The organism is Arthrobacter subterraneus (assembly GCF_900099735.1).
GTDB lineage: Bacteria > Actinomycetota > Actinomycetes > Actinomycetales > Micrococcaceae > Arthrobacter_D > Arthrobacter_D subterraneus.
Genome location: NZ_FNDT01000014.1, coordinates 1 through 57,122 on the forward strand (window position 1 = coordinate 1; position 57,122 = coordinate 57,122).

Annotated in this window: 54 protein-coding genes, 1 tRNA gene and 1 pseudogene (1 of these 56 running past the window's edge); 20 read left to right on the forward strand and 36 right to left on the reverse strand. The window is 65.3% G+C overall.

Annotated elements, in window-relative coordinates; translation table 11 throughout:
• From BLS52_RS13565 to BLS52_RS13585, 5 genes are all read left to right on the forward strand, one after another.
• On the forward strand, positions 1–599 hold a 599-nt coding region (locus BLS52_RS13565; protein ID WP_139186269.1), incomplete at its 5' end, for an IS481 family transposase.
• 238 nt (positions 600–837) lie between these two features.
• Entirely contained in the window at positions 838–2,160 is a 1,323-nt protein-coding gene (locus BLS52_RS13570; RefSeq protein WP_090587441.1) for a branched-chain amino acid ABC transporter permease, read from the forward strand.
• An 11-nt stretch (positions 2,161–2,171) separates the two neighbouring features.
• A complete protein-coding gene (locus BLS52_RS13575) occupies positions 2,172–3,155 on the forward strand; it encodes a branched-chain amino acid ABC transporter permease (protein ID WP_026544265.1) in 984 nt (327 codons plus the stop codon).
• 110 nt (positions 3,156–3,265) lie between these two features.
• Positions 3,266–4,264: an ABC transporter ATP-binding protein gene (locus tag BLS52_RS13580; RefSeq protein ID WP_175460178.1), complete on the forward strand. Its 999-nt coding sequence runs from the start codon at positions 3,266–3,268 to the stop codon at positions 4,262–4,264.
• Positions 4,261–5,046, forward strand: a complete 786-nt coding sequence (locus BLS52_RS13585; protein ID WP_026544267.1) for an ABC transporter ATP-binding protein — start codon at positions 4,261–4,263, stop codon at positions 5,044–5,046. The genes BLS52_RS13580 and BLS52_RS13585 overlap by 4 nt, the downstream gene beginning before the upstream one ends.
• Positions 5,047–5,269: 223 nt before the next feature.
• Here the strand turns inward: BLS52_RS13585 and BLS52_RS13590 are convergent, their stop codons facing one another.
• A complete protein-coding gene (locus BLS52_RS13590; RefSeq protein WP_051470468.1) occupies positions 5,270–6,652 on the reverse strand; it encodes an ABC transporter substrate-binding protein in 1,383 nt (460 codons plus the stop codon).
• Between the two features lie 245 nt (positions 6,653–6,897).
• Between BLS52_RS13590 and BLS52_RS13595 the strand changes: the two genes are divergently transcribed.
• A tRNA-Leu gene (locus BLS52_RS13595) sits at positions 6,898–6,970 on the forward strand.
• 32 nt (positions 6,971–7,002) lie between these two features.
• On the opposite strand, the gene BLS52_RS13600 is transcribed toward BLS52_RS13595, so the two are convergent.
• The 19 genes from BLS52_RS13600 to BLS52_RS13690 form a co-directional block, all read right to left on the reverse strand.
• Complete coding sequence (locus tag BLS52_RS13600; RefSeq protein WP_090587444.1) at positions 7,003–7,365, reverse strand: CHY zinc finger protein; 363 nt, start codon at positions 7,363–7,365, stop codon at positions 7,003–7,005.
• Between the two features lie 69 nt (positions 7,366–7,434).
• Positions 7,435–8,871 (reverse strand): NAD(P)/FAD-dependent oxidoreductase, encoded by a 1,437-nt coding sequence (locus tag BLS52_RS13605; protein ID WP_090587445.1) that lies wholly within the window; start codon positions 8,869–8,871, stop codon positions 7,435–7,437.
• A 9-nt stretch (positions 8,872–8,880) separates the two neighbouring features.
• A complete protein-coding gene (locus BLS52_RS13610) occupies positions 8,881–10,392 on the reverse strand; it encodes a S8 family serine peptidase (RefSeq protein ID WP_245702871.1) in 1,512 nt (503 codons plus the stop codon).
• A gap of 5 nt (positions 10,393–10,397) precedes the next feature.
• Positions 10,398–11,342, reverse strand: a complete 945-nt coding sequence (locus BLS52_RS13615) for a Ppx/GppA phosphatase family protein (protein WP_090587447.1) — start codon at positions 11,340–11,342, stop codon at positions 10,398–10,400.
• A gap of 1 nt (position 11,343) precedes the next feature.
• A complete protein-coding gene (locus BLS52_RS13620; RefSeq protein ID WP_090587448.1) occupies positions 11,344–11,994 on the reverse strand; it encodes a DUF501 domain-containing protein in 651 nt (216 codons plus the stop codon).
• Positions 11,995–12,088: 94 nt separating this feature from the next.
• Positions 12,089–12,676 (reverse strand): FtsB family cell division protein, encoded by a 588-nt coding sequence (locus tag BLS52_RS13625; protein ID WP_245702872.1) that lies wholly within the window; start codon positions 12,674–12,676, stop codon positions 12,089–12,091.
• A gap of 203 nt (positions 12,677–12,879) precedes the next feature.
• Positions 12,880–14,160 carry a phosphopyruvate hydratase gene (gene eno / locus BLS52_RS13630; RefSeq protein WP_090587449.1) on the reverse strand — a complete coding sequence of 427 codons (1,281 nt, stop codon included), beginning with the start codon at positions 14,158–14,160 and terminating at the stop codon, positions 12,880–12,882.
• A gap of 287 nt (positions 14,161–14,447) precedes the next feature.
• Positions 14,448–15,182 (reverse strand): MazG nucleotide pyrophosphohydrolase domain-containing protein, encoded by a 735-nt coding sequence (locus tag BLS52_RS13635; protein ID WP_245702873.1) that lies wholly within the window; start codon positions 15,180–15,182, stop codon positions 14,448–14,450.
• Complete coding sequence (locus BLS52_RS13640; RefSeq protein ID WP_400587409.1) at positions 15,179–16,321, reverse strand: adenosine deaminase; 1,143 nt, start codon at positions 16,319–16,321, stop codon at positions 15,179–15,181. The genes BLS52_RS13635 and BLS52_RS13640 overlap by 4 nt, the downstream gene beginning before the upstream one ends.
• Before the next feature lie 9 nt (positions 16,322–16,330).
• Positions 16,331–17,050 carry a DedA family protein gene (locus BLS52_RS13645; protein WP_084033410.1) on the reverse strand — a complete coding sequence of 240 codons (720 nt, stop codon included), beginning with the start codon at positions 17,048–17,050 and terminating at the stop codon, positions 16,331–16,333.
• A 278-nt stretch (positions 17,051–17,328) separates the two neighbouring features.
• Entirely contained in the window at positions 17,329–18,615 is a 1,287-nt protein-coding gene (locus BLS52_RS13650; protein WP_090587452.1) for a thymidine phosphorylase, read from the reverse strand.
• Positions 18,608–19,093, reverse strand: coding sequence for a cytidine deaminase (locus tag BLS52_RS13655; RefSeq protein ID WP_051470471.1), 486 nt, complete (start codon positions 19,091–19,093; stop codon positions 18,608–18,610). Before BLS52_RS13655 ends, BLS52_RS13650 begins: the two co-directional genes overlap by 8 nt.
• 2 nt (positions 19,094–19,095) lie before the next feature.
• On the reverse strand, positions 19,096–20,379 hold the full coding sequence (locus BLS52_RS13660; RefSeq protein ID WP_090587454.1) for an ABC transporter permease: 1,284 nt from the start codon (positions 20,377–20,379) through the stop codon (positions 19,096–19,098).
• Positions 20,376–21,677: an ABC transporter permease gene (locus tag BLS52_RS13665; RefSeq protein WP_090587455.1), complete on the reverse strand. Its 1,302-nt coding sequence runs from the start codon at positions 21,675–21,677 to the stop codon at positions 20,376–20,378. The genes BLS52_RS13660 and BLS52_RS13665 overlap by 4 nt, the downstream gene beginning before the upstream one ends.
• A complete protein-coding gene (locus BLS52_RS13670; RefSeq protein ID WP_090587457.1) occupies positions 21,674–23,284 on the reverse strand; it encodes an ABC transporter ATP-binding protein in 1,611 nt (536 codons plus the stop codon). The genes BLS52_RS13665 and BLS52_RS13670 overlap by 4 nt, the downstream gene beginning before the upstream one ends.
• 178 nt (positions 23,285–23,462) lie before the next feature.
• Positions 23,463–24,536: a BMP family lipoprotein gene (locus BLS52_RS13675; RefSeq protein ID WP_175460176.1), complete on the reverse strand. Its 1,074-nt coding sequence runs from the start codon at positions 24,534–24,536 to the stop codon at positions 23,463–23,465.
• 269 nt (positions 24,537–24,805) lie between these two features.
• Complete coding sequence (locus tag BLS52_RS13680; RefSeq protein ID WP_245702874.1) at positions 24,806–25,864, reverse strand: LLM class flavin-dependent oxidoreductase; 1,059 nt, start codon at positions 25,862–25,864, stop codon at positions 24,806–24,808.
• Positions 25,865–25,910: 46 nt separating this feature from the next.
• Positions 25,911–27,056 (reverse strand): amidohydrolase, encoded by a 1,146-nt coding sequence (locus tag BLS52_RS13685; RefSeq protein ID WP_090587523.1) that lies wholly within the window; start codon positions 27,054–27,056, stop codon positions 25,911–25,913.
• Between the two features lie 128 nt (positions 27,057–27,184).
• Positions 27,185–28,306 carry a mannose-1-phosphate guanylyltransferase gene (locus BLS52_RS13690; protein ID WP_026544281.1) on the reverse strand — a complete coding sequence of 374 codons (1,122 nt, stop codon included), beginning with the start codon at positions 28,304–28,306 and terminating at the stop codon, positions 27,185–27,187.
• Positions 28,307–28,532: 226 nt separating this feature from the next.
• On the opposite strand from BLS52_RS13690, the gene sdhC reads away from it, so the two are divergent.
• From sdhC to BLS52_RS13710, 4 genes are all read left to right on the forward strand, one after another.
• Positions 28,533–28,913 carry a succinate dehydrogenase, cytochrome b556 subunit gene (gene sdhC / locus BLS52_RS13695; protein WP_035777966.1) on the forward strand — a complete coding sequence of 127 codons (381 nt, stop codon included), beginning with the start codon at positions 28,533–28,535 and terminating at the stop codon, positions 28,911–28,913.
• 3 nt (positions 28,914–28,916) lie between these two features.
• On the forward strand, positions 28,917–29,384 hold the full coding sequence (locus tag BLS52_RS13700) for a succinate dehydrogenase hydrophobic membrane anchor subunit (RefSeq protein WP_026544283.1): 468 nt from the start codon (positions 28,917–28,919) through the stop codon (positions 29,382–29,384).
• A 93-nt stretch (positions 29,385–29,477) separates the two neighbouring features.
• On the forward strand, positions 29,478–31,256 hold the full coding sequence (gene sdhA, locus BLS52_RS13705; protein WP_026544284.1) for a succinate dehydrogenase flavoprotein subunit: 1,779 nt from the start codon (positions 29,478–29,480) through the stop codon (positions 31,254–31,256).
• Positions 31,256–32,044 (forward strand): succinate dehydrogenase iron-sulfur subunit, encoded by a 789-nt coding sequence (locus BLS52_RS13710; protein WP_026544285.1) that lies wholly within the window; start codon positions 31,256–31,258, stop codon positions 32,042–32,044. The genes sdhA and BLS52_RS13710 overlap by 1 nt, the downstream gene beginning before the upstream one ends.
• 164 nt (positions 32,045–32,208) lie before the next feature.
• On the opposite strand, the gene BLS52_RS13715 is transcribed toward BLS52_RS13710, so the two are convergent.
• The 5 genes from BLS52_RS13715 to BLS52_RS13735 form a co-directional block, all read right to left on the reverse strand.
• Positions 32,209–33,189, reverse strand: a complete 981-nt coding sequence (locus tag BLS52_RS13715) for a YihY/virulence factor BrkB family protein (RefSeq protein ID WP_090587460.1) — start codon at positions 33,187–33,189, stop codon at positions 32,209–32,211.
• A 94-nt stretch (positions 33,190–33,283) separates the two neighbouring features.
• The gene (locus tag BLS52_RS13720) at positions 33,284–33,889 is read right to left on the reverse strand and encodes a 2'-5' RNA ligase family protein (protein ID WP_175460177.1); all 606 of its coding nucleotides are present in this window, start codon (positions 33,887–33,889) and stop codon (positions 33,284–33,286) included.
• Positions 33,890–33,893: 4 nt separating this feature from the next.
• Positions 33,894–34,937 (reverse strand): tryptophan--tRNA ligase, encoded by a 1,044-nt coding sequence (gene trpS / locus BLS52_RS13725; protein ID WP_090587462.1) that lies wholly within the window; start codon positions 34,935–34,937, stop codon positions 33,894–33,896.
• 1 nt (position 34,938) lies between these two features.
• The gene (locus BLS52_RS13730) at positions 34,939–35,802 is read right to left on the reverse strand and encodes an exodeoxyribonuclease III (protein WP_090587463.1); all 864 of its coding nucleotides are present in this window, start codon (positions 35,800–35,802) and stop codon (positions 34,939–34,941) included.
• 9 nt (positions 35,803–35,811) lie between these two features.
• Positions 35,812–36,303, reverse strand: coding sequence for a hypothetical protein (locus BLS52_RS13735; RefSeq protein ID WP_026544289.1), 492 nt, complete (start codon positions 36,301–36,303; stop codon positions 35,812–35,814).
• A gap of 178 nt (positions 36,304–36,481) precedes the next feature.
• Between BLS52_RS13735 and BLS52_RS13740 the strand changes: the two genes are divergently transcribed.
• On the forward strand, positions 36,482–37,255 hold the full coding sequence (locus BLS52_RS13740; protein ID WP_090587465.1) for a CHRD domain-containing protein: 774 nt from the start codon (positions 36,482–36,484) through the stop codon (positions 37,253–37,255).
• A gap of 16 nt (positions 37,256–37,271) precedes the next feature.
• On the forward strand, positions 37,272–37,964 hold the full coding sequence (locus BLS52_RS13745) for a class F sortase (protein WP_090587466.1): 693 nt from the start codon (positions 37,272–37,274) through the stop codon (positions 37,962–37,964).
• 56 nt (positions 37,965–38,020) lie between these two features.
• On the opposite strand, the gene BLS52_RS13750 is transcribed toward BLS52_RS13745, so the two are convergent.
• From BLS52_RS13750 to glyA, 7 genes are all read right to left on the reverse strand, one after another.
• Positions 38,021–38,380, reverse strand: a complete 360-nt coding sequence (locus tag BLS52_RS13750) for a VOC family protein (protein WP_090587468.1) — start codon at positions 38,378–38,380, stop codon at positions 38,021–38,023.
• Positions 38,381–38,438: 58 nt separating this feature from the next.
• The gene (locus tag BLS52_RS13755; protein WP_090587525.1) at positions 38,439–39,263 is read right to left on the reverse strand and encodes an ABC transporter permease; all 825 of its coding nucleotides are present in this window, start codon (positions 39,261–39,263) and stop codon (positions 38,439–38,441) included.
• Positions 39,264–39,268: 5 nt separating this feature from the next.
• A complete protein-coding gene (locus BLS52_RS13760; protein ID WP_090587469.1) occupies positions 39,269–40,159 on the reverse strand; it encodes an ABC transporter permease in 891 nt (296 codons plus the stop codon).
• Positions 40,152–41,093 carry an ABC transporter ATP-binding protein gene (locus BLS52_RS13765; RefSeq protein WP_051470478.1) on the reverse strand — a complete coding sequence of 314 codons (942 nt, stop codon included), beginning with the start codon at positions 41,091–41,093 and terminating at the stop codon, positions 40,152–40,154. Before BLS52_RS13765 ends, BLS52_RS13760 begins: the two co-directional genes overlap by 8 nt.
• 93 nt (positions 41,094–41,186) lie before the next feature.
• Positions 41,187–42,062, reverse strand: a complete 876-nt coding sequence (locus tag BLS52_RS13770; protein WP_090587471.1) for a bifunctional methylenetetrahydrofolate dehydrogenase/methenyltetrahydrofolate cyclohydrolase — start codon at positions 42,060–42,062, stop codon at positions 41,187–41,189.
• Positions 42,063–42,227: a hypothetical protein gene (locus tag BLS52_RS18560; protein WP_156929968.1), complete on the reverse strand. Its 165-nt coding sequence runs from the start codon at positions 42,225–42,227 to the stop codon at positions 42,063–42,065. It lies immediately after the preceding gene.
• A complete protein-coding gene (gene glyA / locus BLS52_RS13775; protein ID WP_090587473.1) occupies positions 42,221–43,516 on the reverse strand; it encodes a serine hydroxymethyltransferase in 1,296 nt (431 codons plus the stop codon). Before glyA ends, BLS52_RS18560 begins: the two co-directional genes overlap by 7 nt.
• Positions 43,517–43,937: 421 nt before the next feature.
• Here glyA and purU point away from each other — a divergent pair, with 421 nt between their 5' ends.
• A complete protein-coding gene (gene purU / locus BLS52_RS13780; RefSeq protein ID WP_245702878.1) occupies positions 43,938–44,768 on the forward strand; it encodes a formyltetrahydrofolate deformylase in 831 nt (276 codons plus the stop codon).
• Positions 44,769–44,800: 32 nt separating this feature from the next.
• Positions 44,801–44,965, forward strand: a pseudogene (locus BLS52_RS13785) (DUF1737 domain-containing protein); the annotation flags it as partial.
• A 240-nt stretch (positions 44,966–45,205) separates the two neighbouring features.
• On the opposite strand, the gene BLS52_RS13790 reads toward BLS52_RS13785, so the two are convergent.
• Positions 45,206–46,195 (reverse strand): hypothetical protein, encoded by a 990-nt coding sequence (locus BLS52_RS13790; protein WP_139186270.1) that lies wholly within the window; start codon positions 46,193–46,195, stop codon positions 45,206–45,208.
• Positions 46,196–46,467: 272 nt separating this feature from the next.
• On the opposite strand from BLS52_RS13790, the gene BLS52_RS13795 reads away from it, so the two are divergent.
• From BLS52_RS13795 to BLS52_RS13820, 6 genes are all read left to right on the forward strand, one after another.
• Entirely contained in the window at positions 46,468–46,989 is a 522-nt protein-coding gene (locus tag BLS52_RS13795; RefSeq protein WP_090587479.1) for a gamma carbonic anhydrase family protein, read from the forward strand.
• Positions 46,990–47,021: 32 nt separating this feature from the next.
• Positions 47,022–48,230, forward strand: coding sequence for an ROK family transcriptional regulator (locus BLS52_RS13800; protein ID WP_090587481.1), 1,209 nt, complete (start codon positions 47,022–47,024; stop codon positions 48,228–48,230).
• Positions 48,231–48,351: 121 nt separating this feature from the next.
• The gene (gene mmsA, locus BLS52_RS13805; RefSeq protein ID WP_090587483.1) at positions 48,352–49,890 is read left to right on the forward strand and encodes a multiple monosaccharide ABC transporter ATP-binding protein; all 1,539 of its coding nucleotides are present in this window, start codon (positions 48,352–48,354) and stop codon (positions 49,888–49,890) included.
• 23 nt (positions 49,891–49,913) lie between these two features.
• Positions 49,914–51,203 carry a multiple monosaccharide ABC transporter permease gene (gene mmsB / locus BLS52_RS13810; RefSeq protein ID WP_090587486.1) on the forward strand — a complete coding sequence of 430 codons (1,290 nt, stop codon included), beginning with the start codon at positions 49,914–49,916 and terminating at the stop codon, positions 51,201–51,203.
• 58 nt (positions 51,204–51,261) lie between these two features.
• The gene (locus tag BLS52_RS13815; RefSeq protein WP_090587487.1) at positions 51,262–52,356 is read left to right on the forward strand and encodes a substrate-binding domain-containing protein; all 1,095 of its coding nucleotides are present in this window, start codon (positions 51,262–51,264) and stop codon (positions 52,354–52,356) included.
• 102 nt (positions 52,357–52,458) lie between these two features.
• Positions 52,459–53,535: a Gfo/Idh/MocA family protein gene (locus BLS52_RS13820; protein WP_090587489.1), complete on the forward strand. Its 1,077-nt coding sequence runs from the start codon at positions 52,459–52,461 to the stop codon at positions 53,533–53,535.
• Between the two features lie 54 nt (positions 53,536–53,589).
• Here BLS52_RS13820 and BLS52_RS13825 read toward each other — a convergent pair whose 3' ends face one another.
• From BLS52_RS13825 to BLS52_RS13835, 3 genes are all read right to left on the reverse strand, one after another.
• Positions 53,590–55,131 carry an LPXTG cell wall anchor domain-containing protein gene (locus BLS52_RS13825; RefSeq protein ID WP_090587491.1) on the reverse strand — a complete coding sequence of 514 codons (1,542 nt, stop codon included), beginning with the start codon at positions 55,129–55,131 and terminating at the stop codon, positions 53,590–53,592.
• Between the two features lie 86 nt (positions 55,132–55,217).
• Positions 55,218–56,159, reverse strand: coding sequence for a hypothetical protein (locus tag BLS52_RS13830; RefSeq protein WP_139186271.1), 942 nt, complete (start codon positions 56,157–56,159; stop codon positions 55,218–55,220).
• Positions 56,160–56,259: 100 nt separating this feature from the next.
• Positions 56,260–57,122: the 3' portion of a bile acid:sodium symporter family protein gene (locus tag BLS52_RS13835; protein ID WP_090587495.1), read on the reverse strand. It continues 163 nt past the right edge of the window; 863 of the gene's 1,026 nt are visible here — the last part of the coding sequence; its start codon lies off the right edge, out of view; the stop codon is at positions 56,260–56,262.

Genomic DNA, 57,122 nt, shown 5'->3' on the forward strand with positions numbered 1-57,122 from the left:
GGGTCATCCGCCGCTACGAACACGCCGCGCCCGGGGAGCTCGTGCACGTGGATATCAAGAAGCTCGGGAGGATCCCCGACGGCGGAGGGCACAAAGCCCTCGGCAGGGCCGCCGGGCGCCGCAACAAGGTCGGCACCCAGCGCAACCGCCGCCCCGGGTATCACTTCATTCACAACGCCGTCGACGATTACTCACGCTTTGCCTACTCCGAGATCCTCACCGATGAGAAGAAGGAAACCGTGGCCGCGTTCTGGAACCGCGCCAACACCTGGTTCGAGTCTCGCGGGATCACCGTCCAGCGAGTCCTGACCGATAACGGCAATGGATACCGATCCCGTGCCTTCGCCGACGCCCTCGGACCCCGCATCAAACACAAGCGCACCCGCCCTTACCGGCCGCAGACCAACGGTAAGGTCGAACGCTTCAACCGCACCATACTCGAAGAGTGGGCCTATGCCACCACCTACCGGTCAGAAGCCGAGCGTGTTGCCGCGTTTCCGGCCTGGCTGCATCATTACAATCACCACCGAGGCCACACCTCACTCAAAGGTCAGCCACCAGCCAGCCGCGTCACCAACCTCTCAGGGCAATACATCTAGGCGCTTCGGTGCGGAGGGCAGTTTCCGCCCTACCGCGCTCCTGCGCTACCCACCGGTAACCCTTGCCGAACAGTTGTTATCCAATCGCTACCTTTGCGCCCCCGTATGGCGAAAAGTGGTAACACAGCGCAGGTAACATGATCTCCACACTGCGTGACTTCGATCACAGGCCCGAGAGCCGTCGTACCTCGACGGACGGGCCACCATCGTGGAGGTTCATAACTTGATAACCAAGCCAATGCCGGCGTGGCACAGGAGGCTACTCCTCCTGGCAGCCGGCCTCCTGGCCGCACTGTTCATCTGCGCACCCGCAGCTGGAGCATCACTCCACGCGGGAGCGGACAGCATGTACAGGCAGGCCCCCGCCTCCGTCCAGGCCGGGGAATTCCAGAACCGGATCAGCGGCGTGCTGCGCGGTGCCGACGGACCCATCGCGGACGTCCGTATCACGGTCACCGGAGAGGATTTCGAAGGCGAAACCACCTCCGGGGAGAACGGGTCCTGGAGCATCGACGTCCCGCAGCAGGGAGCGTACGAGGTGGAGCTGGATGAATCCACGCTCCCTGACGGTATCGAACTGGCCGAGGGCCAGCAGAATCCGCGCACCGTCACCTTCGCGGGAACCACCAACGTCACCACCCTCTTTCTCTTCGGTGAGGGCATCGTGACAGGAACGAGCAACTTCCTCGACACCCTGGTGGACAGGACGGTTGCCGGCCTGAGCTTCGGCCTCCTCCTCGCACTGAGCGCCGTCGGCCTGTCCCTGATCTTCGGCACCACCGGCCTCACCAACTTCGCCCACGGCGAGATGGTCACCGCCGGTGCGGTCTTCGCCTTCGGGTTCGCCGCCCTGGGCCTTCCCGCCTTCCTGGCTATTGTCCTCGCGGTGCTTGGCGGCGCCGCGCTCGGGTTTGTCCAGGATGCAGGCCTGTGGAAGCCGCTGCGGCAGCGCGGCTCCGGCCTCATCCCGATGATGATTGTCAGCATCGGACTGGCCCTGGCGCTGCGTTACATCATCCAGTTCAACTTCGGCGGGGCCACCCAGCAGCTTCCGGGAGCACAGGGCCAGATGCTGAACTTCGGGCTGATCTCGATCACGCGGAACAACCTGACCTCCCTGATCGTCAGCCTCATCGCCATTCTCCTGATCGCGTTCCTGCTGCTGCGCACCCGCATCGGAAAGGCAACCCGTGCGGTTGCCGACAACCCCGCGCTGGCTGCGGCATCGGGCATCGACGTCGACCGTGTCATCAGGCTCGTCTGGGTCATCGGCGGCGCCCTGGCGGCGCTCGGAGGTATCCTCTGGGCCTACTACCGGCCCGGGGTCTCCTTCAACATGGGCCAGCAGATCCTGCTCCTGATCTTCGCCGGCGTTGTCCTCGGTGGTCTGGGCACTGTCTTCGGCGCGCTCCTCGGCTCGGTCATCGTGGGACTCTTCGTCGAGGTCTCCACCATCTGGCTGCAGGCCGACCTGAAGTACGTCGGCGCTCTGCTCATCATGATTCTGGTACTGCTCTTCCGGCCGCAGGGCATCCTGGGCCGCCGCGAGCGCATAGGTTAGGGGCTCCTGATATGGACTTCGGCAACATTTTCTCCCTCGCCTTCGGCGAAATCATCAGCCCGACGACGGCGGCATACGCACTTGCGGCCCTCGGCCTCGCGGTGCACTTCGGCTACTCCGGCCTGCTCAACTTCGGGCAGGCAGGCTTCATGGCGATGGGCGCCTACGGTTACGCCATCTCGACGCTGACGTTCAACGCACCGGTTGCCGTGGCAGTACTGGTGGCGTTGCTCGCCTCGGTGATTTTCGCCGTCATACTGGGTATTCCAACCCTCCGGCTGCGAGCAGACTATCTCGCGATCGTGACCATCGCGGCCGCGGAAATTGTGCGGTACATCGTCACCACCAACGGGCTCACTGAAATCACCGGCTCAGCCAACGGGCTGGCCCAGGGTTTTGAAACGGGCTTCTTCGCGCTGAACTTCATTCCTGAGGGGACCTACAACATCGGTCCCGTCAGCATGAACCAGAACGGCCTGTTTGTCCGGGTTATCGCCTGGACCATCGTGGCGCTGGCCTGCCTCGCCGTCTGGGCGCTCATGCGCAGCCCGTGGGGCCGTGTGCTCAAGGGCATCCGCGAGGATGAAAACGCCGTGCGCGCCCTGGGCAAGAACGTGTACGCGTACAAGATGCAGGCGCTCATCATCGGCGGCCTCATGGGCACGGTCGCGGGCATGATCTTCGTGATCCCGCGTGGCGCCGTCCAACCGGCCAACTACGCCACCGAGCTGACGTTCTTCCTGTACACGGTCCTCCTGCTCGGCGGCATGGCCACCGTGCTGGGCCCCGTCATCGGAGCCATGATCTTCTGGGTGGTCCTCTCACTCACCCAGAGCCTGCTCTTCGGCGCCATTGAAACCGGCGCCATCACATTCCTCACCAACGTCCAGGCCGGTCAGCTCCGGTACATCCTGGTGGGTGTTGCGCTCATGCTGCTGATGATCTTCAGGCCGCAGGGCGTACTCGGCAACAAGAAGGAGTTGGCGTTCGCATGAGCGACCCTACTGCGAAACCTGCAGCACAATCCGGAGGCCGGCGGGCAGCGCACGCAGTCACCGGCCCGTCCGCGCCGTCGACCGGCTCTCCGGCCGACCAGACCGACTACATGACCGATTCGCGCCCCATCACCGAGGACACCCCCGGACCGGGCTGCCGCAAACGCGATCCGATCATCACGGCCCGGAAGGTCACCCGCAGCTTCGGCGGCATCAACGCCGTCGACGTCGACTACCTGGAGATCCCCCGGAACAAGATCACCGCGCTGATCGGGCCCAACGGAGCGGGGAAAACCACCCTGTTCAATCTGCTGACCGGATTCGATACCCCGCAGAGCGGTGAATGGGACTTCGACGGCCACTCCCTGGCCGGCGTCGCCCCCTACAAGGTGGCGCGCCTGGGCATGGTCCGCACCTTCCAGCTGACCAAGGTCATGGGCAAGCTCACCGTCATGGAAAACATGCGCCTGGGCGCCACCGACCAGCCCGGCGAGAGCCTTGCACGCGCACTGTTCAAGGGCCTGTGGGGCGGACGGGAGAAGGAGATCACCGCGCAGGCGGAGGTGCTGCTGCAGAAGTTCAAGCTGGACACCAAGACGGACGACTACGCAGCCTCCCTGTCCGGCGGCCAGCGCAAGCTCCTGGAAATGGCCCGGGCGCTGATGGTCAAGCCCCGCCTGGTGATGCTCGACGAGCCGATGGCCGGCGTGAACCCCGCGCTCACGCAATCCCTGCTCGATCACATCAAGAACCTCAAGGCGGAGGGCATGACCGTCCTCTTCGTCGAACACGACATGCACATGGTCCGCCATGTGGCGGACTGGGTGGTGGTCATGGCGGAAGGCCGCGTGGTCGCGGAGGGAACTCCCGACGTCGTCATGAAGGATCAGGCGGTCATCGACGCCTATCTGGGTGCGCACCACGATGTGGACCTCGGCGACTCCCACGGCGTTGAGCAGCTCGAGTCCGAGCTGTCCCATGACGAGGAATCCGTGGTGGGGACCGAGAACGCGGGCCTCCTGAGCCACACCAGAATCACCGAGCTTGAAGGACGTCCACGGAACACGCGCCCAACAGGCGAGACCGGACCAGAGGAGAAGCGGCCATGAGTGAATCAGCGGGAACGGCAGGGCCCGGGCAGACGGCCGGAACCGACGCGGTGCCGGGAAAGTCCGTCGTGAAGGTCACCGACCTCGTGGCGGGCTACCTGCCAGGCGTGAACATCCTGAACGGGTGCTCCATCGAAGCGCGCTCGGGTGAGCTGATCGGAATCATCGGCCCCAACGGCGCCGGCAAGTCGACACTGCTCAAGGCGATGTTCGGCCTCGTGAAAGTGCACTCCGGCACCGTGGTGGTGCGGGACCAGGACATCACCGGGTTGAAGGCCAACAAGCTCGTCACCAAGGGCGTGGGCTTTGTCCCGCAGAACAACAACGTCTTTGCTTCCCTGACCATCGAGGAGAACCTCCAGATGGGCATGTACCAGCGGCCGAAGGACTTCCGGAAGCGGTTTGACTTTGTCACCGACCTCTTCCCCGAACTCGGCAAGCGGCGTGCCCAGCGTGCGGGGTCCCTCTCCGGCGGCGAACGCCAGATGGTGGCCATGGGGAGGGCGTTGATGATGGAGCCTGCTGTGCTGCTCCTCGACGAGCCGTCCGCGGGCCTCTCCCCCGTCAAGCAGGACGAGACGTTCCTCCGAGTGCATGAAATCAACCGGGCGGGGGTCTCGGTGATCATGGTCGAGCAGAACGCGCGGCGATGCCTGCAGATCTGTGACCGCGCCTACGTCCTCGACCAGGGCAAGGACGCCTATACGGGCACAGGACGGGAACTCATGAAGGACCCGAAGGTAATCCAGCTCTACCTCGGGACCCTCGCCGACACGGCGTAGCAACGTCCTGACCGAGGCCCTCTCCGGCTGACGAGTTCAGCCGGAGAGGGCCTCTTCTGTGTTCCCGCCCTCAGCACCCGCGACGGCGGTCCCCGGCCCTCACCGCCCGCGGCGGCGGTCCCCAACCGGGGTCCCCAACGACCAGAAGGGCCCCTCCCGGCTGAACTGGTCAACCGGGAAGGGCCCTTCCGTTGTGCGGGTGAATCAGGTGGTACGCCCTGCCCTAGAGCTGTCCTGCCTCGGAACGGTAGGGCTGCGGTGTGTTGTTCTCATCGAACTCGTAGATGCCGATGAAGGCTTCCGTCGGGTCACCGTTCTCATCGAAGGTGATCGGTCCGGAGATGCCCTGGTAATCGATATCCTCACCCTCGCGCTGGAGCGTGATGCAGCCTGCGTAGTCGAAGCACTCTGTACCCTCCTTGGAAACCGCCTCAAGTTCAGCTGCGATGGCGGCCCCGTCAGTGCTTCCTGCGGCATCCGCTGCAAGGGCAATGAGGTTCACGGCGTCGTAGCTTTCACCTGCGTAGTTCCAGACGTTCAGGCTGTCATCGATCTCAGCCAGCGCATCCTTGAACTCGTCTCCTGCGAAGGAACCGGGCTGGGTGCCCTGTGCGCCCTCAAGCGTTCCCGGATCCAGGTCCTCGCTGTAGTCGGCGGTGTTGCCGTCCACGAAGAACATGGAACCGGGGTCTACACCCTGACCGGTCATCAGCGGAACGATGCTGTTGGCCTGGTCGAAGCTGATGACCACATAGGCGTCAGGTTCGGCTGCGACAAGTGCGTCGACCTGGCTGCTGAACTGTGAATCGCCCTCGTTGAACAGTTCCTCGGCGACAACCTGGCCGCCTGCGCTCTCAACGGCTTCCTTGATGCTCGCCTGCAGTCCGGTACCGTACGCATCGTTGAGTACGATCATGCCCACAGTCTGGGCGCCACAGGCCATGATGTAGTTGCCGAGCACCCGGCCCTGCAGGACGTCGGAGGGTGCAGTACGCCAGTACAGGCCGTTGTCATCCCAGTCCGTGAAGTCCGGCGAGGTGTTCGCGGGCGACATCTGGACAACCCCGGCACCGGTGATCTGGTTGATCACCGTCTGCGATACGCCCGACGACGCCGCCCCGATGATCGCGCTGACATCCTGGGACAGGAGGTCGGTGACGGACTGCGTTGCGATGTCCGTGGTGGTGTCACCGGAGTCGCGGTGGATGATCTCGACGTCCTGGCCGAGCACACCGCCGGCCTCATTGATCTCCTGAACGGCGAGGTTGACGCCGGCAATTTCGGGAGGGCCGAGGAACGCGAGGGCGCCTGTGGTAGGCAGGAGCGATCCGAGCACCAGTGGCGAGTCGGACGTTGTTTCCGCCTCGGGCACTGCCGCAGGATCTCCCTTCTCGCCGGGCTCGGGGGCTGCGCCGCCCTGACTCTCGGGGCAGGTCAGCCCCGACGCTGCCGGTGCCGAAGATGCGCCGCCTTCTTCTTCGGGGGTGGGATTGCCACCGCAGGCAGATGCGAAGAGCGCGACGCCCAGACTCAGGGCCGCAATCTTCGCTGCGCGCGGAGCATTCTCCCCGATGCCAAACCGCGCGGAGTTACGTGTTGCTGTCATGAAATTTATCTCCTCGATCGAAAGGCTCGATCAGCCTTTGATGCGATCACCAGGTGTTCCTGGTATGTGAAAAAGCTAGTGCAAAAACGTGTCCAAGATAAGCAAATCTGGTTACATCCTTGTAACACTCGTCACAGGGGTATTGACTGCCGTCGCGGCCCGGAAAGGCCGGGGCCCGCCAGGGTCGCGTATTCTTGACGGGACGCTCCGGCGGCGCGCCCGTCGGGAAGTCCATCGCACGTTACGCCCCAGTAGCCCAATGGCAGAGGCAGGAGACTTAAAATCTTCACAGTGTGGGTTCGAGTCCCACCTGGGGCACCGTCCCGGAAACGGAAGTCAGGCGGTGCTGTTTACCCGAAGTACAGGTGCTTGTGCAGGCGGCACCCCGGGTTGAACGGCGCCCGGCAGGAGGCGCAGCCGTCAGCGTCCAGGTAGTCCCGGATGGACATGGTCCCGCCGCAGACACCGCAGAGGATCGCATGGGTGTCCTGCTCCTCCGGCGGCCACACCGCAGCGTCATGGTGGGCCGTTTCCTCGTGGCACAGATGGCACGGATAAAACTCACCGCAGCACTTGAACCGGATGGCAACGACGTCGAGCTCTGTCCGGTAGTGCACGCACCGCGTCTGGTGATCCACCGTGGGACCCAAAACAGTCGCGGTGACCGCCGGCGCGGCCGGGCGGTCGGCGGGCGTCTCGGGGCGGGTCCTCACGATTGAGAACTATAACCGCTTAAACGCACGACGGCGGCACCCCCCGGGGTGCCGCCGTCGTACTGGCAGTTACTTGGCCTTGGCCTTCTCCGTGTCCTCGGAGCGGCCCTTGTCCAGGGAAGGAGCTGCTTCCTGCTTCTTCGCCGGCGGGGCAGCGGCCTCGCGGAAGGCGCGGCGCGGGCTCTGCAGGTCCATCAGCTGGGTGGTGTCACGCCCGAAGACGAACCCGAGCACCCAGTTGCCGACAACGCGGAACTTACGCTCGAACATGGGCATTGCCATGCCGTGGTAGCCGCGGTGGGCCAGCCATGCGGGAAGTCCGCGCATGCCGAAGCCCATGATGTTGGCGACGCCCTTGTACTGGCCGAACCCGGCAACCGCACCGAGGTTCTTGTGCTTGTACTCGCGGACGCGGCCCACGCCGTAGCGCTCGGCGTAGATGTTGTCGGCGAGGAGCTTCGCCTGACGGACGGCGTGCTGTGCGTTCGGGACGCAGAAACCGCCTACGCCGCCTCCGGACAGGTCAGGAACGGCAGAGACGTCGCCGGCTGCCCAGGCGCCGTCCAGCGGGCCGTCGTCGCCGGTGATGCGCAGTTCCGGGTTGGCGCGGACGCGGCCGCGCTCGTCGATCGGGAAGTCGGTGTTGCGGACCACCGGGTTGGCCTGCACGCCGGCAGTCCACACGAGGGTGTCGGTCTCGAACTCATCGGCCGGGGACTTGTCCGGCATGTTGATGAGCTTGAGCCTGCCGCCCTTGGCGCTGGCGAGCGAAGTGTTGAGCTTGACCTGGACACCGCGGGCACGCAGGTGCTCCACAACCCACTTGGCCTGTTCCTCGGTGACCTCGGGCATGATGCGCCCCATTGCCTCAACCAGGACAAACCGGATATCGGACCGCTCGAGCCGCGGGTTCTTCTTGACAGCAGCGCGCGCCAGGTCCTCCATCTCGGCGAGCGCCTCGATACCTGCGAATCCGCCGCCGACAACCACGAAGGTCAGGGCGCGGTCCCGCTCCGGACCGGGCTGCATCATCGAGCCGGTCTCAATCCGCTCCAGGAGTCCGTTGCGCACGGCGACGGCTTCCTCGATGGTCTTCATACCGATGCCTTCTTCTGCCAGCCCCTCGATCGGGAAGGTGCGGGTGATGGCACCGGCCGCAATGACGATGTCGCGGTAGGGCAGTTCGAAGGGTTCACTGCCGTCGGCCGGATCAACGGTGGCCGTGCGTGAGGAGTGGTTGACGCCGGTGACCTTGCCCGTGATGAGCTCGGTGTCCGTCAGGTGCATGCGGTGGGAGACGACGGCGTGACGCGCCTCGATGTTGCCCCCTGCCACCTCGGGCAGGAAGGGCTGGTAAGTCATGTACGGCAAAGGATCCACGAGCGTGACGATCCCGCCGTGTGCCTTCACCTTCTTCTGCAGCTTGTGGGCTACGTAAAGACCGACGTAGCCGCCGCCGACAACGAGAATCCGGGGACGATCAGAGAACGAGGGGGTTTGAGCCATGACTCAAGCCTACCGGACTTTGTGAAAATCTTCACTAGCGGGTTCTGTGGGGTCCACGTCCGCCCGGCTCTCCCGGTAAATCCGGATCACCTGGTACGTTCCGCCGAGGAGGATGACCAGGATCAGCCCGCCGAATCCGAACACGATGAAGGCCGGCAGCGAGCTTGCCGACGAGGTCCGCTCCTGGGCGGCCGGGACGGTCGGTTCCGGGATATCGGGAAGCGGTTCCTCCTCCGGCGCTGCTTCCGGCGGGGGCGGCGGTGGCACCTCCCCTCGGCGGTACGTCTCGATGTACTGGGCCATGCTGACAACGCCGCCGGCGCCGAGCAGCCGCTCCTCGGGAACGGCCAGGTCCGCATTCACTGCGGCGTCCGCGTCGAGGATGCCGTGGCCGTAGATGGTGTCCTTGCCCGGTATGCCTGCGTCACGCGCCGTCATGATGATCCGGTTGATGACCTGCGGGGCGGTCAGGTCCGGGTACTTGGCGCGGATGAGCGCGGCCACCCCGGAGACCAGCGGGGCAGCACCCGAGGTGCCGGACCACTTGCTCGCATACAGGCCGCCCGGCAGCGCCCCCACGAGGTTCTCGGCAGGCGCGGCGATACCGATACTGATGCCTTCGGAGGAGGATTCCCGGCTGGCTGCGCCCTCGGCGTCCAGTCCGCCCACGGCCAGCACGCCGGGCATGGTGGCCGGTGCGCCGACCTGCACGGAGCCTCCGGCCCGGTTGCCCGCGGCGGCGACAATGACAACGTCCTTCTGTTCCGCGTAGAGGAACGCCTCGTCCCAGCTCTCCGGCCAGGTGGGCGACGTGCTGCCCAGCGACATGTTGATCACCGAGGCACCGTTGTCCACGGCCCAGCGCACCGCGTTGGGGATCTGGTCGTCGATGCTGACGCCTGCGGGATTGGCGCCGGTCGCCTCCCCTGCGATCCAGAGTGAGACCGCCAACAGCTCGGCCTCCGGTGCCACACCGACCACACCGTCGGTCCCCCGACCGGCGGTCTGGAGGGGTGAATCCTCTGCCTCCCTGCTGGCTTCGGCTTCCGCTTGCGCCGAAGCTTCCGCGGAGGCTTCCGCTTTCGCCGAAGCAGAGGGCTTTGCTGAACCTGAGGGCGATGGAGATGCAACCGGTTCCTCGGGCTCGTGTCCGCGGCCGGCGATCAGGCTCGCCACCAGGGTGCCGTGCTCGGGCACCTCCCCGATTCCGCGCTGCCCGTCGGGCGCTCCTGCACCGGACACATCGGTGCCTCCGGTGACAACCCCCTCAAGGTCGGGGTGGCTTCCGTCAACCCCGCTGTCGATCACAGCAACCGTGACACCGGCTCCCCTGGTGGCTTCCCAGGCCTCGGCGATCCCATAATCCTCCACCCAGTATTCGCGGTCGCGAAGCTCACCTCCGTGGGCGCCTGCCCTGTCCGCCGGACCGACGACGGCGGTGGCCAGGCCGAGCGAGAGCGCCAGGGCGGCGGCAACGGACCGGGAAACGTGAGCGCGGTGGTGCGCGGAAGAGACTGTCACGTGCGCTACTTTCGGGAGGCTGCGCTGAGGGCAATGCCGTCAAGAATATCGTGTTCGCTGGCAACCGCGCCCTGCACGCGCCCTTCGGTGGCCTCCGCGACACGCCGGACGACGGTGCGCCAGATGAGCGCTCCGGCACCGATGACATCCACGCGTCCCGGGTGCATGTAGGGCAGTGCCTTCCGCTCGGCGCGGGTGAGGTGCAGCAGCGAGGTGGCGGCGTCGTCGATCTCTGTCAGTCCCAGTTCCGTTCCGTGGATGCGCTCCGGCAGGTACTCGGGAAGCTTCAGCGCGTGCGCGGTGACGGTGGTGATGCTGCCGGCGACCCCGATGATGCCGTGCACGGAGGAAAGGTCGACGTCGGCGTGGGCTTCGTCGATCATGCGGCCGATCTCTTCTTCCGCGGAGGCGATTTCCTCGTCCGTGGGCGGATCGGAGCGGAGGAACCGTTCGGTGAAACGGACGCACCCCATATCCATGCTGCGCCCGGCAATGACCTGGCTGCCGGTACCGACGACAAACTCCGTGCTTCCGCCGCCGAGGTCCACCACCAGCACCGGAGCGTCGTTTTCGCCGGCCAGCACGCTCGCCGCTCCGGAGAACGACAGTTCCGCTTCCTCGCCGCCGCTGACGACTTCCGGTTCAACGCCGAGGCGGTCCCGCACTCCGGTTACGAAGACCTCGCGGTTGCTCGCATCCCGGGTGGCCGACGTGGCCACGAAACGGACGCGGCCGGCGTCGTGCTCCTTGATCAGTGCGGCATATTCATCCACGGCGTCGAAGGTCCGCTGCAGCGCGGCTTCGGAAAGCTCACCGGTGGCATCGACGCCTTCGCCGAGGCGGACCACCCGCATGAGGCGCACGACGTCGGTGAGGCCTGCGCCATCGTCGACGTCCGCAATCAGCAGGCGGATGGAGTTGGTGCCGCAATCAATGGCTGCAGTTCGCATATCAGGCCTTTCCCTCGCCGGTTCGGCGTTCGGCGCGTTTGGCGTCCAGTTCCTCGGGAGTGAGTCCCTGGGTCTTCACATGGCGGCTGAGGTCGCGGTCCGGCGGGTCGCCGCTTTCGTCCCAAGCGCCGGCGCAGCGGCATTCGTCGACGATCCACCATTCGGAGATGGCAGCGAGTGCCTCATCCCCGAGCGGGTTGACGCCCGGTCCGGCCGCGAGGGAATGCCCCACGAGGACGTGGAGGCACTTCACGCGGGTGGGCATCCCGCCGGCGGAGACGCCGTCGATCTCGGGTACCGGACCGATTCCGCTGCGTTCCCCGATCTCGGCCCGCGCCCGCAGGTAGGACTCGTGGGCCGCCCGGTAGCGCTCGGCGAGATCCGGGTCGCGTTCGAGGCGCTCCGTCATCTCCGTCATGGTGCCCGCGGCCTCCAGCCGGGAGACCGCCGCGGTGATGACCGGGTGCGTCAGGTAGTACGTGGTGGGAAAGGGGATGCCGTTGCTGAGCCGCGGCGCTGTGGTGGCCACGAGCGGGTTTCCGCAGACACAGCGGGCGCCGATTTCGACGACGTCGCGGACCGGCCGTCCCAACTGCCGGCTGAGGGTCTCCAGATCAGCCGGTGTGGGTGTGAGCGGGTTGCCTTCGGTCACTGCGGTCCTTCCATTTCGAGTTTTTGTCGCCTATCTGCTGCTCAGACCGGGCTATAGCAGCAGATAGGCGACAAAAACTTCCCGGGAACCAACGTTAGTCGGTGGCGGCGCGCTCGACGGACGCCCAGAGCGCATCGGCCCAGGGCAGATCCGCCGGCGAGGCAGCGGACTGCTGTTCCTCCGAGGTCTCCACAGCCGTTCCGCCCTTGACCAGGTAGCGGGTTTCTCCGGGCATCACCAGGAACAGCCGGTCACGGGCCTGCTGCTTGATGTACGAGGGATCTTCCCAGCGGGCAATCTGCGTTTCAAGGGTGTCCTGCTCCCGCTGCAGCGCGGTGATCCGCTCCTGCAGTGCTTCGGTCTCCGCCTGCTGCTGAAGGTAGGTGCGCACGGACGGCGCCAGCAGCACCGTGATGGTGACAAGCACGACGGCGAGTGCCAGCAGCCGCCCGGAAAAGGCTTTCGCGGGAATCGGCTCCGCGTCCTCCGCCGGAACAATGACCCGCTCCGCCGGCTTCCGGAACGGTGCACTGGCGGTCCGGATGGCTCCGGCGAGCTGGGACCGTTCGGCGGCCCGCGCCTCCGACGGTGAGGTCTTCCTGCGGGGCGGCGGGGATCCGGCACCGGGAGAACCGGCCTGCTTTTCCGCCGGGTGCTTTGTTGTCGGTGTCGCCGAACGCACTGAAGCGCCCTGGGGGCCAGGGCGCTTCAGGGGCGGAGCCGGCTGCCTCTGCCCGTCTGCGCGCGCTCGTGCGGTGCGCGGAACGCTGGGGCGTCGGGTGGACATCGGACTCCTCGCTCAAACTTGCTAAGCCGCCGGCATGGGAAAGAGCCCCAGGCTGACGGTTACCTGCTTAACGAGGGTAACGCGCTGAGCCTGAGTGATCAGGCAGTGAAACGCGGGAACGCGGAACGGCCGGCGTAGCGTGCGGCGTCGTCCAGCTCTTCCTCGATGCGCAGCAGCTGGTTGTACTTGGCAACGCGCTCGGAACGGGCGGGCGCGCCCGTCTTGATCTGGCCGGCGTTGGTTGCCACGCAGATGTCCGCGATGGTGGTGTCCTCGGTCTCACCGGAGCGGTGCGAGGTGATGGTGGTGTACCCGGAGCGCTGGGCCAGGGAGATGGCGTCGAGCGTTTCGGTGAGCGTACCGATCTGGTTCACCTTCACCAGCAGCGAGTTGCCGGTGTCGGCCTTGATGCCGCGCTCCAGGCGGACCGGGTTGGTGACGAAGAGGTCGTCACCAACCAGCTGCACCTTGCTGCCGAGGGATTCGGTGAGGGCCTTCCAGCCGTCCCAGTCTTCCTCGTCCAGGGGGTCCTCGATGGACACGAGCGGGTAGTCGCGCACCAGCTCTTCGTAGTAGGCGCGCATGGCGGCCGAATCGAGCGCCTTGCCCTCGAAGTGGTAGGCGCCGTCCTTGTAGAACTCGGAAGCGGCGACGTCCAGGGCGAAAGCAATGTCGGTGCCCGGGGTGTAGCCGGCGCGCTCGATCGCGGTGGTGATGAGGTCGAGGGCGTCACGGTTGGACGGCAGGTTCGGAGCGAAGCCGCCCTCGTCGCCCAGGCCCGTTGCCAGGCCCTTCTCGTTGAGGACCTTCTTGAGCTCGTGGTACACCTCGACGCCCCAGCGCAGGCCCTCCGAGTAGGATTCGGCGCCGAGGGGAACGATCATGAATTCCTGGATGTCGACGTCGGAATCGGCGTGCGATCCACCGTTGAGGATGTTCATGAGCGGAACGGGCAGCACGTGCGCGTTGGGTCCGCCCAGGTAGCGGTAGAGCGGCAGCGCGGAGGACTCGGCCGCCGCGCGGGCGATCGCGAGGGAGACGCCGAGCATGGCGTTGGCGCCCAGGTTGGACTTGTTCTCGGTGCCGTCGAGGTCGATCATGGCCTGGTCGATGGCGCGCTGGTCGCCCGCGTCGAAGCCCAGCAGGGCCGGCTGGATCTGCTCGATGACGGCCTCAACGGCCTGGAGCACACCCTTGCCGAGGTAGCGGTCCTTGTCGCCGTCGCGGCGCTCGTTCGCCTCGAACGCTCCGGTGGACGCGCCGGAGGGGACGGCAGCGCGGCCGAAAGTGTCGTCGTCGAGCAGTACCTCGACCTCAACCGTGGGGTTGCCGCGGGAGTCAAGGATTTCGCGTGCGTGGATGGCATCAATGATCGCCATGGATTTGCTCCTGTTCAGATAAGGGCTATGAATTTCTTCATACGGACAGCGGAGAACGTGCCCAGCCCAGTCGGGCTGCTGCGTCTGCGCGGGGATTCGTACCCAGCCTAATTGAAAGCGGGCTCCAATGACCGTCCGTGACGGCAACTAACCCGTTGAGTTGTCAGGACACACCCCGTATCAGGCGGGCAAAGCGGCGTGTCCTGACACGTGAATAGATTCTCGGACCCCCACGGAGCGGCAGCGCCGCCCGGACGCTGCCAACTCAACGGGAGGAGGGGCACTGGTCAGGGCGCGGCGTGCGCCTCCTGGTATCGGCGCACTGCCAGGCGCAGCGCCCGCTCCGGGTCCAGCCCCGCATCGACCGCGCGTCCGACGACGGCGAGCAGCACCTCCCCGAGCTCCTCCTCCGACGCGGGAGCGACACCCGACCCGGGAACGGCACCCGACGCGGGAACGGAACCCGACGCGGGAGCGGCACCTGCAGAGCGGACGACGACGGCGGCCGGTTCCGGCGCGGAACCCGCCTCGCGCCGGGCGCGCTTGAGCGTCTTCGCCGCCGACGCGAGGGCGGGCAGACCAGGCGGGATGCTGGCGAACGGATGACTGTCCGCCGGCTGCTCCTGCCGCTTGATGCTGTGCCAGGCGGCCTCGATCTCCTCGACCGAGGCCGGAAATTCGTCCCGGAGACCGCCGTCGGGCATGAAGATGTGCGCGTTGCGGCGGATCATCTTCTCGGTGAGCCCGTCAATGACATCGGCCATCGCAAAGGGTCCCTGTTCCTCCTGCAGGCGCGCATGGAGCACCACCTGCAGGAGGACGTCGCCCAGCTCCGAGCGCAGGTCATCGGCTCCGGCGGTACCCTCCAGGACCTCGAGGAGTTCGTAGCACTCCTCGACGAGGTACTCGGCGAGGGACTCGTGGGTCAACGCACCCATCCACGGGCAGTGCTCACGCAGTTGCCCGATGACCTCGAGCAGTCGCTCCAGGGACGCTCCCGCCCGCTGCGCACTGTCCGTCATGCTCCCCCGGTGCCGTCGTACCCCTGCGCAATCAGTTCAGCGAGCGCGGTCCGGCTGTCGAGCGGCAGGAATGCGGCTTCGACGGCGTTGAGTGTGAGGTCGAGGAGGTCGTCCAGGTCGTAGTCGAAGGTCTCCACGAGGAGTTCGAACTCGTCCGTGAGGCTCACCCCGCTCATCAGCCGGTTGTCCGTGTTGACCGTGATGTTGAACCCGAGCTGGTACAGCAGGTCGATCGGGTGGCTGGCAATGTCCTTGCCGAACGCCTCTATCGCCCCGGTCTGCAGGTTCGAGGAGGGGCAGATTTCCAGCGGGATCCCGCGGTCGCGGACCCAGGCGGCCACCCGGCCGAGGGTGACCATGCCCACGCCGGCGTCGCTGCCGCCGTCGTCGTCGAATTCCACCGTGATGTCCTCGGCGATGCGCACGCCGTGGCCCAGCCGCTGCGCGCGGCCGCTGACCAGCGCGTCGACGATGCTGTCGATTCCGGCGGCCTCCCCCGCGTGCACGGTTGCCGGGAACTGGTGCTGGGCCAGGTAGGTGAATGCGTCGGCGAAACGGGCCGGCGGGAAGCCGTTCTCGGCGCCCGCGATGTCGAAGCCGACGGCCCCGCGGTCACGGTGCCGGACGGCCAATTCGGCGATCTCCTGGCCGCGGTCGGCATGCCTCATGGCGGTGATGAGCTGGCCCACCTGGATGGTGCGTCCGCGTGCGGCGACTGCCTCCACCCCGGCATCGAGGCCCTCCTGGACCGCCTCGACGGCGTCGTCGAGGGAGAGGCCGCCCGTCAGGTGCTGCTCGGGTGCCCAGCGAACCTCGCCGTACACCACGCCGTCGTCCGCCAGGTCCTCAACGAACTCCTGCGCCACCCGGGCGAGACCTTCGCGGGTCTGCATTACTGCGATGGTGTGGTCGAAGGTTTCCAGGTAACGCACCAGGGAGCCGGAGTCTGCGGAGTCGCGGAACCACTGACCCAGCGCAACCGGATCGGTGGAGGGCAGCTGGTGGCCTACCGCGTCGGCGAGCTCGATGATGGTCGCCGGACGCAGGCCGCCGTCAAGGTGGTCATGCAGCGAAACCTTGGGCAGGGCGCGGATGTCGAAGGTGATGTCTGTCGCGAGGGAAGTCATAGGTTCAGTCACAGGCCAAGACTACGCGGAAGCCAATGGTTCGGTCTCCGGATCGGCCTCTGCGACCGCACTCCCCTGCCTGTCAGGGTGCCGGGGGTGCAGCGGCTCGGGGCGGGGCCGCAGCGGTGTCGATCCCCGGACGGCGCTGATGATGCGGTCGACGATGAAGCCGAGGAGAACGGCAACGGAAATCGCCACTGTGACGCCCAGCAGGTGGTTGTCCTTGAACCAGGCGCCCGCAAGCGCTCCGATCCCCACGGAGTAGCTTCCCCACGCGATTGCCGAGATGCAGGTCAGAACGAGGAAGCGCCGCCGGGAATACCCCGTGGCACCGGCGGTGAGGTTGACTGCCACGCGGCCGAACGGAATGAAACGGGCAACCAGGATCAGGGAAGCTGCACGTTTCTCAAGCTCATAGCCCGCCCATTCGAAAGCCTTCTGCGAGCGGGGCCGGCGCATCCACCGGAACCGTTGCGTGCCGACTCCCCTGCCCATCGCATAGGCGAGGTTGTCACCGACAAAGGCGCCGAGGGAAGAAACCAGGATCAGCAGCCATACGTCGGGGACACCCTGCGTGATTACCAGCGAGGCCAGCCCTACTACCACCGACTCGCTGGGGAACGGCGGGAAGAAGCCGTCGACCGTGCAGCAGATGAACACCAGCAGGTAGACCCACGGCTGTTCGGCGGTGCTGAGGATGAAATCACTCAGTCCGTTCGTGACAGCAAGAATGGCGTCCACTGCCTGTGCTCCTTGGATTGTGCGGATGGGGCCGGATAACCGCCGCAACAGGTGTCAGGGGGTACTTAAAACCATGCCAGCAGCGCATCGGAGGGGTCCATGGGGTATCACCCTGTTGGACCCCTGATCCAGCCTTTTTCCAAGGTTAGGGTTCGGCGCGTTGTGTTCGCGTCGCCCTCAGGGCTGATCTTCGCCGATCCCGGCGGAGCGGCCCGGGATCTTCGCCGGTCTCCCGGCTCCCGTGTCCCGCCCGGCTCACGGCGACCGGACGGAGCGGGTCAGGCGATGCGGTCGATGATGAGCTGCTGCGCCGGACGCGCACCTTCCGGAGCGATGACGACGGCGGTTTCCAGCGCCTCACGCGCCCGGTCGAATTTCTCCGGGGTGTCCGTGAGCAGGGTCATCAGGGGTTCACCGGCGCGGACCATCGCGCCGGGCTTGGCATGGAGCCGGACTCCGGCGCCTGCCTGCACCGAGTCCTCCTTGCGCGCACGGCCCGCGCCGAGACGCCAGGCCGCGACGCCCACCGCCAGAGCATCGAGCCCGACGAGCACCCCGTCGGCGGGCGCATAGACCGTCTCGGATTCCCTGGCCACCGGAAGCTCCGCACGCGGGTCCCCGCCCTGGGCCTCGATCATGCGGTTCCAGACGTCCATGGCACGGCCGTCCTGCAGCGCCTGCCGGGGATCGGCATCATGGACTCCCGCCGCGGCCAGCATCTCCTCGGCGAGCCGTACGGTGAGTTCGACGACGTCCTCCGGCCCGCCGCCGGCAAGCACCTCGACGGATTCCTCCACCTCGATGGCGTTACCCGCCGTCAGTCCGAGTGGCGTGGACATGTTGGTGAGCAGTGCCACCGTCTTCACCCCGGCGTCGGTTCCGAGTGCCACCATGGTTTCCGCCAGCTCGCGGGCCTGCGCCTCGTCCTTCATGAACGCGCCGCTGCCCACCTTCACATCAAGCACCAGGGAGCCGGTGCCCTCGGCGATCTTCTTGCTCATGATCGACGACGCGATGAGCGGAATGGCCTCGACCGTTCCGGTCACGTCGCGCAGCGCGTAGAGCTTCCGGTCCGCCGGTGCCAGACCGGCACCGGCGGCGCAGATCACCGCGCCGACGCCGGCGAGCTGGGCCATCATCTCGTCATTCGAGAGCTGGGCGCGCCAACCCGGAATTGACTCAAGCTTGTCCAGGGTGCCGCCGGTGTGGCCGAGCCCGCGGCCGGAGAGCTGCGGCACGGCGACGCCGAAGACCGCCACGAGCGGTGCAAGCGGGAGGGTGATCTTGTCACCCACTCCCCCGGTGGAGTGTTTGTCGCTGGTGGGCTTGCCCAGGGCGGAGAAGTCCATCCGCTCCCCGCTGGCGATCATGGCGGCCGTCCACCGCGAGATTTCGGTCCGGTCCATGCCGTTGAGCAGGATCGCCATGTTGAGGGCCGCCATCTGCTCGTCCGCGATGGCGCCCCGGGTGTACGCGTCGATGGTCCAGTCGATCTGGGCCGGGCTCAGCGTGCCCCGGTCGCGCTTGGTGCGGATGATGTCAACGGCGTCGAACTGCTCACTCATGTGATGCTCCTGTCTCTGTGGTGCCGGCGCCTGCCGTGCCCGCGTCAGCGAGATGCTGGGGACCAAATGCGTCGGGCAGCACCTCATCCATGGTCCTGATCCCGCTCACCGTCATGAGCAGCATGCCCGGAGCACGGAATTCGTACAGCAGCTGCCGGCACCGGCCGCACGGCATCAGCGCGTTCCCGTTGCCGTCCACGCAGCTGAAGGCGACCAGCCGGCCGCCGCCGGTCATCTGGAGCTGGCTGACCAGCGAGCATTCCGCGCACAGCGTCAGCCCGTAGGAGGCGTTCTCCACGTTGCAGCCGGAGACAATCCGGCCGTCCTCGGTGAGGGCAGCCGCCCCTACCGGGAACTTCGAATAGGGAACGTAGGCGTTCCGCATCGCCGCGGTTGCGGCCTCCGCGAGGGCCTCCCAGGGTAGGTCGCCGGCAGGGTCCGCGGACGCCGTCGTCGTGGGTTTCTCCGGTGTGCTCATGGCTACTCCTTGACGTACGGGATGCCGCCGGCGGCCGGCGGGCGGGACCGCCCCACCAGGCCGGCGACGGCCAGGATGGTCACGATGTACGGCAGCATGGCCAGGAACTGGCTCGGCACGTCCGTGCCGATGATGGACAGGACAAATCGCAGGTTGGTGGCGAAACCGAACAGCAGGGCTGCGAAGAACGCGCCGATCGGGTTCCAGCGTCCGAAGATGAGCGCGGCGAGGGCAATGTAGCCCTGCCCGGCCGTCATGTCCCGGGTAAACGTGCTCACCGAGACCAGGGTGAAGAACGCCCCGCCGAAGCCCGCGACGGCGCCGCCCAGGAGGACGTTCCAGAACCGGGTGGCGTTGACCTTGATGCCCATGGTGTCAGCAGCCTGCGGGTGCTCACCGACGGCCCGCACGCGCAGCCCCCAGCGGGTGCGGAACAGGCCGAGCCAGATGACGATCACCGCGACGTACATCAGGTACCCGACGATGGTCTGCTGGAACAGGATCGGACCGATGACCGGGATGTCGGCGAGGAGCGGGATGCGGACCTCGGGCAGGCCCGGCGGCGAGTTGAAGGTCGCCGAGTCCCTGCTGAGCAGGGTGGAGGCGAGGAAGCCGGTCAGCCCGGAGACCAGGACGTTGAGCACAACGCCCACGATGATCTGGTTCACGAGGTACTTGATGCTGAAGATCGCCAGGATGAGTGAGACCAGTACCCCCGCGAAAGCGGCGGCGAGCAGGCCCACGTACGCGCTGCCGGAGATCGAGGCGGCAACTGCGGCGGCGAATGCGCCGGAGAGCAGCTGGCCCTCGATCGCGATATTGACCACGCCCACCCGCTCGCACAGCACACCGGAGAGGGATCCGAAGATCAGCGGGATGGCCAGGGTCACCGAGCCGGCGACGAGGCCGGCCAGCGAAATGGACGGCCGGTCGGCGATGCCCACCACCCAGGTGAGGAACCCGACCACGAAGAGCACCGCGTAGGCGATGCCCGCCCAGCGGTTGATCCTGTCCCCGCGGCGGATCTGCAGGAAGGAGTACACGGCGATGGCGATCAGCGCCAGTGCAACAACCCAGCCGACGACGTTGGCCGGCAGCGCGATGTCGGCTAGCCGGAAGCGGTCGGAGTCATCGGAGACGCGGAACACGGCGGTGGTGGCCGGGCCTCCGATCGCGAACACGAACAGCGCCAGCAGGGCGCCGAAGCCGAAACCGATGGGCGCCTTCCAGCTCTTGACTGAGGATCCGGTGACCCCCGGATCAGTGACGGTTGCTGCGATGCTCATGCCGCACCTCCGGATACGGTTGCCTTTGCCCTGGACGCCTTGCGCGGCTTCTTCTTCCGCTCGATGCCGAAGATCGCCTTGACCAGCGGCGGGGCGGCAATGAACAGGACGATGAGTGACTGGACCACCAGGACAATGTCGATGGGGGTGCCCGTCAGGGTCTGCATCTGCACACCGCCGGCCCGGAACGCCCCGAACAGCACTCCGGCGAAGAAGACGCCCCACGGATGGGAGCGCCCCAGCAGCGCCACGGTGATGGCGTCAAAGCCGAAGCTCGCGGCGATGCCGCTGGTCAGCACACGTTCCGTTCCGGCCACCTGGGCCACCCCGGCGAGTCCGGCGAGCCCGCCGGCCAGCATCATGACGACGACGTAGCCCTTGGTCACGCTGATCCCGGCGGTGCGTGCCGCGAACGGGTTGGCGCCGACGGCCCGGAGTTCGAAGCCGACGGTGGACCGGTTGAGCAGCCACCACACCCCGTAGGTCGCCGCGATTGCGATCAGGAAGCCCAGGTGCAGGCGGAACTGCGGGCCGAGGATCTGTGGAAACACCGCTGTCTCATCCAGCCGCGGGCTGATCGGGTTGGACGAGCCCGGGTTCTGGAAGGATGGGGTGGTCAGGAGGAAACCGACCAGGTAGATGGCGATGTAGTTGAGCATGATCGTCACGATCACCTCGTGCGCGCCGGTGCGCGCCTTCAGGATGCCGGGGATGAAGCCCCACAGCGCGCCACCCACAAACCCGGCGAGCACCACGAACACCAGGTGCAGGCCGAACGGCAGGTGCCAGGAGAATCCGATCCAGCCGGCGAACATGGCACCGAGGATGATCTGCCCCTGGGCACCGATGTTGAACAGGCCGGCGCGGAAGGCGACCGCCACTCCCAGGCCGGCGAGGATCAGCGGCGTGGCGACGGTGAGCGTCTCGGTCAGGGGCCGGAACATCAGGGCCAGGGAGTCGGCGCGGGGGTTGAACACTGCCCCCTGGAACAGGGCTGCGTACGCTCCGCTGGCCGCTGCCCAGGCAGCCCCCAGCGTGTCACCGGGCCGGCTGAAGAAGTACGACGACGCCGCAGCGACGTCCTCGTCCGTCAGCGCGATCAGGATGCCGCCGAGGATGATGGACAGCACGACGGCGAGGATCGCCACGAGCGATGAGCCGGTGGCGATGCTCTTCAGGATGCCGCGCCCGCGGTCATCCCCGCCCGCAGGCGGGGTTTCCACGGTGCCCGGAATGGGCGGCGGCGCCGCGGTGCCTTCGGCGATGCCCTCAGCGTTGGGCCCGTTGGCGGCGCTCATCGGGTTTCCTCCCCGGCAGCGTGCTCCCCGGAAATCCGTTCCCCGGCGGCGGTTCCGCCCTCACCCGCTGGGGTGGGGTTCTGCCCCGGGCCCTGCCCGAGCGCTTCCTCGGCCGTCATTCCGGCCATCATGAGGCCGAGCACGTCGCGGGACGTGTCGCCGGGCACCACGCCCATGAGTTCTCCTCCGTGCAGCACCGCGATGCGGTCCGCGAGTTCACTGATTTCATCGAGTTCGGTGGACACGATCATGACCGGTGTGCCGCCGTCGCGCTCGGCAACGATGCGCTTGTGCAGGAATTCGATCGAACCGACATCAACCCCGCGGGTGGGCTGGGAGGCGATGAAGAGGTTCAGCGGCCGCGAGAGCTCGCGGGCCAGGACCACCTTCTGCTGGTTGCCGCCGGAGAGGGTGCTCACCGGTGCCTCGGCGCTTTGGGTGCGCACGTCGAACTCGGCGACCTTCTCGCGGGCATTCTTCAGCACCACAGCGGGTTTCATGGCGAGGCCCTTCGCGAACGGCGGCTCGTTGTACCAGTTGAGGATCATGTTCTCGGCGATCGAGAAGCTGCCCACCAGGCCGTCCACCTTGCGGTCTTCGGGAACAAAGCCGACACCCTCGCGGATGATGTCCTTCACCTTCATGCCGAGCAGTTCCCGGCCGTTCAACCGCACCGAACCGGACGCGTGCGGGTGCAGGCCGAGGATGGCCTCGGTGAGTTCGGTCTGGCCGTTGCCCTGGACCCCGGCGACGGCGAGGATCTCACCCCTGGAAATGTCGAAGCTGACGTTGTCCACCAGGTTCTGGCCCCCGGCCCCCGGAACCGTCAGGTTTCGCACGGTGAAGGTGGTTTCCCCGGGGGTGGCCGGCGCCTTGTTCAGGCTGAGGCTTACCTTTCGGCCGACCATCATGGAGGCCAGCTCGCCGGTGCTGGCGCTTGGGTCCACGGTTCCGACGACGGCGCCCCGCCGGATGACGGTGATGACATCCGAGACTGCCTTGACCTCGCGCAGTTTGTGCGAGATGAAGACGATTGCGGTGCCGCCGGCCTTCAGCTCCTCGATGATCTGGATCAGCTCATCGGTCTCCTGTGGGGTGAGCACGGCGGTGGGCTCGTCCAGGATCAGTACTTCCGCCTTGCGGACCAGCGCCTTGATGATTTCCACCCGCTGCTGGACGCCGACGGGCAGGTCTTCGACGAGTGCGTCGGGGTCAACATCGAACCCGTAGCGGTCGGAGATTTCCCGGATGCGGGCGCGGGTCTTGTCCAGATCGAGGATGCCGCCCGCTTTGGTGTGTTCGTCACCGAGGGCCACGTTCTCCGCGACGGTGAAGACGGGGATGAGCATGAAGTGCTGATGCACCATGCCGATGCCCGCGGCCATCGCATCGCCGGGTCCACGGAACGTGACCGGCTTCCCGTCAACGAGGATGCGCCCGTCCGTGGGTTCATAGAGTCCGTAGAGGACGTTCATGAGGGTGGATTTGCCGGCGCCGTTCTCGCCGAGGAGACAATGCACCTGGCCGGGGTTCACCACCAGATCGATATTGTCATTGGCAACAAGGGAGCCAAACCGTTTGGTGATTCCCTGTAGTTCGAGCTTCACAACCCCAACCAACCTGTCCTTTGTGGGAGCTGGACAGCTGCGGTGGGACAGGGTTCGCCTGTCCGCCGCACCCGCACAGCGGATACAGACTCAATTCAACCGTAACGCGCACACGCCGCCCGCTCCTGCAGGACCATGGAACCATCCTGGGAGCGGGCGGCGTGTGTCAGCTTCGGTGTTACTTGGGGCTTGCCTCGGACTCGACAGTGATGTCGCCGGAGATGATGCCTGCCTTGATTTCCTCAAGTTCGGCCTTCAGCTCGTCCGGGACGGAAGCCTCCTGGTCGTGGAAGGGTGCCAGTGCCACGCCGCCGTTTTCGAGGGTGCCGACGTACGGCTCGTTGCTGAAGTTGTCCTCAACGTCCTCGGAGATGACCTGCTCAACAGCCTCGCCCATCAGCTTCATGACGGAGGTGAGGATGAACTCGGTTCCGCTCTCAACGGTCTCGAAGCCGTCCGAGTCTACCCAGATCACCTTGTTGCTGCCGCCGTCGGCGTTGGCTTCTTCGACGGCCTCGATGGTGCCGAGGCCCACGGGGCCGGCTACCGGCATGATGATGTCCGCGCCCTCGTTGATGAAGTTCTGCGTGTTCGTCTTGCCTGCGGCCTGGTCCTCGAAATTGCCGGTAAAGGTTCCGGTCTGTGCTTCCTTGTCCCAGCCGAGGAGCTGGACGTCGGCGTCCTTCTGCTCGTTGTAGTACGCAACGCCGTCGGCGAAACCGTCCATAAAGATGGTCACCGTGGGGATCTGGATGCCGCCGTAGGTGGCAACCCGGCCCGTTTCCGAGGTTCCGGCAGCAAGGTAGCCGGCAAGGAACGCGGCCTGCGCCGTGTCATAGATGATCGGCTTGACGTTGGGGAGGTCAATCTGGTTGTCGTCGACAATCGCGAAGTTGGTCTCTGGGTTGGCTTCCGCTGCCTCGGCCGTGGTGGCGGAGAGCAGGAATCCGACGGTGACGATCATGTCGCAGCCGGCGCTGACCATGGAGTTGACGTTCGGGGTGAAGTCCGTTTCCGCCTGGGATTCCGCCTGGCGGACCTCGATGCCGAGCGATTCCTCGGCAGCCTGGATGCCCTCGTAGCTGGACTGGTTGAACGACTGGTCGTCGAATCCGCCCGAGTCGGAAACGATGCAGCCGGTGTAGTCGGTGGCTTCAGCTGCCGGATCGGATCCGCCGCCGTCGGTCTCTGCCGGCGGCGCACCGCAACCGGCAAGGAGAAGGGCTGCTGCACCCAGTGCTGCAACGGACATCCCGGTGCGGCGCCCTGACAAGCTCCGTGAATTCTTCAATGTTCCTCCGATAAGAAGTAAGCCCGCGAACAAGAGATCAATGAGTGTCCGTTTGCGATGCCCTGATCCGGGATCCAAGCTCTGTTTTCATTGATGTTCGCAGCGCCGGTCCCGCCTCAGTCCGGGACTCGATGATGAAGCTTACTCTAACGCCGGAGTGACCGGGCACACTACCAAGGCGCGGCCCGGTTCCCACATTGTTCAAGTTTTGTTACCAACGGGTAGGTGACTTACCGGGAGGCTGGTGCTCCGGCGTCGATCCGGGCCTGCGCGCTTCCCCACGCATCCGCAAGGGAGGTCAGGGAATCAATCCTGGAACCGACGTCGTAGGTTGTTCCGGTGATCATGAGTTCCTGCGCTCCGGTGAGTTCAACCAGCTCCTCAAGCCGCGCGGTCACCTGATCCGGTGTCCCGACTGCCTTGATCGCCGGGAGATGCTCGAGCATGAGCTGCTCCTGATCGGTGAACACCCGCTGTGCCGCCTCTTCCGGCGACACGATGGGCGCGGGCCGTCCGGACCGCAGCGACAGCGCCATCACCCTGGCGGGCCCGGCCAGGTATTCGGCCTCTTCCACGGTGTCAGCGGTCAGCGCCGAGGTGGCCAGCATGGCGTACGGCTCGGCAAGCGCCGGTGAGGGCTGGAAGTTGGAGCGGTACAGGCGCATGACCGCCGCCGGATCCTCATTGCCGAAGTGGTGCGCGTAGCTGTACCGCAGGCCAAGCATGCCGGCCAGCTGGGCAGAGTAACCGCTGGAACCGAGCAGCCACACATCAGGGAACGACGACGGCGACGGGGTGGCTGCCAGCCGCATCACCCGGTCCGGCGTCCGGTTGTCCCCGAGGAGGGCGAGTACCTCGAGGACGTGCTGCGGGAACTCCTCCACGCCGAGCCCGTCGGTCTGCCGGCGCAGGGCCAGAGCGGTCATCTGGTCGGTCCCTGGAGCGCGACCGATGCCGAGGTCGATCCGGTCCGGGTGCAGCGCCTCGAGCAGGGCGAACTGTTCGGCAACCACAAAGGGAGCGTGGTTCGGGAGCATGACGCCGCCGGAGCCGACGCGGATGCGTGCAGTCTGCGCGGCAAGGTGGGCAATCAACACCGGGGGGCTCGTGGAGGCGACGGAGGGCATGTTGTGGTGCTCAGCGACCCAGAAACGGATGAAGCCCAGCCGGTCGGCGGCCTGCGCCAGCCGCGCACTGTTGGCGAGCGCCTCGGAACTGGTACGGCCGGACCCCACGGTGGCGAGGTCGAGCACGGACAGGGGCACACGGAAGGTATCGGAGTTGCTCACGCAGAGGAGTAACCGCGCGCCGGCGGGATGCATTCCCGCCGGATCTCTAGTGGCGCAGGCCCAGGACCGCGCGCATCGCAGCCGCTGCCATCACCCGCACGCCGCATCCGATGGCGTGCTCATCGGGCCGGTAGTCGCCGCGGTGCAGATCGTAGGTCTCCCCTCCGGGGGTCCGGGTTCCGAGCCGCATCATGGCGCCGGGCACCTTCTGCGTCATCCAGGCGAAGTCCTCACCGCCCATGGACTGCGGGGTGAGCACCACGGAGTCCGGGCCGAGTTCCGCGCGGGCCGCGGCCTCGATCAGCCCGGTCTCTGCCTCGGTGTTCACCACCGGCGGCACCCCGCGGGTGTGCTCGAGCTTGACGTCGACGCCGAACGGGGCAGCCACCTGGCGCACCGTTTGGTCAAGCAGGTCACCGGCTGCCTCCCACGCCTCCCCGTCGAGGCAGCGCATGGTGCCGGACATGAACCCGTGGGCGGGGATGGCATTCGGGGCTGAACCCGCATGGATCTGGCCCCAGACCACGGAGACGGCGCTGCGGACGTCGATGCGGCGGGCCAGCACGGCGGGGACGTTCGCGGCGATGTGCGCCAGCGCAAACACCAGATCCTCGGTGAGGTGCGGACGGGACGTGTGGCCGCCGCGTCCGGTGAGCTCGACGCGCACGGTGTCAGAGGCCGAGGTGATCGCGCCGATGCGTGTTCCCACCAGGCCCACGTCGATGCGCGGATCACAGTGCAGCGCGAGAATGCGGGGCACCCCATCGAGGACGCCCTGCGAAATCACGTCCAGGGCGCCGCCGGGCATGGTCTCCTCGGCCGGCTGGAAGATCACGCGTACGCGCCCGTTGAGCGGGAACTCGGCGTCGATCTTGGCGAGAACCTCCGCGACGCCGAGCATCACGGTGGTGTGGACGTCATGGCCGCAGGCGTGCGCAATACCCGTGGCGCTCGAGGCGTAGGGCAGCTCCGTCTCCTCGAGGATGGGAAGCGCGTCGATGTCGGCACGCAGCCCGATTTTCAGCTCGCCCCGGCCGATGTCGACGTACAGGCCGGTATCCTCAAGGCGCTTCGGCTTCAGCCCGGCCGCTTCGAGGTGCTCAACGAGCCGGTCCGTGGTGCGGTATTCCTTGTGCGACAGCTCGGGGTGCGCGTGGATGTCACGTCGGAACCTCGTCAACTCGTCCAGCATCGGAGCGGCCCACACGCCGATGTGTGGGACGACGGGAGCCTCGGTGGAAGTTTTCTGCACCTGACAAGCGTAACCAACCTGTCGACGGCGGCTCTAACCGCGCGTCATTGGGCGACGTGCACGCCCGGTCAGAGGACGTCCACGTCGCCGCTGGCCCGCAGCGACTCCACTGCTTTCTTCACTTCCTGGGCATGTTCCTTGGTGGTCACCAGCAGTGCGTCGGGAGTGTCCACAATAACGACGTCGTCAATTCCGATGAGCGCGATCACGCGCTTGGTGTCGGAGACCACAATGCCGGAGGCATTCTCCGAGAAGACGCGCGCGCCCTCGCCCATCACCGTCAGCTCACTGTTCTCCATGGCAGGGTTGAGCCGGCCGATGGCTGCGAAGTCGCCGACGTCGTCCCAGCTGAAGTTGCCCGGAATCATGGCGACATCGCCCGCGGCCGCGGCAGGCTCGGCAACCGCGTAGTCGATTGCGATCTTCGGCAGTGTGGGCCAGACGCGGCGGGCAACCTCATTGCGGGACCGGGTGTCCCAGGCGGCGGCGATCTCCATGAGCCCGGCATAGAGGAGGGGTTCATTCGCTTCGAGGTGCTTGAGCATGAGGGCCACCGGCGCCACGAACATGCCGGCGTTCCAGCTGTACTTGCCGCTGTCGATGTACTCACGGGCGACGGCGACCGACGGCTTCTCCACAAATTCGATGACGGAGTGCGCGCTCGGTGCGCCGGCGATGTCCAGCGGATCACCGGCGCGGATGTAGCCGAAGCCCGTGGACGGATGGGTGGGCAGGATCCCGATGGTCACGATGTAACCCTCGGCAGCGGTGTGGACGGCCTCGCGGACTGCGGCCTGGAAGTCCTCAGCAGGGGCGATCACCTGGTCAGCTGCAAACGAGCCCATGATGATGTCGGGATCGCGGTGGTAGAGGATCGCGGCGGCCAGCCCGATCGCCGCTCCTGAGTCCTTCGGCTCGCTCTCAAGGACCAGGTCGGAGTCCTTCAGTTCGGGCAACTGGGCGCGAACCGCCCTGCGGTGTGCCTTCCCGGTCACCACCATGAGGCGTTTACCGCTGAGCGGTTGGAGCCGCTCATAGGTCGCCCGGATCAGGGTGCTGCCCGAGCCCGTCAGGTCATGCAGGAACTTGGGCGCTGCCGCCCGGGACAACGGCCATAGCCGGGTGCCGGTTCCGCCCGCCGGAATGACGCCGTGGAATCGGTCCAGGGGGCTCTTTTCATGGGTGCTCATCGCTTCCACATTAACAGCAGGGCACAATGCACCGGATTCCGGTGCAGTCCGGACGTTAACCTGGCCGCTTTTGCGCGCATGTTAACAAGGTCACAACGTAGGGTTCCCTAAATTGAACCCCCCAACCGCCGGGCCTAGATTAGGCTTGTGGAACGAGTGCTCTCGCGGGGCGACATTCCAGCGTGGAAGACGCGCTAACGCCTCCGCGACACAGGGAGGTTTTTCAGTGTCGAAGACACCAGCAGGCACCCTCTACCGTGGCCGCGAAGGCCAATGGTCCTGGGTAGCGCATCGTATTACCGGCGTCGTGATCTTCTTTTTCCTACTGGTGCATGTGCTCGACACCTCTCTGGTGCGGGTCTCCCCCGAGGCATATGACGCCGTCATCGAGTCCTACAAGAACCCCATCATGGGTCTGGGAGAGCTGGGACTGGTGGGCGCTATCGTCTTCCACGCCTTCAACGGCCTCCGCGTTGTCCTTGTGGACTTCTGGAAGAAGGGCCCCCGGTACCACCGGCAGATGCTGTGGGCCGTCGTCGGATTGTGGGCAGTGACCATGATCGCCTTCTCCATCCGTCATCTCTCTGTTGTCTTCGGAGGTCACTAAGCCATGGCAGCTCCCATCGTTGAATCTCCCCGCTCCGGCCGCATCTCACCGCAGTACCGGCGCAGCGGCGGGTCCAGGGGCAACTTCGAGATGTTCGCATGGCTGTTCATGCGCCTCTCCGGTGTTGTCCTCGTAGTGCTGATCTTCGTACACCTGTACATGAACCTGATCGACGGCGAAGGAATCGAAGGCGTCGACTTCGGCTTCGTCGCCGGCAAATGGGCTGACCCGCTGTGGCAGGTCTGGGACCTGGTGATGCTGTGGCTGGCTATGCTGCACGGCACCAACGGCGTACGCGTGATCATCAACGACTACGCCGAAAAGGACTCCACCCGCTTCTGGCTGAAGAACGTCCTGTACGTCTCCACCGTCGTCATCATTGTGCTCGGCACCCTGGTGATCTTCACCTTCGATCCCTGCCCCGTGGTCAACGGCGTTCCGCACGTCGCCGACTACTGCCCGGCGCCCTGACCTTCCAGTTTCATACGGTCCGTAGTTCAGCAGCACCGGACGGCGGAAGATCCAACCAGATATATCGCCAGTTCCAACAGAAAGAGCAAAGGTATGCAGGTCCATAAGTACGACGTCGTTATTGTGGGCGCAGGCGGCGCCGGCATGCGCGCCGCGATTGAATCCGGCCAGCGTGCACGAACGGCTGTACTGACCAAGCTCTACCCCACCCGTTCACACACGGGAGCGGCACAGGGCGGCATGTGCGCCGCCCTCGCCAATGTCGAGGAAGACAACTGGGAATGGCACACCTTCGACACCGTCAAGGGCGGTGATTACCTGGTTGACCAGGATGCCGCTGAGGTCATGGCCAAGGAAGCGATCGACGCCGTTCTCGACCTCGAGAAGATGGGCCTGCCGTTCAACCGCACCCCTGAGGGCCGGATCGACCAGCGCCGCTTCGGCGGCCACACCCGTGACCACGGCAAGGCCCCGGTCCGCCGGGCCTGCTACGCCGCGGACCGCACCGGCCACATGATCCTCCAGACTCTCTACCAGAACTGTGTGAAGCACAACGTCGAGTTCTTCAACGAGTACTACGTGCTGGACATGCTGACCGTGGACGAGGAGTTCACCGTCGACGGCGTGACGCGTATCCGCAAGCGGGTTGCCGGCGTCGTCTCCTACGACCTCGCCACCGGTGAACTGCACGTATTCCAGGCAAAGTCGGTTGTCTTCGCCTCCGGCGGTGTGGGCAAGGTATTCAAGACCACCTCCAACGCGCACACCCTGACCGGCGACGGCATGGGCATCGCCTTCCGCCGCGGCATCCCCCTGGAAGACATGGAGTTCTTCCAGTTCCATCCCACCGGCCTCGCCGGGCTCGGCATCCTGCTCTCCGAAGCGGCCCGCGGTGAAGGCGCAATCCTGCGCAATTCCGAGGGTGAGCGCTTCATGGAGCGGTACGCCCCCACCATCAAGGACCTCGCACCACGCGACATCGTTGCGCGTTCCATGGCCAACGAGGTGCGTGAGGGCCGCGGCGCAGGCCCCAACAAGGACTACGTCCTGCTGGACCTCACCCACCTGGAGCCCGCGCACATCGACGCGAAGCTGCCGGACATCACCGAGTTCGCCCGCACCTACCTGGGCGTGGAGCCGTACACGGAGCCGGTGCCGGTCTTCCCGACCGCGCACTATGCCATGGGCGGCATCCCCACCAACATCAAGGCGGAGGTGCTGCAGGACAATGACACCGTTGTGCCGGGCCTCTACGCCGCCGGCGAGGTTGCCTGTGTCTCCGTTCACGGGTCCAACCGCCTCGGCACCAACTCGCTGCTGGACATCAACGTCTTCGGCAAGCGCGCGGGGATCGCGGCGGCCGAATACGCCCTCACCGCGGACTTCGTCGAGATTCCGGACAACCCGCTGGTGGAGACCGAACGGCTGCTCGACACCATGCGCAGTTCCGAGGGCGGCGAAAGGGTTGCCCAGATCCGCCAGGAACTCCAGGACATCATGGACGCCAACGTCCAGGTGTTCCGCACCGAGCAGACCCTGAAGGAAGCCCTCGAGGTCATCGACAAGCTCGAGGAGCGCTACACCCGCGTCACCGTCCAGGACAAGGGCAAGCGGTTCAACCTGGACCTGCTGGAAGCCGTTGAGCTCGGCTTCCTGCTGGACATGGCCAAGGTCATGACGGCCGCCGCCCTGCACCGCAAGGAATCCCGCGGCGGCCACTTCCGCGAGGACTACCCCGAGCGCGACGACAAGAATTTCATGACCCATTCCATGGCCTACAAGGACCCCACCGCCACCGAAACCAGCGGTGTGCGCCTTGAGACCAAACCGGTAGTCTTCACCCGTTACCAGCCCATGGAGCGTAAGTACTGATGAGCACCCCAACTGTCGAAAAAGAACCGGCTTCCAAGGTCGAACTCGCTCCCGGCGTCGGCGGCGGCGGCGAGATCCCCACCTTCGACGTCACCCTCCGGGTGCGCCGCTACAACCCCGAGGTGTCCGATGAGGCGCACTGGGACGAGTGGAAGCTCACCATGTACGGCACCGACCGCGTGCTGGACGCCCTGCACAAGGTGAAATGGGAGCACGACGGCACGGTCTCGTTCCGCCGCTCCTGTGCCCACGGTGTGTGCGGTTCCGATGCCATGCGCATCAACGGCCGCAACCGGCTCGCCTGCAAGACCCTCCTGAAGGACCTCGACACGTCCAAGCCCATCCTGGTGGAGCCCATCAAGGGCCTGCCGGTGGAGAAGGACCTGATCGTGGACATGGAGCCGTTCTTCCAGTCCTACCGGGAGATCATGCCGTTCCTGATCAACCGTGGGCATGAGCCCACCCGGGAACGCCTGCAGTCCGCCGAGGAGCGCGAGCGCTTCGATGACACCACCAAGTGCATCCTGTGCGCCGCGTGCACGTCCTCCTGCCCGGTATTCTGGACCGACGGCCAGTACTTCGGTCCCGCCGCCATCGTCAACGCGCACCGGTTCATTTTCGACTCCCGCGACGACGCCGGCGACATGCGGCTTGAAATCCTCAACGACAAGGAAGGCGTGTGGCGCTGCCGCACCACCTTCAACTGCACCGAGGCCTGCCCCCGCGGCATCCAGGTGACCCAGGCGATCGCCGAGGTCAAGCAGGCCATCCTGTCCCGCAAGGTCTGACCGGGCAGGGGTCAACAGCACGGGATTCATCAGCGCAGTCACGGCTCGCAGCTGATCAACGACGGCGCGTGGTCACCGAAAGGTGGCCGCGCGCCGTCGTCGTTCCCACCCCTTTTTTGGAAATTTTGCGCAGGTAAGGAGACTCCAGCGCCTGGGATCCCGCCTTAGCTGCCCGAATGTTCCGAGGTTTTTGCCGCTGCCGCGCGGCTGCGCTGACGCAGCGACCGGGCGCGCCCGGCGCGGTCCCTGGAACGGGCGGACCGCGCGTCAGCGGACCCGATGGCGCCCCACGCGGCGGCCAGCAGGTACACCTGGCTCAACAGGAAAAACCAGACAAACAGACCGAGGATGACGGCGAAGGGTGCCAGCAGCGGATTGCGGTCGACGCCGGCCAGGAGCAGGGTGCTGAACGTACGCAGGACGGTGCTTCCGACGCCGGCGATCAGCGCGGACTGCAGCAGCACCTTGCGCGGCATCTCGATTGCCGAGGCAGCCCGGAACAGGATGACAGCCACCAGCGTGTCGAGGAGCAGGGTCACCAGGAACCCCGCGATCTGCGTGAGGGTCCTGGCAGCGCTGTCGAGGCCCACCAGCGGGAGCACCAGGTCCAGGACGGTGTTGGCGATGACGCCCACGGCGGTGGTCACCACGAGCGCCACCGCCAGGATCAGCAGAATGAGCAGGTCCTTGAGCTTCATCAGGATGGGATTGGTCTCAACGGCGGGAACATCGAAGATGCCGCGCATTCCCTCACGGAGTCCGCCGATCCACCGCAGCGAGGTGAACAGCATGACCAGGGTCGAGATCAGCAGCGCCATACTGAGGCTGGATTCCAGGCCGAAAAGCTGTTCCGGCCTGGCGATGCCCGACCCGCCTCCCGGACCGTCGGTATCAATGAGCCCCGGAGTAGTCCTGTCCACCGCGCGCACGATCATCGCCTGGAGCTCAGGGTTTCCTGACACCACCAGACCTGCGATGGAGAAGCCGACGACGAGCAGCGCTGCCACAGCGAAGAACATGTTGTAGGCGATGCCTGCAGCCATCAGCGGTCCGTGGCGTTGTGTGTAGAGCTGGAATGCCCGCATGGGGCGGAACGCACCCAGCCTGGCCATCACGTAGGTGAACGTGGCCGTGAGGACGGGCATGCCTCCGCTGTGTTCGCGACGTACCCTCCCGAGTTCCCGCCGGGCCCGCAGCACTTTCAGCCGGAGCTTGGCCCGCTCCGTGGGAAACGGTGTGTCAGGCTCCTGCTTTTTCGCCGGCGGCAGCGTTCTGACCAAAAGTAAGCTCTTCCCGTAGTTTCCACACGCCCGTCACATCATGCTCATACAGTCCCATGGTACGTACGGTGAACGAGGCCTCGAAGTCTTCCAGCTGCTGCTCGGCAGCATCCATGTTGGCCTCACTCACGTCATGCGCCACGGTGACGTGCGGGTGGAAGGGGAACTCGAGGTCGCGGGCAAGCGGCCCGGCCTGCAACCTTCGGTGCAGGTCAACGCAGGAGGCAAATCCCTCGGTCACGTTGATGAAGACCACCGGAGTCAGCGGGCGGAACGTGCCCGTGCTCTTCAGCGTCACCGTGAACGGGCACTGGGCGGCGGCGACCTCCCGCACATGCTGAATGGTGGACGGCCAGTCCGTGGCCGGTGTGGTGGTGATCAGCGTGATGTGAGGGGGCACCAGGGCGGCCATCGGATCGCCGAAGGAAGCCCGCCAGCGCTCCAGCTCCCCGGCAATGGGATCCGGAATGGCAATCACAACGCCCACGCTGTAGCCCTCGACAGCCCGCCGGCCCACGATGTAGGTCGGTTGGAACTGCTCGGTGTCGCTGACGGGGTGGCTCATGATGCTAGAAGGCACCCGCCGGTCCGCGGCCATGCGCTGGGAGAAACCCTACTTTCGAGAACACATCTGCCAGCGTAACGGACGCAATCGCCCGTGCCTTCTCCGCTCCCACCGCGAGCAGCCGGTCAAGCTCCGCCGGATCCGACAGCAGTTCCAGCGCCCGTGCACGGACCGGCTCCAACCGGTCCACCACGACGTCAGCGAGCTCCACCTTCAGATGCCCGTACATGCGGTCCTCGAAATGGCCGACGACGTCATCCATGTTCTTGTCCGTCAGGAGCGAGTAAATGGAGAGCAGGTTGGAGATGCCGGGCTTCTCCTCGCGGTCGAAGCGGATCTCGGTGCCGTCATCCGTCACTGCTGACTTGATACGTTTGGCGGTAACCTTCGGCTCGTCCATGATGTTGATCAGCCCTGCCGCCGAGCTCGCGGACTTCGACATCTTGGCCGTGGGGTTCTGCAGATCGTAGATCTTCGCCGATTCCTTCTGGATGAATGGTTTGGGGACAACGAACGTTTCGCCGAAACGCGTATTGAAGCGCTGCGCGAGATCCCGGCTCAGCTCGATGTGCTGGCGCTGGTCTTCCCCGACGGGGACACCCTCCGGCTGGTACAGCAGGATGTCCGCGGCCTGGAGGACGGGGTAGGTGAACAGTCCCACGGAGGTGGAATCCGCCCCCTGCTTGAGTGACTTGTCCTTGAACTGGGTCATCCGCGAGGCTTCACCGAACCCGGTGATGCAGTTCAGCACCCAGGCCAGCTGGGCGTGCTCGGGAACGTGGGACTGGACAAAGAGCGTGCACTTGTCCACGTCCACCCCGCCGGCGATGTACTGGGCGGCAGTCAGGCGTGTGCGCTCGGCAAGCTCCGCGGGATCCTGCGGGACCGTGATGGCATGCAGGTCCGGGATGAAGTAAATCGCATCATGGGAATCCTGCATCCGAACCCACTGCACCAGGGCACCGAGATAGTTGCCCAGGTGCAGGGAGCTGCCCGAGGGCTGCATGCCGGACAGGACTCGCTGGCGGCCGGTGGAAGAGGAAGTCATGTCAGTCCTGGGGTTGTAAGAGCTGGTAGTCGACAACAAGCGGCGCGTGATCCGAGAAGCGGGCTTCCCAGGAGTGCGCCCGGTCAACGACGGCGGAGGTGGCGGCTGCTGCCAGCTCAGGGGTGGCGAGGTGGTAATCGATGCGCCAGCCGGCGTCGTTGTCGAACGCCTTGCCCCGCCAGGACCACCAGGTGTACGGACCGTCCACGTCGCCGGCGAGATCCCGGTGCACGTCGACCCAACCCACGGCGTCGCCGAGGAAGGAATCGAAGTAGGCGCGTTCCTCCGGCAGGAAGCCGGCCTTTTTCAGGTTTCCCTTCCAGTTCCGGATGTCGCGGGTGGTGTGACCGACGTTCAGGTCCCCCACCACCAGTGCGTGGTCCCGGGTGCTGCGCAGCTCAGTGAGCCGGGCTTTCATCAGGTCGAGGAACCGGTACTTGTCATCCTGCTGCGGCGAACCGGCTTCACCGGAGTGGACGTATGCGCTGACCACGCTGAGGGTGGATCCGCCCAGGTCGAAATCGGCTTCCACCCAGCGGCCGGCCGATGCGAAGTATTCGTCGCCGATATGCTCGCGGGTCTCGGAGGGCGCCAGGCGGGATGCGACGGCAACACCGGCACGGCCCTTCGCGGCGGCCTCGGAGTGCAGGATGTGCCAGGAGTCCCCTAGGAGCTCCCGTACCACGGAGTCCGGGGCGCGGACCTCCTGGAGGCAGAGGATGTCCACGTTCCTGTCCGCGAGCCATTCCTGCATGCCCCGCCGGTAGGCGGCGCGGATGCCATTGACGTTCACGGTGGCAACGCGGAGCGCTTCAGGGTGTTTGCTGTGTCTCAGGGTCGGTGCCAAACTCACCCGATCAACCATACCGGAGCGCTATTCGACGACGGTGCCCTCGACGGGGCCGTCGTCGTTGTTTTTCATCATGCTCCGGGCATTGTGGGAGGTGATCTCAATGGTTTCCAGGGCGCGGTCCACCATGCCCTGGTCCTTGCCGAGATGATCACGGATCACGCGGGCCTGGACCTGGACGATCTTGAAGCTGTGGTCCAGCTTTTCATCCCGCATGGCAGCGCTGGGCGCAGCCGGTCCCCTGCCCGCCATACCGCCGCCGGCGGTCCTGTTGAACTCGTCGATCCGTGCGCTGGCCTTGCGGGCGGCTGAGCGCACCGTGAAGACCACGAAGCTGAACACCAGCAGCCACCCAAGGGAGATGATCACCACAAGCCAGCCGACGACGTCGTTCTCATTGGCCGCGAAAACCACCGCGACCAGGAAGACGACAAGCATGATGGCCATTCCGACGCCGCCCATGCGCAGGCTCAGGCCCTTGCCCGCGGTTTTTCCAGAAGTTCCCAGTGGTTGCATGCTCCTATTGTCTCAAACCGGCGGAGCCGTCCGGGCGGCTTCCACCACCGGCGAAAAGCCGGCCGGGCGGGCACGCAGAAGATTTTTTCAAACTCCACCCATCCGTGATGCAGACCACCCCGAACTAGGGTCATGCGTACTTTTCCGGTGCGCGTTCCATTCGCATCATGGAGGAATCATGAACAAGAACGCTCTTTTCGCAGTTCCCACTCTCGCACTCGGTCTGCTCGCCCTCGGCGGTGCACCGGCCATGGCGGCCGACCACGCCGAGTCCTACTCCGCAACGCTTGGACAGCTGAACGGCACCACCGGTACCGGCACCATCACGGTCGATGTGCAGGACAACCAGGCCACCGTTAACCTTCAGGTCTCCGGCCTCGCCGAGACCTTCCTGGACGGCCCCTACCCCCACGTCCAGCACATCCACGGCGGCGCACAGGGCGTCTGCCCCACTCCGGCCAATGATGAGAACGGTGACGGCCTCGTCAGTGTCACCGAAGGTGCAGGCGGCTACGGCGGAATCGTCACCACGCTGTCCACCAGCGGTGACACGAGCCCCGCTGCCGGTCTTGACCTCGCACTGGGCGGCCAGGGCGGCTCCTACACCGTCCAGCGGACCTTTGAGCTGAATGAGGAGACCCACGCGGCTCTCGAAGCCGGAACCGCTGTGGTTGTGGTTCATGGTCTTGATCCCGCCACTGCAGGCGTCAGCGAAGAGGTGTTCAACTCCCCGAGCGATCTTGACCCCAACCTGCCCCTGGGCGCCACCTCGCCTGCTCTCTGTGGCACCCTGACCGCAGCCCAGATGGGCGCCATGCCCCAGGGCGGCGCTGACACCGGCGTAGAGCAGCAGACCGGCTCCAACCTGGGCATGATCGCCCTCGGTGGCGGCCTGGTCCTGGCAGCAGCAGCCGGCGGCACCTACGCCGTCCGCCGCGCGAACAACAACTAAGGAATAACCTGATCCCATGATCAGTTCCATCACCGGCCGTCGCAGAAGCCTTGCCGCTTCTGCGGCGGCCGCCGTGTTCATCCTCTCCGGCTGCGGCAGCACCGTTGCCGAAGATGGCTCCCAACCTCCGGCAACGACGACGACGGCGCCCTCCGCTTCAGCGACCGCCTCGCCCGCCCCTTCCCCAACAGCTGCTTCCCCCGCGGCAACAGATCCGGCGTCCGCCTTTCCCAAGCCGGAGCTGCCTCCGGTGCTCGAGGCTTCCGCACCCGTCTCCTTCTCCATCCCCGCGATCGGTGCCGGGTCGGACCTGCTTTCCCTGGGATTGCGGGAGAACGGCAGTCTCGAAGTACCCCCGGAAGGTCCCGGCGCTCCGGCCAGCTGGTACAACCAGTCCCCTACCCCCGGCGAGCGCGGACCGGCTGTCCTTCTCGGGCACGTCAACGCGACCGGCGGCGGACCCGGGGTCTTCGCAGATCTCAGGGCGCTCAAGGCGGGTGACCTCATTGAGGTCCAGCGGGAGGACGGCTCAACCGCAACCTTCGCGGTGACGAAGGGCGAACAGTACCCGAAGGACGAATTCCCCACGCAGAGGGTGTACGGCAACACCGAGGGCGCCGAGATCCGCCTCATCACCTGCGACGGCTACGATCCGGCCACCGGCGAGTTCGACGACAACTACGTTGTCTACGCCGAACTGGTGACCTGAGATGCCTCGCAGCTGACCAGGCCTACCGACTGACCGGGCCTACCAGCTGACCAGACCTACCAGCTGACCAGGCAGAAGGGATGACCGGCCGGGTCCAGGAACACCCTGAACGTCCCGGTACCCGAATCCATGCTCGTAGCTCCCAGCGCGAGCACCTGCTGCTCCGCCACGTCAAGGTCATCCACCCGGATGTCGAGGTGCACCTGTTGCGGAATGTCCTGGCCCGGCCAGCTGGGCGGCGTGTAGCCCTCGACCTGCTGGAAGGCCAGCGCCGGGCGGTCCGGGGCATCTCCGATGGTGATCCAGCCGTTGTCATCATGCTGGACGCGGATCATCCCGAGCAGGTCCTCGTCGAAGGACGCCAGCTGGTCCGTGTTTGAACAGTCGAACACCGTTGCATGCCATTTCCCGATCATGGTTCCAGTATCGGCCCCGCGCGCGGCGCCGGAAAGCCCGAAGCGGTCATCGGCTGTCCTATTTGAGGAACAGCTTCCGCAGGCGTGTGGTGGTCAGGACCATCCCGACGAGGATCATCACCAGGTAATAGGTGACATGGATGGCCGTCGCCGGCGTGAAGATCCCGACGCTGAGCTGCCGGAGCAGTTCCACCCCGTGCCAGAGGGGCAGCGCCTGGATGAACCACTGGATGGCCTGCGGATACACACTCAACGGGTAGAAGGTCGCCGAGAACAGGAACATGGGCAACATGACAAAGTTGATCCAGTCCATCTGCTGGAAGGTCTTCATGTAGCTCGTGATGCCCATCCCGAAGGAGGCGAACCCGAACGCAATCAGCACCGACGCCGGCACCATCAGTAGCGCCCACGGCGTGGTTATCAGTCCCATCAGCCCCATCACGGCGGTGAACCCCGTGGCATAGAGGGCTCCGCGAAGCAGCGCGAGGAAGATTTCCCCGATCGCGACGTCCAGCGGCCCCAGGGAGGTGTACAGCATCCCCTGGTACAGCTTGGCGAAGTTCATCTTGAAGAACACGTTCCAGGTGGAGTCGTACACGGCGCCGTTCATTGCGGACACGGCAAGGAGCGCCGGCGCAATGTACGCGGCGTAACTGATCTCCTCCCCGCCGGGCCCGACGACGGTGCCCACCAGGGCGCCCAGCCCCACTCCCATCGAGATGAGATAGAGCACCGGTTCGAAGAAGCCCGACACCATGATCAGCCAGTTGCTGCTCTTCGTTGCCCTCAGGCCGCGGGCAATCACCGCCCTGGCATTGCGCGAGTAGAGCGCGCTGAAGGGGCGGTCCTTCACCTGTACCCGGTAATCCTCCTCGGTCAGCATGTTGCTCACTTACCCAGCCTCCGCTCATACACCCGGCGGGCCAGGACCCAGCCAAGGAGCGCCAGCGCCACCAGGTAGAGCACGTGTACCGCTGACAGCCAGAGCGGTTCCGCGTAGCCGTAGGTCAGCACCCGGCCCAGTTCCGTTCCGTGCCACAGCGGGGAGATCCAGCCGATCCAGCGCAGCCCGAGGGGCAGCGTCTCCAGCGGGAAGAAGGTTCCGGAGAACAGGAACAGCGGGGTCACGATGAACCTCATCACCAGCGCAAACTGCCCCTTGTCCTCGGTGATGCTCGCCGAGTAGGCCATCAGGGGAAGTCCGAACGACAGCCCGCACACCACCGCAACCACGATCGCCACCGACCCCCACGCCGAGGGTGACGCCCCGAACGCGGCAACGATGGCGAAGTAGACGGCCGACATCAGGAACAGCCGCAGTGAGATGGCAATGATGTACCCGTTCACGATCTGGTGCACTGCCAGCGGGGAGGCATGCGGGCCGTAGTAGACGCGCCGCCACTTGAAGCCGTCCATGACCGGGTAGGTGAACTCGGTGGCCGCCGTCATGATGGTCGCCGAGGACAGCAGTGCCGGGGCAATGAAGGCGAGATAGCTGACGCCCCCGAATACGCTTTCGGCGCTGTTGCTGTCTACCAGGGTGGCCAGGCCCACGCCCATCGCGAAGAGGTACATCACCGGGTTGCCGACGCTGTACGCCAGCAGGGTCCAGCGGTAGCCGTTCATCACCTTGAGCGCATGTTCGGCGTAATACCAGGAGCCGAACTTTCGGGCCCGTTCAGCGGAAATTTTCGGCGGGTGGGCGCTCAGGGGGCGTGCCGCCGTCGTCGTCTGTTCTGCCGGCTGGCTGTCTGGGCTGCCGGCCCGGCTGCTAGTCAACGAGGCTCCTGCCGGTCAGGCGCAGGAAGACGTCCTCGAGCGAGGACCGGCGCACCAGCGAGGTGATGGGGTGGAGGCCGCGGGCGGTGACCTGCTCCAGGGCGGCCTCACCGTCATCGGTGTAGATCAGCACGCGGTCGGGAAGGGGTTCGAGCCGCTCGCCGATTCCGGCCAGGTCCGCCGCCACCGTCGTGTTGCGTTCCGAGCCGAAGCGGAGTTCAAGCACCTCGCGGGTGGAGTGCTCGCGGATGAGCCGGGCGGGGGAACCCTCGGCCATGATCTGTCCCTTGTCGACGACGACGAGGCGGTCGCAGAGCTGCTCCGCCTCATCCATGTAGTGGGTCGTGAGGATCAGGGTAACCCCGGACTCCTTCAGGCGGAACAGGCGGTCCCAGAGGATGTGGCGGGCCTGGGGGTCGAGACCGGTGGTCGGCTCATCGAGCAGGAGAATCTTGGGCTCGTTAATGAGCGACCGGGCGATGGTCAGGCGCCGCTTCATGCCGCCGGACAGCGAGTCGACCTTCGCCTTCGCCTTGTCAGTGAGCTGGGCGAACTCGAGCAGCTCGTCGGCTTTGGGCTTGAGATAGCTCATCGGCAGGCCGAAATAGCGGCCGTACACGAGGAGGTTGTCGCGGACCCGGAGTTCCTCGTCAAGGTTGTCTTGCTGCGGGACCACACCGAGGTGCGCCCGTACCTCCGGACCGTGCTGTTCCGGGTCCAGCCCCATGATGGTCAGCTTGCCGGAGGTGCGCTGGGAGACGCCGCCGATCATCTTCATGGTGGTCGATTTTCCGGCACCGTTCGGGCCGAGCAGCCCGAAGGATTCGCCCTGGGGTACATCGAAGGAGATGCCGTCGACGGCCACGAAATCGCCGTAGTGCTTGCTCAGCCTGTCAGCAGAGATGACGTAGTTCGGAATAGTTTGGTTGGGCACCAGAACAGCGTAGGCCCTCCCCCAAAGTTTTTGTCGCCTATCTGCTGTTTTGGCGGTGCCTTGGCAGCAGATAGACGACAAAAACTCGACGGCTCACTGACGCTCGGCTGCTTCCACGACGTTCATCAGCAGCATGGCGCGGGTCATGGGGCCCACTCCGCCGGGATTGGGCGAAAGCCAGGCGGCGACGCCGGCCGCGTCCTGCGCCACGTCACCGCGCAGGGTGGCCTTCCCGGTCTCCGGATCGACCACGCGGGTCACACCGACGTCGAGGACGACGGCCCCCGGCTTGAGGTGTTCGGCAGTGATCATGCCGGGCATGCCCGCAGCCGCAACGACGACGTCGGCCTCGCTGAGGTGGCGCTCCAGATCCACCGTGCCGGTGTGTGCCAGCGTGACGGTCGCGTTGATCTCGCGGCGGGTGAGCAGCAGGCCGAGCGGCCGTCCCACGGTGACCCCACGGCCCACCACCAGCACATTCTTTCCCCGCAGGTGGATGTCATGGCGCAGGAGCAGCTCAACAATGCCGTTCGGGGTACAGGGCAGCGGCGAGTCCATCGGGGCGCTGACATTCAGGACCAGCCTTCCGAGGTTCGTCGGGTGCAGCCCGTCGGCGTCCTTTTCCGGCGCCATCCGCTCCAGGATGGCGTTCGCGTCCAGGTGCGCAGGAAGCGGCAGCTGGACGATGTAGCCGGTGGTTTCGTCGTCGTCGTTCAGCTCGTCGATGACCTTTTCGAGGTCTTCCTGGGTGATGTCTCCGGGCAAGTCGCGGCGGATGGACCTGATGCCCACCTGCTCGCAGTCCCGGTGCTTCCCGCCGACGTAGGAGTGGCTGCCCGGATCGTCGCCCACCAGGACCGTGCCCAGGCCGGGTGTGACTCCCCGTGCCTTCAGGGCGCTGACGCGCTCGGTCAGTTCGGTGCGGATTGCGGCCGCCGTTGCCTTGCCGTCAAGAATCTGTGCGCTCATTTACGCGGCTCCTTTGTTGGCCTGTTCCCGGTCGAGCTCCTCGAGCAGGAACGCTTTTCCGCGCTCACAGCATCCGGTGAAACAGCATTCGTCCGTGGGGATTTCATACTCGTCGGAGCGGGCTGCCTCCGACTCCAGTGCGCCCGGCGGGAGGTCTTCTACCATTCCTCGTGTCCGGGGTAGAGCGGGAAATCGGCCGCGAGGCGGGATACACGTGCACGCAGCGCGTCTACGTCGGCTTCGGGCTTCAGCACCGCTGCAATGATCTCGGCGACCTCTGTGAACTCTGCGGCGCCGAACCCGCGGGTGGCCAGTGCGGGGGTGCCGATGCGCAGTCCGGAGGTGACCATCGGCGGACGCGGATCGTTGGGGACCGCATTGCGGTTCACGGTGATGCCGACCGAGTGCAGGAGGTCCTCGGCCTGCTGTCCGTCAAGTGTGGAGTTGCGGAGGTCAACGAGCACCAGATGAACGTCGGTGCCCCCGGTGAGGACTGACACGCCGTGCTCGGTGACGTCAGCGCCCATGAGCCGCTCGGCGATGATCCGTGCACCTTCGAGGACACGCTCCTGGCGCTCCTTGAACTCCTCGGAGCCGGCGATCTTGAAGGCGGTGGCCTTGGCCGCGATGACGTGCATGAGCGGTCCGCCCTGCTGGCCCGGGAAGACGTTCGAGTTGAGCTTCTTGGCCCACTCCTGCTTCGCGAGGATCACGCCCGAGCGCGGACCGGAGAGGGTCTTGTGGACGGTGGAGGTGACGACGTCGGAGTGCGGAACCGGGCTCGGGTGCAGTCCGGCCGCCACGAGGCCGGCGAAGTGCGCCATGTCGGTCCAGAGCAGTGCGCCCACCTCATCGGCGATGGAGCGGAACGCCGCGAAATCAAGGTGGCGGGGGTACGCGGACCAGCCGGCGATGATGACCTGCGGCTTCTCGGCGAGGGCCTGCTCGCGGACGCGGTCCATGTCGAGGCGGTGGGTGTCATTCTCCACGCCGTACGCGGCAACCTCGTACAGCTTTCCGGAGAAGTTCAGCTTCATGCCGTGGGTGAGGTGGCCGCCGTGGGCCAGGGAGAGGCCCATGATCTTCTCGCCCGGCTTGATCATTGCGGCGAGCGCGGCGGCGTTGGCCTGGGCGCCCGAGTGGGGCTGCACGTTGGCGTACTCCGCGCCGAAGAGGGCCTTGACGCGTTCGATGGCCAGGCTCTCCGCAACATCCACGTGTTCACAGCCGCCGTAGTAGCGGCGGCCGGGGTAACCCTCGGCGTATTTGTTGGTCAGGACCGAGCCCTGTGCTTCGAGGACCGAGCGCGGTGCGAAGTTCTCGGACGCGATCATCTCGAGAGTGTCTCGCTGGCGGGCGAGTTCGTTGTTGAGGACCGCGGCGATTTCCGGGTCCACCTCGGACAGCGGTGCGTTGGTCACGGACTGGGTCACAGAGGGAGAGGATGAAGTCACGGGAGGCTCCTGATGATGGGTGAGCGTTCTACAGGTCAGGCTACCTGTTGACCCGGGCGCACCCGAAGTTTCGGGCCCGAGCAACAGAGGGGGACTTGACCCACGGCCCAGGCGTGCGATCCGTGGTCGGCGCTGCGCGCCGTCGTACAGGACGGCGCATGCCGCTTCCTGGTGGTTACCCACCCAACGCCAGTCGCGACGCAAGCCATTCTAGAGGGTGGTCACCGTGGGCTTCCTACTGTGTCGGACGGTGACAGCTGCGGCGGAGGTGGCAGCGTACGACGACGACGGCGTTCCGCCGGCGGAACGGTAACCTTGGACGGTGACTGAAGCTGCGCAGGCCGGGTTCCCCGGCAACTTTTCGGGTGGTTCTTCCGGCAACTTTTCCGGCGATTTCGCGGGGGGCGCGCCGTCGTCGTTCATTTTGACGCTCTCCTGCGATGACCGGCCCGGGATTGTCCATGCCGTGTCCGGAGCGCTGGTGGCCGCTGACTGCAACATCACCGAATCCCAGCAGTACGGCAGCCCGGACTCGGGGACGTTCTTCATGCGGGTTGCCATCACCACCAGGTCTGAACGGCGCGCGGTGGAGGCACATCTGGCCCCGGTGGCCGAGGCGTTCGGGATGACGTGGGGCCTGCACACGGAAGGAACTCCGGCGCGCACGCTGATCATGGCGTCGAAATCCGCACACTGCCTCAACGATCTGCTGTTCCAGCAGCGTGCCGGCATGCTGCCCATCGAGGTGCCCGTGATCGTCTCGAACCACACCGATCTCGCCGAGCTGGCAGCGTTCTACGGCATCGAGTTCCACCACGTTCCGGTAACCGGCGACGGGAAAGCCGAAGCCGAGGAGCGGCTGCTGGAGCTGGTTGCCGAGCACAGGATCGAGCTTGTGGTGCTGGCGCGCTACATGCAGGTGCTCAGCGACACCCTGTGCTCCCAGCTGGTGGGCCGGGCGATCAACATCCATCACTCGTTCCTGCCGTCCTTCAAGGGTGCCCGCCCCTACCACCAGGCGCATGCCCGGGGCGTGAAGCTGATTGGCGCGACCGCCCACTACGTGACCCCTGCCCTGGACGAAGGACCGATTATCGAGCAGGAGGTCATCCGGGTGGATCACGCCCGGACCGCCACCCAGCTGGTGGCCATGGGAGCCGACGTCGAAAGCCGCACCCTCGCGCAGGCCGTGAAGTGGCACGCCGAGCATCGGGTGCTGCTTGACGGCACGCGTACCGTGGTTTTCAACTGACCGTGCTGTTTGACCTTTCCTGAGGAGACACCATGAGCGAGGAAACACCGCTGCGCTACCGCGTATTGACCGGCCCGGATGACCGCGCCTTCTGCGCCCGGGTCAGCGAGGCGCTCGAGAGCGGGTACCGCCTGCACGGCTCGCCCTCGGTGACGTACAACGGCGACCGCGTGATCGTGGCGCAGGCTGTGGTCCTCGAGGACTGAGCTGGGCCCGGGTGCCCCGGGTACGGCTGCCCGGGGTGCAGTAGCCCGGGGCCAGTAGCCGTCTCCGTGAGCAACCTGGACCGCGAGCAGCGTCGCGGTGAGCAACCCGGACCGAGGTGAGCAACCTTTCCGCAGCCGGTCGCGGGCGGCAGCCGGTGCGGTGAGTGACCTGGACCGAGGTGAGCAACCTTTCCCTCACCCCGGTCCGGTTTGCTCCACGTGAAGTCCATTTCACTCACGCCCGCCCCGACCTACCTCTGACGGTCGTCGGCTGGAACGTGGCAAGCCCGCCCTGGTCAGCTCTCGCGCGAGGAGCTGCGGGCCTGTCGCTTCCCTCCACTCCCACCTCACGACGTTCTTTCCCGTGGCACGAACGCGGTTCTCCCGATTCTTTTCATCGATGACAACCTGGGACGCCGTTCTGCCGTTCATGTACTCGGGTTTCTGATACTTTCCCCGGCCGTCGAACTCCCCCACCAGCGCGTAATCCTTCCACCAGAAGTCGACCACCGCCGCCAGTCCCATCTCATCCATCACGCTGTACTGCAGATCGGGCTCAGGAAAACCGAGTTCGGCTATATGCACCCGGCTCAGCGACTCCCCCGGGTACATCGCCCGGCCGTCGGAGAACTGCAGAACCCGCCGGGCTTTTCGTCTTTTGGCGCCCGATGGAAGCAGTGCCACGCATTCCTCCACTTCGGCTTTCCCTACCGGCCGACGACGGTTTTCTACCGGAAGGGGCTTGGTGTTGAGCAGCCGGTCCATGACGGCAACCGCCCACGGAAAGTCATAAATGAGCGCGAGGTCGACGGCGGTCTGGACTTTGTCGGTCACTTGCATGCCATGGTCGAGCGCTACGGGCGTGGACAGGTATGGATCGCGAGTGATCCGACGGACTCCGTTGCTACTCCTACGTCCGCTTCCCACCGGCACGATCATCTGGACGTCCGATGGCAGATCAGGCCGGGGAAAACCCCACAGCACTCCAGCAGTTTCTGCGCCGAAGAGCGGAGTCCGACGTGCGGTGCGAACCATCGCTGCGAGCATTCCCCGGTAGCGTTCCTCGTCTTCAAGCAGCCTCCAATCCTGCGCGTCCACGTAACATCCATGTCTGATCCGGAGCAGCTCGCCGCTCCTGGCACGTCGGGAGAGTTCGCGCGGCCAGGCCTCGTCGTACGGTTTGTCTGCGCTGGTGCGGATTGGAAGTGGAAAGTCGCCCATGATTCCCAGCAAATCCCATCAGCCTGCCGCGCGGGGAAGCCGAACCGGTTCTGTGGATAACGCACTGCGCGGGTGGCGATGGGCAACTCGTGAGCAACCTGGACCGGGGTGAGCAACTTTTCCCTCACCACGGCCCGGATTGCTCGTCGTCGCGTCCGGATTGCTCGTCATCGCGTCCACATTGCTCCCAGCCCCGTCCGGATTGCGCCTCGGACCCCGCTGGCCCGCCCGCACCACGGCTCACAGCCCGACTGCGGCGATAGGCTGGGCGGATGGGACACATCATTGAGTTCAGCGGTCATACTCCCTCGGTTCCGGAGTCGGTGTTCGTGGCGCCTACGGCGTCCATCATCGGTAATGCGACTTTCGGCGAAAACTCTAGCGCCTTCTACGGCGTGAGCGTCCGGGCAGATACCGCAACCATCAGCATCGGTGAAGGCACCAACCTGCAGGACAATGTCGTCGTGCATGCCGACCCGGGCTTTCCCGCCACTGTCGGGAACCGGGTCAGCGTGGGGCACAGCGCCGTCGTCCACGGATGCACCATCGAGGACGACTGCCTTGTCGGCATGAGCGCCACCATCATGAACGGCGCCACCGTCGGAACCGGGTCGCTGGTTGCTGCCGGCGCCATCGTTCTTGAAGGCACACAGATTCCTCCGCGATCCCTGGTGGCCGGGGTCCCCGCAAAGGTGCGCCGGGAGTTGACCGATGAGGAACTGCAGGGTGTCCGCAATAACGCGAGGAGGTATCAGGAATTGGCCGCAAGTCACCGAGTTGCGTTTACTTCTTGACGGCAACTACCTGCATGTAGGAATGTGTATGCATGTCCGTAGAGTCCGCCGCGCCGTCGCGGTCCAACCCTCGTCGAGCCCCCGCCAAACCGGGCTCACAGTCAGCCCTGCGGCAATCGAACGAGCAGCGGATTGTCCAGGCACTCGCAACCGGAGGCCCGCAGACCCAGGCCGAGCTTGCCCGCCAGACCGGGCTGTCGACGGCGACGGTCTCCAACATTGTCCGCGGCATGTCCCGCTCGGGAACGGTGACCACCAGTCCAACCACCAGCTCCGGGCGTAGGGCTCTCTCCGTTGCACTCAACGACGACGGTTCGGTTGCGGTGGGCATCGACATCGGCCGACGGCACCTGAGGGTTGTTCTTGCGGGGCCTGACTATCGCGTCCTGGGTGAGGAAGCCATCGCCCTCAAAGCCGGACACACCGCAGCGGAAGGTCTTGATGCAGCGGCGGAGCTCCTCGACAGGCTCCTTGCCGAGCAGGGCATCCCGCGAAGCTCGGTCCTGGGCGCGGGCATCGGCATCCCGGGGCCCATCGACCGCCGGTCGGGGACGGTCGTGCAGGGCGCAATCCTGCCAGAGTGGGTGGGAATCAACATCCTCGAGACCTTCGGAAAGCGCCTGGGAATACCCGTATTCATTGACAATGACGCCAATCTCGGCGCCTTGGCGCAGGTCACCTGGGGCCCGCACAGTTCGGTGGAAAATCTCATCTTCGTGAAGGTCGGTTCGGGCATCGGCGCAGGGCTTATCCTGAACGGCTCGCTCTATTACGGGAACGTCGGAATCACCGGCGAGCTCGGTCACATGACGATCAACGAGCACGGCCTGATCTGCCGGTGCGGCAACCGCGGGTGCCTCGAAACGGTTGCCTCCACGTCGACGATGATCAGTCTGCTTCAGCGCACCACCGACCGCCCCCTGATGGCACCGGACATTGTGCGACTGGCCCTGCGCGGCGACACCGCCACGCTCCGTGTCATTGACGACGCCGGACTTGCGATCGGACGCGCGGTGGCCCACGTCGCAAACCTGATCAACCCGGAACTCATCGTTCTCGGCGGCTCCCTCACGGACCTCGGCGACATCCTCCTCGATCCCGTCCGGCGCGGCCTGCTGCGCCATGCGGTTCCGGTCGTCGGTGAGTCGACCACGGTGTGCATGGGGTCGCTTGGGGAACGGGCGGAAGCACTGGGAGGGGCCGCCGTCGTTCTCTCCCAACCGAGTTCCATTCTTGGTTGAGCCTCTAACAGTTCATATCATTTTGCGTTCAAGACTTGACTGCAACACCCCACACAGGGTTAACTTTTCTTCGGGCCATCAACGGCCTGCAGACAGCGCCGTCAGTCGCGGGAAGGCCTCCATGGATAATCACATCATCCTCGAGATGCAGTCGATCACGAAGGAATTCCCCGGCGTGAAAGCGCTGGACAACGTTTCCTTGTCCGTCACAGCAGGTGAAATCCACGCGATCTGCGGCGAGAACGGCGCGGGCAAGTCGACGCTCATGAAGGTTCTCTCCGGGGTTTATCCTCACGGCACCTACAGCGGACGGATTGTCTTCCAGGGCAGGGAAGTCCAGTTCAAGGACATCCGGTCCAGCGAAGCGGCCGGCATTGTGATCATCCACCAGGAGCTGGCTCTCATTCCGGAGCTGTCCATCGCTGAGAACATCTTTCTCGGCAACGAGCCAACGCGTTTCGGAGTCATCAACTGGGACAAGGTGAACTCGGACACCCTCGAGCTGATGGCCCGTGTGGGTCTCCGGGAGGAGCCGACCACCAAGGTCAAGGACATCGGAGTGGGCAAACAGCAGCTTGTCGAGATCGCCAAGGCCCTGAGCAAGTCGGTCAAGCTGCTCATCCTCGATGAGCCAACTGCGGCGCTTAATGAGTCGGACTCACAGCACCTCCTGGACCTGATGGCCGGGCTGCGGTCCAAGGGCATCTCATGCATCATGATCTCGCACAAGCTCAACGAGATCGAGCAGATCGCCGACTCCATCACCATCATCCGTGACGGCAAATCCATCGAAACCCTCCACGTTAAGAACGACGGCGTGGACGAGGACCGCATTATCCGCGGGATGGTGGGACGCTCCCTTGAGTCACGGTTCCCCGACCACACCCCGAAGATCGGCGAGGTCTTCTTTGAGGTACGAAACTGGACCGTCGGGCACCCTGCTGTCGGCGACCGTCTGGTCTGCAAGAACTCGAATTTCACGGTACGCCGCGGGGAAATCGTGGGATTCGCCGGTCTGATGGGCGCCGGACGCACGGAGCTCGCCCGCTCGGTGTTTGGACGCTCCTACGGAAATTTCAAGTCCGGGCAGATCTTTAAGGACGGCAAGGAGATCCAGCTCCGAAATGTTGCGCAGGCCATTGAGCACGGCCTCGCGTATGTCACTGAGGACCGGAAGTCGCTCGGGCTGAATCTGCTCGATGACATCAAAGCCACCACTGTGGCAGCCAACCTGCAGAAGATCACCAAGGGTCTGGTGGTGGACGCTGACCAGGAATTCGTGGTCGCCGAGGAGTACCGGAAATCACTGCGGACCAAGACCCCCAGTGTGAATGAAGGCGTCGCAAAGCTCTCCGGCGGCAACCAGCAGAAAGTTGTGCTCGCCAAGTGGATGTTCACCGATCCAGACCTGTTGATCCTTGACGAGCCGACCCGTGGCATCGACGTCGGTGCAAAGTATGAAATCTATGGAATCATCCAGCGTCTGGCCGATCAGGGGAAGGGCGTCATCGTCATTTCATCGGAGCTGCCGGAGCTCCTCGGACTCTCCGACCGGATTTACACCATTTTCGAAGGCGCAATCACCGGCGAGGTGAGCCGTGACGAAGCAAGCCAGGAATCCCTGATGAAACTCATGACCGCCAGCAGGAAATCTGCTTGAACCGCTGCCAAGGAGCTACCACAATGAATTCTCTCAAGAAACTCTTTGGCGGTAATACCCGCCAGTTCGGAATGATCTTCGCGCTGATCGCGCTGGTGATCTTCTTCCAGTGGCAGACGGGTGGAAAGACCCTGACGTCCGCGAACATGATGAACCTGTTCAACGGAAACTCCTACATCCTCATTCTGGCCATCGGTATGGTGCTCGTCATCATCGCCGGCCATATTGACCTTTCAGTGGGGTCAATCGCTGCCTTCGCCGGCATCGTGGTGGCGATCGCCATGCGGGACTGGGGCATCCCCTGGTACATGGGTATCCTCGTCGGGCTTGGTCTGGGCGCCCTGATCGGCATTTGGCAGGGGTTCTGGGTTGCCTACGTCGGCATACCGGCGTTCATCGTCACGCTCGCGGGTATGCTGCTCTTCCGCGGTGCCAACCAGTTCGTTGGGAAGTCGAACACCGTTCCTGTGCCGCAGGAGTTCCAGTACATCGGTTCCGGCTACCTTCCCGAGGTTGGACCAGTCACCGGCTACAACAACCTCACCCTGCTGCTCGGTTTCCTCCTCGTTGGAGTGGTGATCTACAACGAGCTGAAGAACCGCAAGCGGCTTGAGCGGGTCGGTGCGGAAACACCGGAGATGTGGGTTTCAGTCCTCAAGATCGCCCTCGTCTCTGCGGCCATTCTGTACGCCACCTACCTTTTTGCCACCGGGCGCCCGGGCACCTCGTTTCCGATCCCCGGGCTGATCCTCGGCGTCCTCGTCATCATCTACGGCTTCATCTCCAACAAGACCATCGCCGGTCGACACGTGTACGCCGTCGGCGGCAACCGCCACGCAGCAGAGCTGTCCGGCGTCAAGAGCCGCCGCATCAACTTCCTTGTCATGATGAACATGTCCATCCTTGCCTCGCTGGCCGGCATGATCTTCGTTGGCCGCTCCACCGCATCCGGCCCGTTTGACGGCGTCGGTTGGGAACTTGACGCGATTGCCGCCGTATTTATCGGCGGTGCGGCGGTGACCGGCGGCGTCGGCACCGTTGTGGGTTCGATCATCGGGGGCCTCGTGATGGCCGTCCTCAACAACGGCCTCCAGCTGCTGGGTATCGGCGCTGATATGACGCAGATCATCAAGGGCCTGGTGCTGCTGGTCGCCGTCGCGTTCGATGTCTACAACAAGAGCCAGGGCAAGCCGTCCATCACCGGCCTCCTTGCACGCGGCTTCGGCGGCGGCCGGAACAAGCCGGAGGCGCCTGCAGACGCGGAGGAGAACCTGGCCGCCCGGGAGGCCGTCGGCACCAAACAGGTCCTCTGACGGACCTCTTCAAGCTTCATTGACCAACAAAGCAAAAATGCTAAAGAAAGAGAATGGAATGCGTAATTTCGCAAAATCCTTCGCAGCTATTGCTGCAATTTCAGCGCTGGCGCTGACCTCGTGCGGCCGTGAGGATACGGGTACGGGCACCGAAGGCGGCGGCGAGGCAGCTGCCGGTTTCGAAGAAGGCGCAGCAATCGGTGTTGCCCTTCCCCAGAAGACCTCGGAAAACTGGGTTCTGGCAGAGCAGCTGTTCAACGATGGTCTGACTGAAGCCGGGTATGAGCCCGACGTACAGTTCGCCAACGGCGGAGTCTCGGAGCAGCAGAACCAGATCAGCTCCATGATCACCAATGGTGTCGAGGTTCTGATCGTCGGTGCGATCGACGGCGCCCAGCTCGGCACCCAGCTGCAGCAGGCCAAGGACGCCGGCATCACCGTCATCGCCTATGATCGTCTGCTGACCAACACCGAGAACGTTGACTACTACGTTGCGTACGACAACTTCCAGGTCGGCGAACTCCAGGGCCAGGCGCTTCTGGACGGCATGGCCGAACGCGGCGAGGGTCCGTACAACATTGAGCTGTTCGCAGGGTCCCCCGACGATGCCAACGCTCAGGTCTTCTTCGACGGCGCCATGAGCGTGCTGCAGCCCGAAATCGAAGCCGGCAACCTCAATGTTGTCTCCGGCCAGACCGAGTTCAACCAGGCGGTGACCCAGGGCTGGAAGGCCGAGAACGCCCAGCGCCGCATGGACACACTGCTGACCGGCAACTACACCGACACGGAGCTGCACGGCGTCCTCTCCCCCAACGACACCCTGGCCCGCGCAATCCTGACGTCCGTCAAGGCTGCCGGCAAGGACCTGCCGATCGTCACTGGGCAGGATTCGGAGGTTGAGTCGGTCAAGTCGATCATGGCCGGCGAGCAGTACTCCACCATCAACAAGGACACCCGCGACCTGGTTGCCCACGCGATCACCATGGTGGAGGGTCTCGCCGCAGGCGAGGAACTCGAGGTCAACGACACCGAGACCTACGACAACGGGGTAAAGGTGGTTCCGGCCTACCTCCTCGAGCCGCAGATCGTCACCCAGGAAAACGCTGCCGAAGCGTACGCCGACGATCCCACGCTCTCTGAACTGACCAAGTAGCACGCCCCAAAGAGCTCCCCGGCCGCCCCGAACGCGGCCGGGGAGCTTTTCCGTGTAGCGTCACAGGTGGACTGCTCCTGCCGCATTGGGAAGTATGAAGGAATGACCACGAACCTCCGCTTCCCCGTACCCCCCTGCGCTGCCCCGGACGCGCCGTCACCCTTCACCGCCACCGGCGAACCGCTGCGCTGGGGCGTCGTTGCCACCGGTAGCATCGCCCGGAAAGTCACCGAAGATCTGGCCCAACTCGAAGACGCTGTCCTGCAGGCGGTCAGCTCGCGGATCGAGGAGCGGGCACGCGCCTTCGCTGACACCTACGGCTTTGTGACCGCCCACTACGACGACGACGGTGCCCGCGGCTTCGAGCGGCTGGCCCAGGACCCCGACGTCGACGTGGTGTATGTTGCCACTCCGCACGGCCAGCACTACGAGGTCTGCAAAGCCCTCTTGTCAGCGGGCAAGCACGTCCTGTGTGAGAAAGCTCTCACCGTCAACGCCCATGAAGCGGAGGAGCTGATTGCCCTGGCGCAGGCCAAGGGTGTCTTCCTCATGGAGGCCGTCTGGACCCGCTTCCTGCCGAGCGTCAACAGGGCCTTTGACATCATTCACTCCGGTGAACTGGGCGACATCCGCTGGGTTCAGGCTGACCTCGGTTTTCCGGCCGTCTATGACCCCGAGGCTCGTCTCTGGGACCCGCTCGCCGGCGGCGGTGCGCTGCTGGACCTCACCGTCTATCCGTCGACCTGGGCATTGGGATCGCTGGGATTCCCCACCTCCGTTTCCGCTGAGGGCACACTGAATAACGACGGCGTCGACACCCAGAACGCACTCACGCTCACTTATGCGAGCGGTGCGCAGGCCCAGCTGAGCTCTTCACTGATCGCTTCCGGACCGTGCCAGGCCACCGTTGCGGGCACCCTTGGCTGGCTCCGTACGTCGGCTCCCCTTCACAATCCGCGTGAGCTGTATGTGCAGCCGCACGGTGGTGAGGCGCGGGTCGAGAAGTTCGAGCAGGCGGGTAACGGGTACTCGTACGAGCTCCGTGAAACCACCCGCTGCATCCAGGAAGGGCTCCTTGAGAGCCCCACTATGCCGCTGCAGCACACACTCGACACCATGCGGATGCTCGACGGCGTCCGGGCCCAGTTGGGCGTCCGGTACGCCAACGACGACCGCTAGGAAAGACCGTTTGCCGGCCGGTGCTGTGCAGGAACCGGCCGGCAAGCGGATCCTTTAGGCCCTCACCCCCGTCCGTCGGCGGACGGTCAGAACGGCGCCGCAAGCTATGAGCAGCCCTGCCAGTCCGAGGAGGGTGTACAGGTCAGTTCCCGTCTGAGCCAGGGAAGAACCTGATGCTGCCGCCGTCCCGGCAGAGCCGGCAGCAGACGACGCCGAGGCGGTAAATCCCGTGCTTGCCACCGAAATCACCGTCCCGGTGTTGGTGTTGGTGTTGGTTCCGGTCCGCAGCGCCACTCCCGAGGCACTTGTCCCGGTTCCGGAGTTTGCCGCTCCGCCGATAGCGCCGCCTTGGGTGGTAACACCTTCGTCGGAACCACCGTCAGCGGTGACGCCCCCCACGGCGCCACCGTTGTCGTTACCGTCATCACCTGACGGCCCACCGGTTTCAGACGCCACGCCCAGTGCGACAGCGGCCTCCACGTTCGTATCCACAGCGGCGCCATCGAGCACACCGTCACCAGCGCCAAGCATTACCGCAGCGTCAACATTGCCATCCAGAGCGGTATCGCTGTCGAGCGCACCGTCACCGGCGCCAAGAACCACCGCAGCGTCACCAGCCACGGCCGCGTCAGCAAGCACGCCGTCACCGGCACCCAGCACCACAGCAGCATCAACACTCGCATCCGCAACAGCATCACCGAGCACACCGTCACCGGCACCCAACACAACAGCAGCGTCAACATTCGCATTCGCCGCAGCACCACGGAGCACTCCATCACCGCCACCCAGCACTACCGCCGCGTCAACACGAGCATCCGCTGCAGCATCACCGAGCACACCGTCACCAGCACCCAGCACCACCGCAGCATCAACATTCGCATCCGCAGTCACCGCTGTATCAGAAACCGGCTCAGTCGCCACTGCAGCGTCCACTGCTACCGCGGCATCCGCAAGCACACCGTCACCGGCACCCAGCACAACCGCAGCGTCCACGTTCGCATCCGCTGCCACCGCCGTATCAGAAACCGGCTCAGCCACCACTGCAGCGTCCACTGCTACCGCGGCATCACCCGCAAGCGCACCGCCTTCAGTACCGGCGCCCAGCACAACGGCAGCGTCGCCAGCCACAGCCGCATCACCGAGCACGCCGTCACCGGCACCCAGCACAACAGCAGCGTCAACATTCGCATCCGCAGTCACCACAGCATCAGAAACCGGCTCAGTCACCACCGCAGCGTCCACCGCAACAGCGGCATCACCCGCAAGCGCACCGCCTTCAGTACCGGCGTCCAGATCCACAGCAGCGTCGCCAGCCACGGCCGCATCACCAAGCACACCGTCACCGGCACCCAGCACAACAGCAGCGTCAACATTCGCATCCGCAGTAACCACAGCATCGGAAACCGGCTCAGTCACCACCGCAGCGTCCACGTTCGCCTCCGCAGCGACAGCCGAGTCAGCCGCACCAACCTCAGCGACAACATTTGCAACAACGTCAATACCGGCTTCTTCAGCATTTGCTGCGCCGGCGCCGAGAACAAGAATGCCCCCGGTCAGCAGGAATACCCTGATTCCCCTTCGTATGCACGTATGCATGACTCTTTCCTCCAGATTGAATTGAAAGTGGTGTCAAAGCACCACAAGGACCAGCTGCTGCCTGAAAAAGGGCAGCATGGACCTGATCAATCGGGAGTGGAACCGGGATCGTAGGAAGGACCGGAAGGAAGCCCGCCTGGGACCTGCTGTCCGGCGAGGACAAACCATGTGGGAAGAACCGACCACGACGGCGGCGGAATGGCCAGGCCAATGGCCCCACCTGATCCCGACGCGCCGACCGACGGTGCCACCGTCACGCCCAGCCGTGATGAACCCGACGGACTGGCATCGGCCAAGGCGTCCGTCGGCTCACCGCGCGGAACCTCGTGGGCGGCGGCGGAAGACTCAAGGGATTGCGCCGATTGCGGCGGGGATGAACCCTCGCCGGGCAGGAACCGGGCGGAGGCGACGCCGCTCTCAGAAGCCGGTGCGGGCATCTCGCCGACGGCGCTCTCGTCAACGGCGCCCTCGACGCCAGCACGCTCGGCAGCCCGCGGCGGCGCCACAACCACGTCGAGGATTTCCTCCACCGAAACCGGCGCGCTGACCGGTTCATCGGTCTCGGGCAGAACGGTGAGCGGCTCGGGAAGGGCTTCTTCAGCTACCTGCACTACCGGCTCCACGATCGCCGTTACCGGCTCGATCAGAGCCACCGCCGATTCCACCACCGGCGCGACCAGCTGCTCGACAGCCGGCACGAGCCCTGTCACCGGAGCAGCGACCTGTTGAACAGGTGCAACAACCTGCTCGATAACTTCGGCAACCGGCTCGGGCGCAGGGATCAGTCCGACGGGTGCAGGATCTTCCGCGGGAGCTACGGGAACAAGTCCAGTCACGGGCGAAGGGACCAAGCCCTCGCTCACCGGGTCTGCAGCGATGACAGCCGAGGTGAGGTCACCGGTGCCAGGAAGAAGCCCGCCGTCGTCCGCCAATGCAGGACTCACGGAAAGCGCCGCCCAGATGGTCGCACTGCCTGCGCCAAGGAGGAACAGCCGGGCGGCAGCAACAAATGACTTGCCTGCGGGCACCCGGACCACCCCCTGCGAAGAGACTGACTATCTCAGGAAAGCACGGGGCGGTTCCGGTGTAAACCCCCGGACAGGACCCCGGCGGAGGAAGCGGCAGAAGTTAGCTCGCAACGCCTGCGACGGCGGTGTTGTCCTCCGCATCAGCCAGTCCGCGGCGCCGCCAGTAGGCAGCCAGGAGCGCACCCGACACGTTATGCCACACCGAGAAGATTGCCGCCGGAAGTGCTGCCTCGGGGGTCATGTGTGTTCGTGCAAGCCCGGCGGCAAGACCGGAGTTCTGCATCCCGACCTCCACGGAAGTGGTTCGCCGGGCACGGACCGGCAGCTTGAAGAGCCGGGCTGCCCCATAACCGACGGCGTAACCGAGACCATTGTGAAGAACCACGGCCAGGAGCACCAGCAGTCCGGCGGAGAAGATGGCTTCGGCGCTCAGACCCACAACAGCCATGACCACCAGCGTGATCGCTACTACCGAAATCCAGGGCAACACGGGAAGCGCCTTCGCCACGAGGCCGGGAAGCAGCAGGCGTGCTGCCAGACCGAGTGCTACAGGGATGAGCACAATCTGGACGATCGACCACGCCATGGAACCGGCGTCGACCGGGAGGTACTGTCCGGCCAGCCAGAGGGTGAGGAGCGGGGTCAGGACGGGAGCCAGGAGGGTGGACACCGTGGTCATCGCAACAGACAGCGCCACGTCGCCCTTGGCGAGGTAGGACACCACGTTGGACGCCGTACCACCGGGGCAGCAGCCCACCAGAATCACGCCGGCTGCGAGGGCGGCCGGGAGCCCGAGGACGGAAGCAACCAGGAGCCCCAGGAGAGGCATCACCAGGTACTGGGCTACAACACCGATCACAACGGGGATAGGCCGCTTCGCAATCACAGCGAAGTCCGGCGGAGTGAGCGTCAGGCCCATCCCGAACATGATCACGCCGAGGAGCGGGTTGATGGCGGGAGCAA

What these genes read in the sequence shown, in the direction of transcription:
- BLS52_RS13570 (WP_090587441.1), top strand. Translation starts at nt 838, where the DNA reads ATGCCGGCGTGGCACAGGAGGCTACTCCTCCTGGCAGCCGGCCTCCTG.
- BLS52_RS13575 (WP_026544265.1), top strand. Translation starts at nt 2,172, where the DNA reads ATGGACTTCGGCAACATTTTCTCCCTCGCCTTCGGCGAAATCATCAGC.
- BLS52_RS13580 (WP_175460178.1), top strand. Translation starts at nt 3,266, where the DNA reads ATGACCGATTCGCGCCCCATCACCGAGGACACCCCCGGACCGGGCTGC.
- BLS52_RS13585 (WP_026544267.1), top strand. Translation starts at nt 4,261, where the DNA reads ATGAGTGAATCAGCGGGAACGGCAGGGCCCGGGCAGACGGCCGGAACC.
- BLS52_RS13590 (WP_051470468.1), bottom strand. Translation starts at nt 6,652, where the DNA reads ATGACAGCAACACGTAACTCCGCGCGGTTTGGCATCGGGGAGAATGCT.
- BLS52_RS13605 (WP_090587445.1), bottom strand. Translation starts at nt 8,871, where the DNA reads ATGGCTCAAACCCCCTCGTTCTCTGATCGTCCCCGGATTCTCGTTGTC.
- BLS52_RS13615 (WP_090587447.1), bottom strand. Translation starts at nt 11,342, where the DNA reads ATGCGAACTGCAGCCATTGATTGCGGCACCAACTCCATCCGCCTGCTG.
- eno (WP_090587449.1), bottom strand. Translation starts at nt 14,160, where the DNA reads ATGGCGATCATTGATGCCATCCACGCACGCGAAATCCTTGACTCCCGC.
- BLS52_RS13635 (WP_245702873.1), bottom strand. Translation starts at nt 15,182, where the DNA reads ATGACGGACAGTGCGCAGCGGGCGGGAGCGTCCCTGGAGCGACTGCTC.
- BLS52_RS13650 (WP_090587452.1), bottom strand. Translation starts at nt 18,615, where the DNA reads ATGAGTGAGCAGTTCGACGCCGTTGACATCATCCGCACCAAGCGCGAC.
- BLS52_RS13655 (WP_051470471.1), bottom strand. Translation starts at nt 19,093, where the DNA reads ATGAGCACACCGGAGAAACCCACGACGACGGCGTCCGCGGACCCTGCC.
- BLS52_RS13660 (WP_090587454.1), bottom strand. Translation starts at nt 20,379, where the DNA reads ATGAGCATCGCAGCAACCGTCACTGATCCGGGGGTCACCGGATCCTCA.
- BLS52_RS13665 (WP_090587455.1), bottom strand. Translation starts at nt 21,677, where the DNA reads ATGAGCGCCGCCAACGGGCCCAACGCTGAGGGCATCGCCGAAGGCACC.
- BLS52_RS13675 (WP_175460176.1), bottom strand. Translation starts at nt 24,536, where the DNA reads ATGTCCGTTGCAGCACTGGGTGCAGCAGCCCTTCTCCTTGCCGGTTGC.
- BLS52_RS13685 (WP_090587523.1), bottom strand. Translation starts at nt 27,056, where the DNA reads ATGCTGGACGAGTTGACGAGGTTCCGACGTGACATCCACGCGCACCCC.
- BLS52_RS13690 (WP_026544281.1), bottom strand. Translation starts at nt 28,306, where the DNA reads ATGAGCACCCATGAAAAGAGCCCCCTGGACCGATTCCACGGCGTCATT.
- BLS52_RS13700 (WP_026544283.1), top strand. Translation starts at nt 28,917, where the DNA reads ATGGCAGCTCCCATCGTTGAATCTCCCCGCTCCGGCCGCATCTCACCG.
- sdhA (WP_026544284.1), top strand. Translation starts at nt 29,478, where the DNA reads ATGCAGGTCCATAAGTACGACGTCGTTATTGTGGGCGCAGGCGGCGCC.
- BLS52_RS13710 (WP_026544285.1), top strand. Translation starts at nt 31,256, where the DNA reads ATGAGCACCCCAACTGTCGAAAAAGAACCGGCTTCCAAGGTCGAACTC.
- BLS52_RS13715 (WP_090587460.1), bottom strand. Translation starts at nt 33,189, where the DNA reads ATGCCCGTCCTCACGGCCACGTTCACCTACGTGATGGCCAGGCTGGGT.
- BLS52_RS13720 (WP_175460177.1), bottom strand. Translation starts at nt 33,889, where the DNA reads ATGAGCCACCCCGTCAGCGACACCGAGCAGTTCCAACCGACCTACATC.
- trpS (WP_090587462.1), bottom strand. Translation starts at nt 34,937, where the DNA reads ATGACTTCCTCTTCCACCGGCCGCCAGCGAGTCCTGTCCGGCATGCAG.
- BLS52_RS13730 (WP_090587463.1), bottom strand. Translation starts at nt 35,802, where the DNA reads ATGGTTGATCGGGTGAGTTTGGCACCGACCCTGAGACACAGCAAACAC.
- BLS52_RS13735 (WP_026544289.1), bottom strand. Translation starts at nt 36,303, where the DNA reads ATGCAACCACTGGGAACTTCTGGAAAAACCGCGGGCAAGGGCCTGAGC.
- BLS52_RS13740 (WP_090587465.1), top strand. Translation starts at nt 36,482, where the DNA reads ATGAACAAGAACGCTCTTTTCGCAGTTCCCACTCTCGCACTCGGTCTG.
- BLS52_RS13745 (WP_090587466.1), top strand. Translation starts at nt 37,272, where the DNA reads ATGATCAGTTCCATCACCGGCCGTCGCAGAAGCCTTGCCGCTTCTGCG.
- BLS52_RS13750 (WP_090587468.1), bottom strand. Translation starts at nt 38,380, where the DNA reads ATGATCGGGAAATGGCATGCAACGGTGTTCGACTGTTCAAACACGGAC.
- BLS52_RS13755 (WP_090587525.1), bottom strand. Translation starts at nt 39,263, where the DNA reads ATGCTGACCGAGGAGGATTACCGGGTACAGGTGAAGGACCGCCCCTTC.
- BLS52_RS13770 (WP_090587471.1), bottom strand. Translation starts at nt 42,062, where the DNA reads ATGAGCGCACAGATTCTTGACGGCAAGGCAACGGCGGCCGCAATCCGC.
- BLS52_RS18560 (WP_156929968.1), bottom strand. Translation starts at nt 42,227, where the DNA reads ATGGTAGAAGACCTCCCGCCGGGCGCACTGGAGTCGGAGGCAGCCCGC.
- BLS52_RS13790 (WP_139186270.1), bottom strand. Translation starts at nt 46,195, where the DNA reads ATGGGCGACTTTCCACTTCCAATCCGCACCAGCGCAGACAAACCGTAC.
- BLS52_RS13795 (WP_090587479.1), top strand. Translation starts at nt 46,468, where the DNA reads ATGGGACACATCATTGAGTTCAGCGGTCATACTCCCTCGGTTCCGGAG.
- BLS52_RS13800 (WP_090587481.1), top strand. Translation starts at nt 47,022, where the DNA reads ATGTCCGTAGAGTCCGCCGCGCCGTCGCGGTCCAACCCTCGTCGAGCC.
- mmsA (WP_090587483.1), top strand. Translation starts at nt 48,352, where the DNA reads ATGGATAATCACATCATCCTCGAGATGCAGTCGATCACGAAGGAATTC.
- mmsB (WP_090587486.1), top strand. Translation starts at nt 49,914, where the DNA reads ATGAATTCTCTCAAGAAACTCTTTGGCGGTAATACCCGCCAGTTCGGA.
- BLS52_RS13815 (WP_090587487.1), top strand. Translation starts at nt 51,262, where the DNA reads ATGCGTAATTTCGCAAAATCCTTCGCAGCTATTGCTGCAATTTCAGCG.
- BLS52_RS13820 (WP_090587489.1), top strand. Translation starts at nt 52,459, where the DNA reads ATGACCACGAACCTCCGCTTCCCCGTACCCCCCTGCGCTGCCCCGGAC.
- BLS52_RS13825 (WP_090587491.1), bottom strand. Translation starts at nt 55,131, where the DNA reads ATGCATACGTGCATACGAAGGGGAATCAGGGTATTCCTGCTGACCGGG.